Source organism: Massilia aurea, from assembly GCF_024753205.1.
Lineage (GTDB): Bacteria > Pseudomonadota > Gammaproteobacteria > Burkholderiales > Burkholderiaceae_D > Telluria > Telluria aurea.
Genome location: NZ_JANUGZ010000003.1, coordinates 517899 through 575569 on the forward strand (window position 1 = coordinate 517899; position 57671 = coordinate 575569).

Annotated in this window: 46 protein-coding genes and 1 tRNA gene (2 of these 47 cut by a window edge); 14 read left to right on the forward strand and 33 right to left on the reverse strand. The window is 63.0% G+C overall.

Going from position 1 to position 57671, the window contains the following annotated elements:
* Nucleotides 1-481 carry the 5' portion of a type I glyceraldehyde-3-phosphate dehydrogenase gene (gene gap, locus NX775_RS12890; protein WP_258836371.1) on the reverse strand. The gene continues 530 nt to the left of window position 1, outside the view, so only the first 481 of its 1011 coding nucleotides appear in the window; its start codon is at nucleotides 479-481; its stop codon lies off the left edge, out of view.
* An 89-nt stretch (nucleotides 482-570) separates the two neighbouring features.
* Nucleotides 571-2568 carry a transketolase gene (gene tkt / locus NX775_RS12895; RefSeq protein WP_258836372.1) on the reverse strand — a complete coding sequence of 666 codons (1998 nt, stop codon included), beginning with the start codon at nucleotides 2566-2568 and terminating at the stop codon, nucleotides 571-573.
* Between the two features lie 123 nt (nucleotides 2569-2691).
* Between tkt and NX775_RS12900 the strand changes: the two genes are divergently transcribed.
* The gene (locus tag NX775_RS12900; RefSeq protein ID WP_258836373.1) at nucleotides 2692-3423 is read left to right on the forward strand and encodes a 16S rRNA (uracil(1498)-N(3))-methyltransferase; all 732 of its coding nucleotides are present in this window, start codon (nucleotides 2692-2694) and stop codon (nucleotides 3421-3423) included.
* A gap of 69 nt (nucleotides 3424-3492) precedes the next feature.
* On the opposite strand, the gene NX775_RS12905 is transcribed toward NX775_RS12900, so the two are convergent.
* Nucleotides 3493-6396 carry a TonB-dependent receptor gene (locus tag NX775_RS12905; protein ID WP_258836374.1) on the reverse strand — a complete coding sequence of 968 codons (2904 nt, stop codon included), beginning with the start codon at nucleotides 6394-6396 and terminating at the stop codon, nucleotides 3493-3495.
* A gap of 621 nt (nucleotides 6397-7017) precedes the next feature.
* Nucleotides 7018-10083 (reverse strand): TonB-dependent receptor, encoded by a 3066-nt coding sequence (locus NX775_RS12910; RefSeq protein WP_258836375.1) that lies wholly within the window; start codon nucleotides 10081-10083, stop codon nucleotides 7018-7020.
* A gap of 581 nt (nucleotides 10084-10664) precedes the next feature.
* Here NX775_RS12910 and NX775_RS12915 point away from each other — a divergent pair.
* Both NX775_RS12915 and NX775_RS12920 read left to right on the forward strand, forming a co-directional pair.
* Complete coding sequence (locus NX775_RS12915) at nucleotides 10665-12281, forward strand: NAD(P)/FAD-dependent oxidoreductase (RefSeq protein WP_258836376.1); 1617 nt, start codon at nucleotides 10665-10667, stop codon at nucleotides 12279-12281.
* Nucleotides 12282-12334: 53 nt separating this feature from the next.
* Entirely contained in the window at nucleotides 12335-13144 is an 810-nt protein-coding gene (locus NX775_RS12920; protein WP_258836761.1) for an EamA family transporter, read from the forward strand.
* Here the strand turns inward: NX775_RS12920 and corA are convergent.
* From corA to glnA, 5 genes are all read right to left on the reverse strand, one after another.
* Nucleotides 13139-14107: a magnesium/cobalt transporter CorA gene (gene corA, locus NX775_RS12925; RefSeq protein WP_258836377.1), complete on the reverse strand. Its 969-nt coding sequence runs from the start codon at nucleotides 14105-14107 to the stop codon at nucleotides 13139-13141. The genes NX775_RS12920 and corA overlap by 6 nt on opposite strands.
* A 70-nt stretch (nucleotides 14108-14177) precedes the next feature.
* The gene (gene ntrC, locus NX775_RS12930; protein WP_183549398.1) at nucleotides 14178-15686 is read right to left on the reverse strand and encodes a nitrogen regulation protein NR(I); all 1509 of its coding nucleotides are present in this window, start codon (nucleotides 15684-15686) and stop codon (nucleotides 14178-14180) included.
* Between the two features lie 65 nt (nucleotides 15687-15751).
* Entirely contained in the window at nucleotides 15752-16852 is a 1101-nt protein-coding gene (gene glnL, locus NX775_RS12935; protein WP_258836378.1) for a nitrogen regulation protein NR(II), read from the reverse strand.
* A complete protein-coding gene (locus NX775_RS12940) occupies nucleotides 16849-17364 on the reverse strand; it encodes a DUF4124 domain-containing protein (RefSeq protein WP_370660581.1) in 516 nt (171 codons plus the stop codon). Before NX775_RS12940 ends, glnL begins: the two co-directional genes overlap by 4 nt.
* Before the next feature lie 196 nt (nucleotides 17365-17560).
* Nucleotides 17561-18976 (reverse strand): type I glutamate--ammonia ligase, encoded by a 1416-nt coding sequence (glnA, locus tag NX775_RS12945; RefSeq protein ID WP_258836380.1) that lies wholly within the window; start codon nucleotides 18974-18976, stop codon nucleotides 17561-17563.
* Between the two features lie 316 nt (nucleotides 18977-19292).
* On the opposite strand from glnA, the gene NX775_RS12950 reads away from it, so the two are divergent.
* The gene (locus tag NX775_RS12950) at nucleotides 19293-19748 is read left to right on the forward strand and encodes a rhodanese-like domain-containing protein (RefSeq protein ID WP_258836381.1); all 456 of its coding nucleotides are present in this window, start codon (nucleotides 19293-19295) and stop codon (nucleotides 19746-19748) included.
* A gap of 1 nt (nucleotide 19749) precedes the next feature.
* Here the strand turns inward: NX775_RS12950 and NX775_RS12955 are convergent, their stop codons facing one another.
* The 4 genes from NX775_RS12955 to NX775_RS12970 form a co-directional block, all read right to left on the reverse strand.
* Entirely contained in the window at nucleotides 19750-21711 is a 1962-nt protein-coding gene (locus NX775_RS12955; protein ID WP_258836382.1) for a CocE/NonD family hydrolase, read from the reverse strand.
* 71 nt (nucleotides 21712-21782) lie between these two features.
* On the reverse strand, nucleotides 21783-23186 hold the full coding sequence (locus NX775_RS12960; protein WP_258836762.1) for a TAXI family TRAP transporter solute-binding subunit: 1404 nt from the start codon (nucleotides 23184-23186) through the stop codon (nucleotides 21783-21785).
* Nucleotides 23183-26509, reverse strand: coding sequence for a transglycosylase domain-containing protein (locus NX775_RS12965; protein WP_258836383.1), 3327 nt, complete (start codon nucleotides 26507-26509; stop codon nucleotides 23183-23185). Before NX775_RS12965 ends, NX775_RS12960 begins: the two co-directional genes overlap by 4 nt.
* Before the next feature lie 372 nt (nucleotides 26510-26881).
* A complete protein-coding gene (locus NX775_RS12970; protein ID WP_307732205.1) occupies nucleotides 26882-27760 on the reverse strand; it encodes an EI24 domain-containing protein in 879 nt (292 codons plus the stop codon).
* A gap of 141 nt (nucleotides 27761-27901) precedes the next feature.
* On the opposite strand from NX775_RS12970, the gene NX775_RS12975 reads away from it, so the two are divergent.
* Entirely contained in the window at nucleotides 27902-28258 is a 357-nt protein-coding gene (locus NX775_RS12975; protein WP_183549381.1) for an FKBP-type peptidyl-prolyl cis-trans isomerase, read from the forward strand.
* Between the two features lie 182 nt (nucleotides 28259-28440).
* Entirely contained in the window at nucleotides 28441-28695 is a 255-nt protein-coding gene (locus NX775_RS12980) for an acyl-CoA-binding protein (protein WP_183549378.1), read from the forward strand.
* Nucleotides 28696-28712: 17 nt separating this feature from the next.
* On the opposite strand, the gene NX775_RS12985 is transcribed toward NX775_RS12980, so the two are convergent.
* Entirely contained in the window at nucleotides 28713-28991 is a 279-nt protein-coding gene (locus tag NX775_RS12985; protein ID WP_258836384.1) for a polyhydroxyalkanoic acid system family protein, read from the reverse strand.
* A gap of 177 nt (nucleotides 28992-29168) precedes the next feature.
* On the opposite strand from NX775_RS12985, the gene NX775_RS12990 reads away from it, so the two are divergent.
* From NX775_RS12990 to NX775_RS13005, 4 genes are all read left to right on the forward strand, one after another.
* Complete coding sequence (locus NX775_RS12990) at nucleotides 29169-30560, forward strand: gluzincin family metallopeptidase (RefSeq protein ID WP_258836385.1); 1392 nt, start codon at nucleotides 29169-29171, stop codon at nucleotides 30558-30560.
* A gap of 267 nt (nucleotides 30561-30827) precedes the next feature.
* On the forward strand, nucleotides 30828-31151 hold the full coding sequence (fdxA, locus tag NX775_RS12995; protein ID WP_183549368.1) for a ferredoxin FdxA: 324 nt from the start codon (nucleotides 30828-30830) through the stop codon (nucleotides 31149-31151).
* Nucleotides 31152-31271: 120 nt separating this feature from the next.
* On the forward strand, nucleotides 31272-32369 hold the full coding sequence (locus NX775_RS13000; RefSeq protein ID WP_258836386.1) for an NAD(P)/FAD-dependent oxidoreductase: 1098 nt from the start codon (nucleotides 31272-31274) through the stop codon (nucleotides 32367-32369).
* Nucleotides 32370-32616: 247 nt separating this feature from the next.
* Entirely contained in the window at nucleotides 32617-33852 is a 1236-nt protein-coding gene (locus NX775_RS13005) for a polyhydroxyalkanoate depolymerase (protein ID WP_258836387.1), read from the forward strand.
* Nucleotides 33853-33915: 63 nt separating this feature from the next.
* Here the strand turns inward: NX775_RS13005 and NX775_RS13010 are convergent, their stop codons facing one another.
* On the reverse strand, nucleotides 33916-34260 hold the full coding sequence (locus tag NX775_RS13010) for an RcnB family protein (RefSeq protein WP_258836388.1): 345 nt from the start codon (nucleotides 34258-34260) through the stop codon (nucleotides 33916-33918).
* Nucleotides 34261-34432: 172 nt separating this feature from the next.
* Here NX775_RS13010 and rsxB point away from each other — a divergent pair, with 172 nt between their 5' ends.
* Together rsxB and nth are read left to right on the forward strand one after the other, a co-directional pair.
* Entirely contained in the window at nucleotides 34433-35110 is a 678-nt protein-coding gene (gene rsxB / locus NX775_RS13015) for an electron transport complex subunit RsxB (RefSeq protein WP_183549352.1), read from the forward strand.
* 5 nt (nucleotides 35111-35115) lie between these two features.
* Nucleotides 35116-35814, forward strand: coding sequence for an endonuclease III (nth, locus tag NX775_RS13020; protein WP_258836389.1), 699 nt, complete (start codon nucleotides 35116-35118; stop codon nucleotides 35812-35814).
* Here the strand turns inward: nth and NX775_RS13025 are convergent.
* The 7 genes from NX775_RS13025 to rplU form a co-directional block, all read right to left on the reverse strand.
* Nucleotides 35811-36170, reverse strand: a complete 360-nt coding sequence (locus NX775_RS13025; RefSeq protein ID WP_258836390.1) for a nuclear transport factor 2 family protein — start codon at nucleotides 36168-36170, stop codon at nucleotides 35811-35813. The two genes, nth and NX775_RS13025, sit on opposite strands and share 4 nt — an antisense overlap.
* 90 nt (nucleotides 36171-36260) lie before the next feature.
* Nucleotides 36261-37835, reverse strand: a complete 1575-nt coding sequence (locus NX775_RS13030; protein WP_258836391.1) for a methyl-accepting chemotaxis protein — start codon at nucleotides 37833-37835, stop codon at nucleotides 36261-36263.
* Between the two features lie 155 nt (nucleotides 37836-37990).
* A complete protein-coding gene (proB, locus tag NX775_RS13035; RefSeq protein WP_258836392.1) occupies nucleotides 37991-39109 on the reverse strand; it encodes a glutamate 5-kinase in 1119 nt (372 codons plus the stop codon).
* A complete protein-coding gene (locus NX775_RS13040; protein WP_258836393.1) occupies nucleotides 39106-39531 on the reverse strand; it encodes a hypothetical protein in 426 nt (141 codons plus the stop codon). Before NX775_RS13040 ends, proB begins: the two co-directional genes overlap by 4 nt.
* Before the next feature lie 3 nt (nucleotides 39532-39534).
* Entirely contained in the window at nucleotides 39535-40647 is a 1113-nt protein-coding gene (gene cgtA, locus NX775_RS13045; RefSeq protein WP_183549345.1) for an Obg family GTPase CgtA, read from the reverse strand.
* Nucleotides 40648-40756: 109 nt separating this feature from the next.
* Nucleotides 40757-41038, reverse strand: a complete 282-nt coding sequence (gene rpmA, locus NX775_RS13050; protein ID WP_183549343.1) for a 50S ribosomal protein L27 — start codon at nucleotides 41036-41038, stop codon at nucleotides 40757-40759.
* 43 nt (nucleotides 41039-41081) lie between these two features.
* Nucleotides 41082-41393, reverse strand: a complete 312-nt coding sequence (rplU, locus tag NX775_RS13055) for a 50S ribosomal protein L21 (protein WP_183549341.1) — start codon at nucleotides 41391-41393, stop codon at nucleotides 41082-41084.
* Between the two features lie 335 nt (nucleotides 41394-41728).
* Between rplU and ispB the strand changes: the two genes are divergently transcribed.
* Entirely contained in the window at nucleotides 41729-42658 is a 930-nt protein-coding gene (gene ispB / locus NX775_RS13060; protein ID WP_370660590.1) for an octaprenyl diphosphate synthase, read from the forward strand.
* A gap of 53 nt (nucleotides 42659-42711) precedes the next feature.
* Nucleotides 42712-42788 (forward strand) — tRNA-Pro (locus NX775_RS13065).
* A 129-nt stretch (nucleotides 42789-42917) separates the two neighbouring features.
* Here NX775_RS13065 and NX775_RS13070 read toward each other — a convergent pair.
* The 11 genes from NX775_RS13070 to NX775_RS13120 all read right to left on the reverse strand — a co-directional run.
* Entirely contained in the window at nucleotides 42918-43202 is a 285-nt protein-coding gene (locus tag NX775_RS13070; protein ID WP_258836395.1) for a hypothetical protein, read from the reverse strand.
* Nucleotides 43203-43359: 157 nt separating this feature from the next.
* Nucleotides 43360-45330 (reverse strand): DUF4832 domain-containing protein, encoded by a 1971-nt coding sequence (locus tag NX775_RS13075; RefSeq protein WP_258836396.1) that lies wholly within the window; start codon nucleotides 45328-45330, stop codon nucleotides 43360-43362.
* Nucleotides 45331-46070: 740 nt separating this feature from the next.
* Entirely contained in the window at nucleotides 46071-47219 is a 1149-nt protein-coding gene (locus tag NX775_RS13080) for a glycosyltransferase family 4 protein (protein ID WP_258836397.1), read from the reverse strand.
* A gap of 22 nt (nucleotides 47220-47241) precedes the next feature.
* A complete protein-coding gene (locus NX775_RS13085; RefSeq protein ID WP_258836398.1) occupies nucleotides 47242-48462 on the reverse strand; it encodes a glycoside hydrolase family protein in 1221 nt (406 codons plus the stop codon).
* A gap of 23 nt (nucleotides 48463-48485) precedes the next feature.
* Nucleotides 48486-49550: a GNAT family N-acetyltransferase gene (locus NX775_RS13090; RefSeq protein ID WP_258836399.1), complete on the reverse strand. Its 1065-nt coding sequence runs from the start codon at nucleotides 49548-49550 to the stop codon at nucleotides 48486-48488.
* Complete coding sequence (locus tag NX775_RS13095; protein WP_258836400.1) at nucleotides 49532-51166, reverse strand: GNAT family N-acetyltransferase; 1635 nt, start codon at nucleotides 51164-51166, stop codon at nucleotides 49532-49534. The genes NX775_RS13090 and NX775_RS13095 overlap by 19 nt, the downstream gene beginning before the upstream one ends.
* Nucleotide 51167: 1 nt before the next feature.
* Nucleotides 51168-52334 carry a glycosyltransferase family 4 protein gene (locus NX775_RS13100; RefSeq protein ID WP_258836401.1) on the reverse strand — a complete coding sequence of 389 codons (1167 nt, stop codon included), beginning with the start codon at nucleotides 52332-52334 and terminating at the stop codon, nucleotides 51168-51170.
* Nucleotides 52335-52374: 40 nt separating this feature from the next.
* Nucleotides 52375-54417, reverse strand: coding sequence for an asparagine synthase (glutamine-hydrolyzing) (gene asnB / locus NX775_RS13105; protein ID WP_258836402.1), 2043 nt, complete (start codon nucleotides 54415-54417; stop codon nucleotides 52375-52377).
* A complete protein-coding gene (locus NX775_RS13110) occupies nucleotides 54417-55553 on the reverse strand; it encodes a glycosyltransferase (RefSeq protein WP_258836403.1) in 1137 nt (378 codons plus the stop codon). Before NX775_RS13110 ends, asnB begins: the two co-directional genes overlap by 1 nt.
* Nucleotides 55550-56575 (reverse strand): polysaccharide deacetylase family protein, encoded by a 1026-nt coding sequence (locus tag NX775_RS13115; RefSeq protein ID WP_258836404.1) that lies wholly within the window; start codon nucleotides 56573-56575, stop codon nucleotides 55550-55552. Before NX775_RS13115 ends, NX775_RS13110 begins: the two co-directional genes overlap by 4 nt.
* 112 nt (nucleotides 56576-56687) lie before the next feature.
* Nucleotides 56688-57671: the 3' portion of an O-antigen ligase family protein gene (locus NX775_RS13120; RefSeq protein ID WP_258836405.1), read on the reverse strand. It continues 360 nt past the right edge of the window; the window shows 984 of its 1344 coding nt (coding positions 361-1344); its start codon lies beyond the right edge, outside the window; its stop codon occupies nucleotides 56688-56690.

Genomic DNA, 57671 nt, shown 5'->3' on the forward strand with positions numbered 1-57671 from the left:
CCAGGCAGTTGGTGGTGCACGATGCGTTCGAGATGACGGTGTCCGAGCTTTTCAGCACGTCCTGATTCACGCCGAACACGATGGTCGCATCGACATCCTTGCCGCCCGGGGCCGAGATGATGACTTTCTTGGCGCCACCCTTGATGTGGGCCGAAGCCTTTTCTTTGGTGGTGAAGAAGCCGGTGCACTCGAGCACGACATCGACGCCCAGCTCGCCCCATGGGATTTCCGCAGGGTTGCGCTGTGCGAACACACGGATTGGATCGCCGTTCACGATCATGTTGTCGCCTTCGACCGTGACGGTGCCAGGGAACTTGCCGTGGGCGGTGTCGTAGCGGGTCAGGTGGGCGTTCGACTCGGCATTGCCCAGGTCATTGATCGCCACGATCTGGATGTCCTGTTTCTTGCCGCCTTCGTAGAATGCGCGCAGGATATTGCGGCCGATGCGGCCATAACCATTGATTGCAACTTTGATCGTCATGCTTGGCTCCTAGTAGAAAAAAAACTTTTTCGTAACGAACATAGTAAAACGGACTATCCCGCCGGGACAGTCCGTTTTCTGGCGAATGCTTACGCTGCGATAACTTGTTTGGCCTTGGCAACCACGTTCTCGACGGTGAAGCCGAAGTGCTTGAACAGCACTGGCGCCGGCGCCGATTCGCCAAAGGTGTCGATGCCGACCACGGCGCCTTCGAGACCCACGTACTTGTACCAGAAGGCGGTGATGCCGGCTTCGATGGCCACGCGCGGCGTGCCGCGGGTCAGCACGCTGGCTTTATAGGCGGCGTCCTGGCGATCGAACACGTCGGTCGACGGCATCGAGACGACGCGTGCGGCGATGCCTTCAGCGGCCAGTGCGTCGAAGGCCTTCACGGCCAGTTCGACTTCCGAGCCGGTGGCGATGAAGATGACCTTGGCATCCGGCGTGTCGCGCAGCACATAGCCACCCTTGGCGACGTCGGCGACCTGCTGGGTGTCGCGGACCATGAACGGCAGGTTCTGGCGCGAGAAGATCAGCGTCGTCGGGCCATCCTTGCGCTGGACTGCCGCGCCCCATGCCACGGCCGATTCGACCGTGTCGCATGGACGCCAGTTATCCAGGCCCGGGATCAGGCGCAGCGACGAGACGTGCTCGACCGACTGGTGCGTCGGACCGTCTTCGCCCAGGCCGATCGAATCGTGTGTGAAGACCGAAATCGAACGGATCTTCATCAGCGAAGCCATGCGCAGCGCGTTGCGGCTGTAGTCCGAGAAGGTCAGGAACGTTGCGCCGAACGGGATGAAGCCGCCATGCAGCGCCACACCGTTCTGGATCGCTGCCATACCGAATTCGCGCACGCCGTAGTTGATGTGGTTGCCGGCGATGCCCGAGCGCACGGCGACCGATTCTTTCCAGTTGGTCAGGTTCGAACCGGTCAGGTCGGCCGAGCCGCCCAGGAATTCTGGCAGGCTTGCGGCCAGTGCCTGGATCGCATTTTGCGACGCCTTGCGGGTGGCGATGGTTTCCTGCTTCTCGATGCAGCTCGCAATCGCGGCGTCCAGTGCTTTGGTGAATTCACCCGACAGCTCGCCCTTCATGCGGCGCTCGAATTCGCTCGCCAGCTCGGGGTGCGCGCCGCGGTAGGCCGCGAACATCGTGTTCCACTCGCCTTCGACCTGGGCGCCGCGCTCTTTCGCGTCCCATGCTTCGTACAGTTCGGCAGGAATGTCGAACGGGATCGGATCCCAGACCAGGTGCTGGCGCACGGCAGCAATTTCCTTGTCGCCCAGTGGGGCGCCGTGGACCTTGTCGCCACCTTCCAGGTTCGGTGCGCCCTTGCCGATGATCGTCTTGCAGCAGATCAGCGTTGGACGGTCCGACGTCTTGGCTTGCTCGATGGCCGCATCGATGTCTTTCACGCTGTGGCCGTCGACCTTCGGGATCACGTTCCAGCCATAGGCTTCAAAGCGCTTTTGCGTGTCATCGGTGAACCAGCCTTCGACCTTGCCGTCGATGGAGATGCCGTTGTCGTCGTACAGCCAGATCAGCTTGTTCAGCTTGAGGGTGCCGGCCAGCGACGCCACTTCGTGCGAGATGCCTTCCATCAGGCAGCCGTCGCCCAGGAACGCATACGTGTAGTGATCCACCACGTCGTAGCCCGGACGGTTGAATTCGTAGCCCAGCAGCCATTCGGCCAGCGCCATGCCAACCGAGTTGGCGATACCCTGGCCCAGCGGACCGGTGGTGGTTTCCACGCCCGGGGTGATGCCCACTTCAGGGTGACCCGGCGTCTTGGAGTGCATCTGGCGGAATGCGCGCAGATCGTCCATCGTCAGGTCGTACCCTGCCAGATGTAGCAGCGCGTAATGCAGCATCGAGCCATGGCCGTTCGACAGCAGGAAGCGGTCACGGTTCATCCAGCCCGGATTGGCCGGATTATGGCGGTAATGCTTGTCCCACAGCGCAACGGCGATCTCGGCCATGCCCATTGGCATGCCCGGGTGGCCCGAGTTGGCTTGCTGAACAGCGTCCATCGCCAGCGCGCGGATCGCGTTGGCCATCAGGGTGGTGGTTTGCGTAGATTTCATGGAGATCGGGGATCAGGGATTGGAAAGCTGGTGGCCTGCGGCTGGCCGTAGCCCGTTATTTTACCAGACCGCTGTAGCGAGGATTTAAAATGCAGCCCTGTCCATACCGATTTCAGGAGTGCCATGCCGCGTTTTTATTGTCCCCAGCCGCTTGTCAATGGCAGCACCGTCGAGCTGCCGGAAGCAGTCGCGCATCACCTGCATGTGGTGCGCCTGCAGCCCGGGGCCGCGCTGACGCTGTTCAATGGCGAAGGCGGTCAGTACCGCGCCACGCTGGCCGAGAGCGGCAAGCGGCGCGCCACTGCCGTCATCGACGCACACGAGGCGATCGAGGCCGAAGCGCCCTATTCCGTGACGCTGGCCCAGGGCTTGCCAGAGGGTTCGAAAATGGACTGGATTGTCGAAAAGGCCGTCGAACTGGGCGTGGCCGCGATCCAGCCGCTGGCGGCGGCCCGCAGCGTCGTGCGCTTGTCTGGCGAGCGGCTCGAGAAGCGCCACGCACACTGGCACGGCGTGATCGTGGCCGCGTCCGAGCAATGCGGGCGCAACCGGCTGGCGCAGCTGCTGCCGATGGCGGACGTGCAGCCATGGCTGGCCGGTACGGCCGGCGCCGGCGCCGCCCGTATCCTGCTCAGCCCGCGCGCCACCGAATCGCTGGCCGGCTGGGCACGCGCCAATCCGCCGCAGGCTGTCACGCTCCTGATCGGTCCCGAAGGCGGCTTGAGCCCGCAGGAAGAAGACGCGGCGGTCGCCGCCGGCGCACTGTCGCTGTCGATGGGACCGCGCGTGCTGCGCACCGAAACGGCAGGCCTGGCCGCGCTGGCGGTACTGGCCGGTGCATGGGACGGCGTATAACGTCCGTATAGAACGTAAAAAACCCCGCTGGCATCGCTGCCGGCGGGGTTTTTGCATTACAGCGACAACTTAGAACGTGTAGTTCGCGCCGAGGCTGAAGAAGCGGCCGACCGCGCCTGGCTGGTGCAGCGAGGCGTTGTACGACGTCTGGTTGCCGGCATTCCCGTAAGTGGCGACGTCATACGGCGCTTCCTTGTCGAACAGGTTCAGGATCGCACCGCGAATGGTCAGGTTGTCGGTCACCTTGTACGCCACGTTCAGGTTCGTCACGGTGAACGAACGCACCTGGCAGTAGTTCGCAGGCTGGACCACGCCAGCAAAGTAGGCACGGCCGCCGACGTGTTCGCCCGTCGTCGCGCAGTCGGTCTCGCCCAGCGCCGGGTCAATCGTCGAGAAGCCGCTCGTGTAGTTCATGGTAGCGGTCACGTCCAGGGGACCACGGTTGTAGCCGAGGGTGAACTGGGCGCGGTCTTTCGGGTTGCCGGTTGCGCCGCCAACCGACGATGGACCCTGCGTGCCTGCCAGCTGATACGACTCGCCGGCCACTTCAGTCACGTAACCGAACACGTGGGCTGCGCTCAGGTTGGCCGTCACGGTGCCCATTTCATTGGCCAGGCGCCAGCGGTAGCGGATGTCCGCTTCAACGCCGTGGGTCTCGGTGCTGCCAGCGTTGATATAAGGCGACGTCGCGTACAGGATCGGACCGACCGACGGGATACCGGTCACCCGGCCGGTACCGACACCGGTGGCGATATCGAGCGGTGCAGCCGGACCACGCACCCAGGTTGGCACGAAGCTCGGATCGTTACCTGCTTGCGTGACGATCAGGTTCTTGATCTGGATCTTGTAGTAGTCCAGCGTCATGTTAAGGCCACGCATCGGCTCGACAATGATACCTGCGGTGAACGACTTCGATTTCTCGGGCTGCAGATCCGGGTTGGTCGTCTGCACGTAAGGCGGATTCACGCCGCACGAGCTCGGCACGTTGCCAAGGGTGTTGCGGTTACCGTTCGTGCACAGGATCGGATCGTTGATCGCGTTGAACGTAAAGAACGAACCGGCGTTGCCGACTTCAGCCGGATTCGGCGCACGGAAGCCGCGCGCGAACGTGCCGCGCAGGCCGAACTCCCGGATTGGGGTCCACTTGAAGTTAGCCGATGGCGTGAACGAATTGCCGTAGGTGTCGTAATGGTCATACCGGCCGGCGAGGCCGACTTCGACGTTCTTGATCGGCGTTGCCTGCAGCTCGGCGAACACCGCGCTGTTGGTTTCGTCGCCGATGGTGAAGGCTGAGGTACTGGCGACCGCGCCATTGAGCGTCAGGTTCGACGGTGGTGCGTTCTGTTTGCGCTCGTGCCAGTGCACACCGGCAGCGAAGGCCAGCGGACCGGCGCCGAAGTTCGACAGCAGCTCACGCGAACCGATCAGATCGGCGTAGTTCAGCGTCGATTCGATCTTGTTGCTGAAATGTGGCGACACCGCATTCAGGGTATCTGGCCCGTTGTTGCCCAGCACATTGAACGTCCCGTTGTTCAGCGCGCGGTACAGGTTGGTACGATTCACGTAGCCACTGTAGTTCAGCTCGCTCTTGACGCGGGTGCCGCCGATGGCAGCATTCACGTCCCAGCCGTAGGCACTACCGACGAGATCAGCAGAGAAGCGGGTCGCGGTCGACTTGTTGTTGGTCTCCAGGGCGGGGCCGACGCCCGGAATGTAGCCGTACAGGCGCGCTGGCGCGCCGAGCCCGTTGGTGACATTGGTGCCGACTTGCGCGCCAGGCGCGAACAGGGTGCTTGGAACGGCGCCCACGCGCGGGGTCAGCACCCCATTGACCAGGGTGGTGGTGCCATTGAAGGCGGTTGGATTGAAGGCCAGTGGCGAAGTCGTGGCGCCGTTGCGGTTATTGGTGCTTTCGCGCTGAAACATCGAGCCGTTAAAGCGCACTTCCCAATCCTCGCTCAGCTTTTTCGTCATGCCGATCATCAGGTTGACGTTTTCGGTCGGTGGCTGGATGTTCGAGAATTCGTCGCGCACCGAGCAGCCGCCGGCGCGGTATCTGGCGAAATCGCAGTTCGGACCAAGGAACTGGTAGTTGGCCGGGTTGTCGACGTTGGCCACCCCAGTCGGATTATTCGCGCCCGCTGGGTTATACAAGAACGGGGTATTGGTCGGGGTCAGGAAGTCATTGATGCTGGTCGGCACGCCAAGGGTCAGGTCGTTACCGCCGCGCGAACGCCAGTCGCGGTTCGCGTAGCCGAACTGCTCGCGGTCGATAGCCCGTATCAGGTCTTGCTTGCGGTATTCGGCCGTAATGAAGGCGTTATAGCCATCGACATCCAGGTCACCAATGCCGGTGCTGATCGAGGCGCGCCTGGTCCTGCCGCCACCGTGTTCGGTGTCGCCGTATTCGGCCGAGACGCGCGTACCTTTCAGGTTTTTCTTGAGCTTGATGTTGATAACGCCGGCGATGGCGTCCGAACCGTACAGCGACGAAGCGCCGCTTTTCAGGACCTCGATGCTTTCAATGGCGTCAAACGGGATCGACGAGACGTCGACGAACGAGCGCTGGGAATCGTCCGACAGCGGATACGGCGCCATGCGGTGACCGTCGATCAGGACCAGGGTCGCGCCCACGGTCAGGCCGCGCAGCGAGATGCCCGATGCGCCATTGGCGAACGCGCCGGCAAAACCGGTGCCCAGGGTGCCGGCGCCGTTGGCGGCCAGGTCGGTCAGCAGCTCGGCAACCGAAGTCTTGCCGCTCCTCTGGATGTCGGCTGCGGTCAGCACCTGCACCGGGGTCGGCGTTTCGGTGTTGGTGCGGCTGATCAGCGAGCCGGTCACGACCACGCGCTGTGCGGATGGCTCCGTGCTGCCCTGCTGGGCTTGGGCAAACGCCGGCGCGGCGCAAGTCAGGGCACCGCTGGCAATTGCGCAGGCAATCGCGAAAGGCATCGACTTCAGTTTCAACATCATTGGTAACTCTCCTCAAACTTTCTTATCGGTGATTGCGTATCAGAATGCCCACATGTCGTATCCCGCCGGCCCGATACCTTCCAGTCTCAGTGGCCGGTAATGCCACAGGACAGTTCTATCGAACCGGAATATGTTGACTGCATATCGGATTCTGAGCGGCAGTATTTTTTATGCATACGTCTTACTGGGAACGGTCAGCCTAAATAAATGCTTGGATGAAACCAAACGTTATTCAAGTGGAGCTATAGAAACATGGCGTCAAGAATAGTGTCAACCGAGCACGAATCATGCGGAGTGTGAAATACAACACTTTATTTTTTTGAAAGTCGCGAAAGCGCAACCGTGGTGCGGCGCAATATCAAACTGGTGCATCGCCCGGAAGCGGAATTTAAAAGCTAAAGGTAGTCAACATCGTATATTTACGACCTTTATATCATCAAAACTTTTTAACAATCACGCCAATTGAGGTGGTGATGCGCGCCGGTAGTCCCGGATTTTATTTCGACGCACCATTATCGAGCGTCACGCCAGAAGTTGGATGAATACAACACAATACTTAAAGGCAACCCAATAAAAAACCGCCCCGGAGGGCGGCTTCGCATTCACTCAAGAACGACTGGATCAGAACTTGCGGTCGTACATCAGCGAGAAACGGGCATAACGCGGTGCGGTCAGCGACAGCGGCGTCTGGTACAGACTGCTGACGTTGGCAGCATTGTTGTACGCCTCGGTCACGCTGGCAACCGACTGGCTGTTGAAGACGTTGAACACGTCGACACGGAACTGCAGGCCCTTGATGAAATTAGGCTTGTAAGCCACGTTCATGTCCCAGCGATGGGTCCATGGCAGGCTGCCGACGGAACCGCGTGGGGTCAGCACGTTCTGCGAACGGGTCAGGCCGCCGCAATAGAAGGTCTGGTTGGGGTAGTTCGGCGAGTCGCCCGGATTGGCGGCGCTGCCGATGCAGCTGCGTGGACGGCCCGACGCGATCAGCGCATTGCCACCAACGGTGATCTCGTCGTTGAACTGGTAGAAGCCGAATGCCTTGACCTGGTGCTTGCGGTGATTCGGCAGGTAGCCATAGGCGCCTTCCATCAGCTCAGGGTAATCCCACGACGAGGTGACGGCGACGTCGGCCTGGCCGTTATCCGAACGCACCTGGCCTTCGGTATTGCCCTTGTTACGCGACCACACATAGCTCATCTTGCCGTACCAGCCATTGCGGAACGGGTGCTCGAGGAATGCTTCCACCGAGCTATACGTGCGCTTTGGCTTGTCGAAGCCGATGTCCGCCGCAGTCAGATTGACAGGTGTCAGCTTCGACACATCGCCCGAGAAGTCGACCAGGAACTCATTGTCTTCACCCGGATTGAAGGTCTGGCAGCTGTTGCCAAACAGCGGGTTGGTGATCGCAATGCCATTGGCGTCGGCGAAACGCTGGAATGGACGCACATCGCAGAAGTCGTCGATGGTCGATTGCAGCTTGCGATGAATCGCTTTGGCGCCGAAATTCAGCGATGGCGACCAGGCTTTCTCGAAGCCGAAGGTCACTTCGTCCTGATAGGTCGGCTCCATATTGCGCGCCGCCAGGGTATCGACAACCTTGTCCTGGCCATATTCGTTATTGCCCGACAGAGGCTGGCTCAGCTGCGTCAGACCGGTTGGCGCGCCGTTCGCGTCGGTGCCCGTGTAGGTGAAGTACTGCGACGTAAAGGTCGAGCGGCCAGCGCCACGCACCGAGATGTGGGTCGGGATCGGCACCGAGTAGCGGCCCAGGGTCGCGTACACCTTGAAGCTCGCATCGCCGTTGACGTCCCACACGGCAGCCAGGCGCGGCTGGTACTGGTTCTTCATTTCCAGGAAGGTCGTCTTCGAGTCGTTCTGATTCTTGAACGATTCGTTACGCACACCCAGCGTCAGCAGCAGGTTCGGGGTTGCCTGGAAACGGTCTTCCAGATACCACGCGCTTTGTTCGCCGAACGAATTCGTCACGGTCGAGAACTGATCGCGAGTGACGTAATAGCCCAGGTTGCCCAACGGGCTGCCGGTGCTGGCCGGCGCAGGAACGCGCACGCCGCCCTCGCCCGGGATGGCCGCGCCCGGCACGCTGGCGCGGTAGTAGGTCCACCGGCCGCCACCGGCGAGGAAGTCGCCCGCCGCTACCGACTCGACCTTGGTCTGGTCGAAGCCGCCGCGCAGCGTGTGGGCGCCAAGGCGCCATTCGACGTCGAAACGGCCCGAATCGACGATGTCTTCCGAGCCCGGGGCCAGGATGTTGCCGCTGATGTTTTGCGGGTTGGCGTAGCTCAGACCAGGCGCGCGCGCATCGACCGTCGATGAGATCTGGAACAGGTCCGGGTTGTAACCGGTGAAGTAGTTCTCGTGCGGCGACTTCGCACGGCCATACAGGGCGGTGACGGTCAGGTCGTCAGTCAGGTTGCCGACGTAGCGCAGGGTGTTGATCTTGGCGCCGTTGTTGTCGACGTTGACGCGGCGCGCGCTCGAGTTGACGACACCGCTGCGGGTGCGGGTCGCGTAATTGAAGCCGCTGTCCGAATTATTCACTTCAGGCGTGTCGCCCAGCGTCGTGAATTCAAGGCGGTGATTGTCGGTGATGTTCCAGTCGATCTTGGCCATGTAGCGCTCGATCTTGGTGTCACGCTCGCGCCAGCCGACGGCGGCATTGTTGGTGGCCACGCGGAAGCCGTTGACGAGGCCTTCTTCGGTTTCGGTTTTCTCGGCCGAGGCAAAGAAGAACAGCTTGTCCTTGATGATCGGGCCGCCGACGTAGGCGCCGTACACCTTCTGGTCGCGCGTATTTTCGGCGCGCGCCAGGCGCAGCGTGCCATCGGTATTGACGTTGTTTGGCGTGCCGGTATTGCGGTAGTAGATGTCTTTCGGCGTAGCGCGCAGCGATTTCGGTTCCCAGGTCACGATGCCGCCCGCTTCCCAGGTGTTGGTGCCGCCCTTGGTGACGATGTTGACGACGCCGCCGATCGAGCGGCCGAATTCGGAGCCGAAGCCGCCGGTCAGCACTTGCGCTTCAGCGATCGCGCCGAATGGCAGCTGGGCGGCGCCCAGGCCGGTCAGCGGGTTGGTGACAGGGAAACCGTTGATGTAGTACGAGTTCTCGGACGCTGCGCCGCCACCGAACGATGCACCGCCGGCAAAGCGCGAGTCGGCGGTGGTGGTGTTTGGCGCGAGCTGAATGATGGCTTCGACGGTGCGGCCGATCGGCAACGCTGCCAGTTCACGGGCATTGAAGGTGGCGCTGCTGCCGGCGCTGCTGGTGTCGATGGTGGCGCGGGTGCCGGTCACCTGGACGACCTGAGGACCGCCGGCCGGTGCTGCGGCGGCGGCGAAAATGGCTTCGCCGTTGCGGCCAATGCCGGTCTCGACGCTGACTGTGCCGACAACACCGCCGTCACGCAGCTGGGACACGCGGTACGTGCCACTCGGCAGCGAGCTGGCAACGAAACGGCCCTGTGCATCCGGGGTCAGGGTGCGGCGGATACCGATGTCGGTATTCTCGATGAGAATCTGCACATTGCCGCCCGGGGCGACGGTACCGAAGACACTACCCGATGCATTCGACTGCGCCATTGCCGGCGACATTGCCGCCATGCCAATCACTGCGCCACCAAAGGCCAGGCTCAGTGCGTGAACTAATACGGTTTTTTTCAACATGTGATTTGCTTTCTCTTTTTATCGGACCGCTCGTGGCGGTCCTGTTCCTGGTCGCACCAGCACCCATCGCGGTAACGCCCTTCCCTGTACACCCTGCATCGCCGCGCAGGTACGTCCATGCCATTTTTTCCTCGTAAAGGAAATGAACGCTCATCTACGTTCATGCATACCGCATTGTGGCGTCAACAACTTTTTGTGCATATGCGTATGCATTTCGTTATTTTCATCTGCACAATGTTGTCGGTTCGAGACAGCGCGCAGGCTTGGTGCAGCCATTCACCAAAACAGCTCGCGGGACTCCCTGCTGCAGTGCACTTTTCAGGCACATATGCGGCACAATTTTTCGCTCATTACAGCGCTCGAACGTTGCGACAGTTCCACAAAATTCGTTGTAAGTCGGCACATGTCACGTGCTACCAAGCTGTCTGGAAGTGAGAATCTCGAAAGATCACACATACTCTGTATTTACATTTTTTAAACTGTTTGTTTTTTTATGATGCATACCGGCTGGCACGTGTCGGGCGGGGTAAAATATCGGCTTTTGCCGCTCTCATTTTGTTGCCTCACTAGCAACCACTCCCATGCTGCGTATTAACGAACTCAAACTCCCCCTGAACCATCCGGACGCCGCCCTGCGCGACGCCATCCTGGCCCGCCTCGGCATTCTTGATGCCGACCTGCTCGACTTTGCCGTCTACAAGCGCAGCTACGACGCGCGCAAGAAATCCGCCATCGTCCTGATCTACTCGATCGACGCAACCGTTGCCGACGACAAGGCCGTGCTGGCAAAGCTGCGCGACCCGCACGTCATGCCAGCCCCCGACGTCGAGTACAAGTTCGTCAACGCCGCCAAACCCGCGCCAGGCACACCGCGTCCGGTGGTCGTCGGCACCGGTCCGTGCGGGCTGTTCGTCGCGCTGATCCTGGCGCAGATGGGCCTGAATCCGATCGTGCTCGAGCGCGGCAAGGTGGTGCGCGAGCGCACCGTCGACACCTTCGGCTTCTGGCGCAAGCGCAAGCTCGATACCGAGTCGAACGTGCAGTTCGGCGAAGGCGGCGCCGGCACATTCTCGGACGGCAAGCTCTACAGCCAGATCAAGGACAGCAACCACCACGGCCGCAAGGTGCTCACCGAGTTCGTCAAGTTCGGCGCGCCCGAAGAGATCATGTACGTCAGCAAGCCGCACATCGGCACCTTCCGCCTGGTCAAGATGGTCGAGCAGATGCGTGCCGAGATCATCAATCTGGGCGGCGAAATGCGCTTCGATACGCGCATGCAGGATGTGCTGATCGAAGAAACCGGCGGCGTGCGCCAGGTAGTCGGCGTGCGCCTGGCCAGCGGTGAGGAAATCCCCACCCGTCACCTGACGATCGCCATCGGCCACAGCGCGCGCGACACCTTCGAGATGCTGTACGAACGCGGCGTGTACATCGAAGCCAAGCCGTTCTCGATCGGCTTCCGGGTCGAACACCCGCAGTCGCTGATCGACGTCTGCCGCTTCGGCCCGAACGCCGGCAACAAGCTGCTGGGCGCGGCCGACTACAAGATCGTGCACCACGCGTCCAACGGCCGCTCGGTCTACAGCTTCTGCATGTGCCCGGGCGGCACGGTGGTGGCCGCGTCGAGCGAAGAAGGCCGCGTCGTCACCAACGGCATGAGCCAATATTCGCGCAACGAGCGCAATGCCAACAGCGCCATCGTGGTCGGCATCACGCCCGAGGATTTCCCGGGCCACCCGCTGGCCGGCATCGCGTTCCAGCGCGAGCTCGAATCGCGCGCATTCGTGCTGGGCGGCTCCACCTACGACGCACCGGGCCAGTTGATGGGCGACTTCGTGGCAGGCCGGCCATCCACGTCCCTCGGTTCGGTCACGCCATCGTTCCTGCCGGCAGTGCACCTGACCGACCTGGCCACGTCGCTGCCCGACTACGCCATCGTCGCGATGCGCGAAGCGTTCGTCGCCTTCGACAAGCAGATCAAGGGCTACTACAAGGAAGACGCCGTGCTGACCGGCGTGGAAACGCGCACCTCGTCGCCGATCCGCATCCGGCGCAACAACGACGACCTGCAAAGCCTGAACACGCGCGGCCTGTTCCCGGCAGGCGAAGGCGCTGGCTACGCGGGTGGCATCATGTCGGCGGCCGTCGACGGCATCCGCGTGGCCGAGGCAGTGGCGCTGGCCATGGCGCCACGTTGAACGCGGCGGGCCGGCATGCGGCGTGGGGCCCGGGTCTGGCGATCCTGGCCTCGATGGTGTCGGTCAACGCGGGCGCGGCCTGGGCCAAGGGATTGTTTCCGGCCGTGGGCAGCGAAGGCGTCACCGCGCTGCGGGTGGGCCTGGCGGCGCTGATCCTGCTAGCCATCGTGCGGCCATGGCGCTTTGGCCGTCCGGCGCGCGCCGATGTGGGCAACCTGCTCGTGTACGGCCTGATGCTGGGCGCCATGAACCTGTGCATCTACCGCGCGTTCGAGCGCATCCCGCTCGGGATTGCGGTGGCAATCGAGGTCACGGGGCCGCTGGCGGTCGTGGTCCTGTCATCGCGCCATGCGCGCGATTTTGTGTGGGTGATCTGCGCGGGATTCGGCCTGTGGCTGCTGCTGCCGGTGGCCGGCGCGACGCAGCTCGACCCGGCCGGCATCGCGTATGCGCTGGCGGCCGCGTTCTGCTGGGCGATGTACATCGTGTTCGGCAAGCGCGTCTCGACCCTGAACAGTGGCCAGGCCGTGGCCTGGGGCTTGCTGGCGGCGAGCGTGTTCGCGGTGCCGTTCGGCGTGGCGCATGCGGGCATGGCGCTGTTCACGCCGGCCATGCTGGCGGGCGGCGTGGCGGTGGCGCTGCTGTCGTCCGCCCTGCCCTATTCGCTCGAGATGATGGCGCTGCGGCGCCTGCCGCAGCGGGTGTTCGGCATCCTGGTCAGCAGCGGGCCTGCCATCGCGGCGCTGGCCGGCTTCATCTGGCTGGGAGAGCGCCTGACCAGCCTGCAGTGGCTGGCGATCGTACTGGTCATCGTGGCCTCCGGCGGCGCAGCCGCCACGGCCGGCAAGCGCCAGCCCCTATAACCACCCCACCCGCTTGAACTTGCGATACAGGTAGCCGCACACGCACACCATCGTCAGCATCGCGAACGGGTAACCATACTTCCATTTCAGCTCGGGCATGAATTCGAAGTTCATGCCCCATACACCGGCGAACGCCGTAAACACCGCGAAGATCGCCGCGTACGACGCCAGCTTCTTGCTCACTTCGTTTTCTTCGATCGCCACCATCGACAGCGTCACCTGGATCGCGGTATTGATCGTGTCGCGCACGGCGTCCAGTCGGCCGGCGATGCGGTGCAGGTGGTCGTGCACGTCACGGAAGTATTCCTGGGTCTCGTCCACCACGGCCGGCACGCGCCCGCCGTACAGGCGCCCCAGCGCATCCATCAGCGGCACCACGGCGTGGCGCAGCGTCTGGGCCTTGCGCTTCAGGTCGTACAGGCGCTCGACATTGTCGCGCTGCTTGCCCTGCATGGAAAAGATATGGTCTTCGATCGATTCGAGCTCGGATTCGAGCGTGTCGACCACGGGGAAATAACGGTCGACGACGGCGTCGACCAGCGCGTACAGCACGAAGCCCGCGCCTTTTCTGAGCTGGTGCGGCTCGCGCTCGGCGCGCGCGCGCACGCCGAGAAAACCCTGATTGGCATCGCGCCGCACCGACAGCACGTAATTGGGGCCGGCGAAGACGGACAACTGACCAACACACATTTCATCGCCCGCCAGTTCGACGATCTGCACGACGACGAACAGCGAGTCGCCATATTCTTCGAGCTTGGGCCTTTGGTGACCGCGCAGCGCGTCTTCCACCGCCAGTTCGTGCAGGCCGAATTCTTCCTGCATCAGGGCGATGTCGGCAGGGTCCGGGTCGCGCAGTGCAACCCAGACAAAGGTGTCCTCCAGCTTGATGTATTCGCTGATATCCTCGACCGGGATATCGGATAGCTTTTTGCCTTCCTGGTAGGCGACGCAATTGATCAGCATTGAGTAGAAAATGAAACGGGCGCAGCGCGCCGATGCAGGACTTTACACCAACGCCCTGCCATCTAAAAGCTTACTCTTCGCGCGCGCCGTCGATCCCCAGTTCCACGATCTTGCGCGTGATGGTGTTGCGCCCGATCCCGAGCCGCATGGCCGCATCGTTCTTGCGCCCATGCGTGTGCTTGAGCGCCGTGCGGATCAGCGCCGATTCGAACTGGCGGCCCAGGATATCCATCACGTCCATCTGCCCTGCGCTGAGCATGCCGGCCGCCTGCAGTTCGAGCAGCCCCAGCCAGCCTTCGGGCGACTGCGCGCCGGCTGTCTGCAACACGACGCCACCGCCGGATGCCATTGGCTGCGCACCGGCGCTGACGATGCCGTCGGACAGCGGCACCACGTTCGGCACGCTGCTCCCTGTCAGCGGCGCCGAGCCCTGGGTCAGGTCGCGCGGCAGGTCCTTGACTTCCACGGTCTGGCCCGGGGCCATCACGGTGATCCAGTTGCACAGGTTTTCCAGCTGGCGCACATTGCCCGGCAGCTCGAGACCCGACAGGAAGCGCATTGCCTGCTCGCTCATGCGCTTGGGTTCCACCCCCAATTGGTGCGCACTTTGCACCAGGAAGTGGCGCGTAAGAACAGGAATGTCTTCGTTGCGTTCGCGCAGCGACGGCAGGCGCAGGCGGATCACGTTCAGGCGGTGGTACAAGTCTTCGCGGAACAAGCCGTCGCGCACGCGCTGCTCGAGGTTCTGGTGGGTGGCGGCAATCACGCGCACATTGGCCTTGACCGGCTGGTGGCCGCCCACGCGATAAAAGTGACCATCGGACAGCACGCGCAGCAAACGCGTCTGCAGGTCGAACGGCATGTCGCCGATTTCGTCGAGAAACAGCGTGCCGTCTTCGGCCTGCTCGAAGCGGCCGCGCCGCATCGCCTGCGCGCCGGTGAACGCGCCGCGCTCGTGGCCGAACAGCTCGGATTCGAGCAGGTCCTTCGGGATCGCTGCCGTGTTGAGCGCGATGAACGGCTGCTGCGCGCGCGGGCTGTGCTTGTGCAGCGCGCGCGCCACCAGTTCCTTGCCCGTACCCGATTCGCCCGTGATCAGCACCGTGACATTCGACTGCGACAGGCGGCCGATGGCGCGAAACACTTCCTGCATCGCCGGCGCGTGGCCGAGGATCTCGGGGGTTTCGGCCGGTGGGGCTTCGACGCTCGCTTCGCGCAAACTCTCCTCTAACGCGCGCCGGATCAGCGATACGGCCTTGTCGATATCGAATGGCTTGGCCAGGTAATCAAAGGCGCCGCCCTGGAACGAAGACACCGCCGAATCGAGGTCCGAGAACGCGGTGATGATGATGACCGGCAGGCCCGGATGGCGTTCCTTGACGGCTTGCAGCAGATCGATGCCGGATTCGCCCGGCATGCGGATGTCCGACACCAGCACTTGCGGCGTGTCGGTTTCAAAGGCGGTCATGGCTTCGCGCGCATTGGCGAAGCTGCGGGTCTCCAGACTTTCGCGTGCCAGGGCTTTTTCAAGGACCCAGCGAATCGATGCGTCGTCGTCGACAATCCAGATTGGTTTCATGGTTTCGTGCTTCCCGCAACATGGATTCAATAAAGGACTGGCCGGTGCGGTCCGCTATATCCCGCTTATGGCAGGGGCAGCAGGATCCTGAAATCCGTCAGTCCAGGCCGGCTTTCGCACTCGATCACACCCAGGTGTTGCTGCACAAACGTTTGCGCCAGCGTCAGCCCGAGGCCACTCCCGCCGTCACGCCCGGATACGAGCGGATAGAAAATGCGGTCGCGGATATCGGGCGCGATGCCCGGTCCATTGTCAATGATATGCAAGTCTAATGCCAGCCCGTAGCGGACCTTGGCCAGCGTGACCTGGCGCGCCACGCGGGTGCGTAAAACGATCTCGGCGTCGCCCTGCGCAATGCGCCCGGCGACGGCCTGCGCGGCGTTGTGGGCGATGTTCAGCACCACCTGGATCAGCTGCTCCATATCGCCGCGAAACTCGGGAATCGATGCATCGTAATCGCGCCTGATTGAGAGCCCCTGCGGGAATTCGGCCAGGATCAGGCTGCGCACGCGCTCGCACACTTCGTGGATATTGACGTCGCCGACGATGTGCGGCTTGCGGTGCGGCGCCAGCAGGCGGTCGACCAGCGTTTGCAGGCGGTCCGCTTCCTTGATGATCACCTGCGTGTATTCCTGCAGCTCCAGCAAATGGTGCGGCGGCAGCTCGAGTTCGAGCAATTGCGCCGCGCCGCGGATGCCGCCCAGCGGGTTCTTGATCTCGTGCGCCAGGTTGCGGATCAGTTCCTTGTTGGCTTGGCTCTGGTCCATCAGGCGCTCTTCGCGGTCGAGCTTTAACTGCTGGACGTTCTCGCGCAGCTCGATCAGTGCCGTGCCATCACCCAGCGCGCTGACGATGCTGTTCACGTGCAGCGGTTCGCGCCCGCTCCTTTGCAGCGTCAGGTCCTGGCGCAGATCGGCGTATTGGTGCACCAGCGCCTGCGTGATCAACACGCCAATCTCGACGCCATTGGTAAACAGCTCAGGCAGGCGATGGCGCTGCAACGACTTGAACGACAGCTCCATCAGGTTTTCGGCGGCGGCATTGGCATACACCACCTCGCCATCGGGCCCGGTCATCATCACGGCCGAGGCCAGCAAGTCCAGGCCGGCATAACGGGCCGGGTTGCCCGGGTCGTACACGGGTGGGGCCATCGGAGGCAGGGTCATCTGATATTACCGATCTCGCGCCGGAGCGCTTCGATATTGCGTTCGCTGCGGTTGATTTCGTCGCGCATGGACGCCACGCGCTCCTGGTATTTGGCGTAGTTGCGCTCGTTGCCCTGGCGCTCCGGCTCGCCGTTGTTGAAGACGCGCTTGAGGTCGGTGAGCTTGCGTTCTTCCATGCGCAGTTCATCGCCCAGAATCTCGCGCCGGTCGTCGTCGCGGGCGCGCTGCAGCACGTTGTCCACGCGCGGGAAGTTCGACTGGGCCGCGCTCGGCGCCGCCGTCGGGGCGGAATTCGACGCGGATGACCCGCCCCCACCACCCGCCGAGCGCGGTGCCGGAATCGGGGCCGAGGCTGCCGGCGGCGCGCTGTAGCCGGTGTCGATCAGCTGGCACTTGCCGACCTTGGTGTCGGTGTACAGCGGCCGGCCATTGGCATCGGTACAACGGTAGATTTGCGCGTGCGCACTGGCGCACAGCAGCACTGAGGCAAACACGGCGGTAAAAACGGCCACACTGGCCTGAAACACACTATTTGTCATTCCCATCCCGGTTGGTCGCAAGGGCACGCTATTGTAGATGCGCCCGACTATACCCCAAGGAATATAAACCCCAAGCAACAAAAAACGCGGGGAAAGCATGGCTTTCCCCGCGTTTGTTCTACCCGCCAGGCTGGCGCGATGCATATCCGCGCCAGCCTGGATAGACCGATTACGACGAGTAGTACATGTCGAATTCGGCTGGGTGCGGGGTCATGCGCATGCGCTGGACTTCCTGCATCTTCAGTTCGATGTAGGCATCGATCATGCTGTCGCTGAACACGCCGCCACGGGTCAGGAACTCGCGGTCTTCGTTCAGTGCGTCCAGTGCTTCTTCCAGCGATGCGCACACCGTCGGGATCAGCTTGTCTTCTTCAGGCGGCAGATGGTACAGGTCTTTCGTTGCCGCTTCGCCCGGGTGGATCTTGTTCTGGATACCATCCAGACCGGCCATCATCAGTGCAGCGAAGCACAGGTAGACGTTGGCCAGTGGATCCGGGAAACGCGTCTCGATGCGACGGCCTTTCGGGTTCGCCACGTGCGGGATGCGGATCGAGGCCGAACGGTTACGGGCCGAATACGCCAGCTTGACCGGGGCTTCGAAGCCTGGCACCAGGCGCTTGTACGAGTTGGTGCCTGGATTGGTGATCGCGTTCAGGGCGCGGGCGTGCTTGATGATGCCGCCGATGTAGAACAGCGCCGTGTCCGACAGACCTGCATAGCCGTCGCCTGCGAACAGGTTCTTGCCGTCTTTCCAGATCGACTGGTGCACGTGCATGCCCGAACCGTTATCGCCAGCCATTGGCTTTGGCATGAAGGTCGCGGTCTTGCCGTAGCTGTGGGCCACGTTCCAGATCACGTATTTCATGTTCTGGGTCCAGTCGGCGCGCTCGATCAGCGTCGAGAACTTGGTGCCGATTTCATTCTGGCCGGCGCCGGCGACTTCGTGGTGGTGCACTTCGACCGGGATGCCCATCGATTCGAGGATCAGGCACATTTCCGAGCGCATGTCCTGGAACGAGTCGACTGGTGGCACTGGGAAATAGCCGCCCTTCACGCCTGGACGGTGACCGCTGTTACCGCCTTCGAATTCCTTGTCGGTCGACCACGATGCTTCTTCGGAATCGATCTTGACGAAGCAACCCGACATGTCCAGCTTCCAGCGCACGGCGTCGAAGATGAAGAACTCTGGCTCTGGGCCGAAGTAGGCGGTGTCGCCGATGCCCGACGATTTCAGGTAGGCTTCAGCGCGCTTGGCGATCGAGCGCGGATCGCGGTCGTAGCCTTTGCCGTCCGATGGCTCGACGACGTCGCACTGCATGAACAGCGTGGTCTCTTCCATGAACGGGTCGATATTGGCGGTGTTTGCATCCGGGATCAGGAGCATGTCCGACGCTTCAATACCTTTCCAGCCGGCGATCGACGAACCGTCGAAGGCGTGGCCGGATTCGAATTTGTCCAGGTCGAAGTGCGACACCGGGACCGTGACGTGTTGTTCCTTGCCGCGGGTATCGGCGAAGCGTAAATCAACGAATTTGACTTCGTTGTCTTTGACCATTTGCATTACATCTGCGGCGGACTTTGCCATTCGGAATCTCCTAATTGAAAAAAGGATGTCAGTCTATGCGAACCGACAACTTGCATCATGATGAAGCACGAAATGTGCCAACTGGATGTCAACGACGATGCCAACTTCAGTGCATGAGGCTATGCGCAAATCGTTCTTGGGCAATGGGTTAGTTTACCCATAAAATCGCCTCGACCGGGGTGTATGGCAAGATTTACCTGGACGGCGATTTGCACCACGAGTGAGCAATTCTACGTGCTTGCACCAATTCAGCGCATTCGACTGCGCTCCAGGATGGTGCATTGACGATGACAAATGATGAATGGAGCAACCTGACATGACCAAAGAACAGATTCTCACGGCGGCGCGCCAGCGTGGCGCTGACCAGCCCTATGCTGGTGCAGTCACGCCTCAGGAAGCGTTCGACCTGCTCCAGAGCGGCCCGGACGTCAAGCTGGTCGATGTGCGCACCAACGCCGAACGCGACTGGGTGGGGCGCGTCGCGATCGGCCAGGCGCAGCATCTGGCGGTGCAGTGGGCCACCTACCCGGGTGGCGCGCCCAATCCCGACTTCGGCGCCCAGCTCGAACAGGTAGCCGGCAAGGACGACGTGCTGCTGTTCCTGTGCCGCTCGGGCGTGCGCTCGCGCCACAGCGCGCGTGTGGCGACCGAGCTGGGCTATGCAAACGCCTTCGACATCCTGGAAGGGTTCGAAGGCGATCGCGACGGCGAAGGCCACCGCAAGACGATCGGCGGCTGGTGCACGGCCGGCTTGCCGTGGGTCGGCGCCTGACCTAGTTGGCGCTACCCGGGTTCGGCAGCACCATCAGCTCCAGCCCGGAGGCCGTTCCTGGCGCGTGGTACAGGCGCTGGGTCGCCTTCTTGAAGTCGCCGGGCTTGGCGTCGGGAATGCGCATGAACGTTTGCGGATTCAGATCGATCAGCGGGAACCACGAACTCTGCACCTGCACCATGATCCGGTGACCGCGCCGGAAGGTGTGGTTCACCTGGCCCAGTTCGTACTTGATTGGCTCGACCTTGCCCGGCACGAACGGTTCGGGCTTTTCATAGCTGTTGCGGAACTTGCCGCGCAGCGGATTGCCACGCACCAGTTGCTGGAAGCCACCCAGACTCACCGCGGGCGGGCCGACATCGCCGCCCCGCTCCCCTGCCGGGGTCGGGAAGCTGGCCGGGTAGACGTCGATCAGCTTGACGACCCAGTCGGCGTCGGTCCCGCTTGTTGACACGAACAGCTTGGGCCTGACCGGCCCGGCAACCGTCACATCCTCTTCCAGCACGGCGCTCTGGTACACCAGCACGTCGGGCCGGGTGGCGGCAAAGCGCTGGTCCGACACCATGTATTCGCGCGGTACACCCAGCGCCGGGTAGCCGATGTACGGCACCGGGCGCGCCGGGTCGGCCACGTATTCATCGAAGCCGGCGCCCGTGGTCGCGGCCGGCTGCTGCCAGCGCAGCGCGCCATTGGCGCCGAAGTACAGCGTGCGCGCCTTTGCCGGTTTCGGTGGCCAGGCGTCGTACTGGCGCCAGACATTCGAGCCCGTCTCGAACACGGTCACCGGCGCCAGCGTCTTGCCCGGCTTGACGCCCTTCAGGTGCTGCTCGAAGAACGGGAACTGGACCTCGCGCCGGAACCATTCGCTTGTTTTCGCGTCGAACTTGACGTGGCCAAGCCGGGCGCCATCGCCGCGCGCCCAGCCGCCGTGCACCCACGGGCCCACCACGAGGGCATGGTTGCCGCCCTTGTTCTGCGCTTCCAGCGCGCGGTGCACGATGAACGGGCCGGCGGCGTCTTCCGCATCGAACCAGCCGCCCACCGTCAGCACGGCCGCCTTGACGTTCTTGATGTGCGGGCCGATGGCGCGCTCTTTCCAGAAGCTGTCATACGTGTCGTGCTCGATGTTCGGCATGAACAGCTCGCGCTGCGTGTCGGTCATGGTCGCGGCGATATTCGCCAGCGTGCGGTGCTTCAGAAAATAATCGTAGCCGTCGGCCACGCCGTAATCGAATTCGCTGCCGGTTTTCGGCAGCGGGGTCGGATTCGGCGCTGCCGTGAAGGCCGCATAAAAGTCGAAGTTGGCAGCCAGCTTGAACGCGCCGCCGTGGTACGAATCGTCGCCCATATACAGGTCGGCAATCGGCGCCTGGGGCGAGGCCGCCTTGATCGCCGGATGCGAATCGATGACGCTGGCAGCGGCGTAGAAGCCCGGGTAGCTGATGCCCCAGATGCCGACCTTGCCGTTGTTGTTCGGGATGTTCTTGAGTAGCCAGGCCACCGTGTCGTACATATCGTCGCTCTCGCGGCCCTCCCCCTTGGCCGGCGTCGCCTTGCCGTGCGGCGTCATTTCCTGCCAGACGCCTTCGGACATATAGCGACCGCGCACATCCTGGCTCACGAAGATGTAGCCCGCTTCCTCGAATTCGCGCGACGGCCCCAGCGACTCGGGCAGCCAGTCCACGCCGTAGCGCAGCTCACCTTCGGCGCGCACGCCGGCGCTGTACGGGGTGCGCTGCATCAGGAACGGGTAGCTGCGCGTGCTGTCCTTCGGCACGTAGACGACCGTGAACAACTGCACGCCGTCACGCATCGGGATCCGGTACTCATACTTGGTATAGGCTTCGCGCGTCGGGCGCTTGCTGTCTTTGGCGCTGTCCGCGGCAATTGCAGCAGACGGGATGGTCAGGCCAGCGGCAATGCAGAAGCCGAAAACAAGGGCGGGAAGCGTGCGGCGGATCATGACGGCCTTCGAAGAGATGACTGGGGACGCCAGTGTAATGGGATTCCCCGGTCAATTCCAAAAAGACATGCTCAGGCCAACGGCTGCGCTGTCTGCTCTTCGTGCACGCCGCGCACCCGCTCGCGCACCAGGTGAATATGGCTGCGCAGGCGATACAGCTCGTCCGCATAGGCGAGCGGCACCGAAATGTGATTGACGCGGTCTTCCAGTCCATCCAGCCGGCCCAGCAACTCCTTGCGCACGGCCTCGGTGGCATCGGCCCCGCTCTCCTCCAGCGATTGCTCGATGGCGCGCAGTTCTCCGTACCAGCGGTACACGCGCGAGCGCACACGCCAGACGTAAATCGGCGGCACGATCTTGGACAGCGGAATCAACAGCGCCGTCAGCGCCACCACCACGACCCACAGCCGCTCGGCCAGGTTGGCCAGCCAGAACCGCATATAGCGCTGCATGAACGGCGGGCCGTCGCGGTAATAGCGCGCCGCTTCGGGTGCCACCGGTATCTCGGTGTACTTCGGCGACGGGAACTGGCCCTGCTGCTGGAACCAGCCGGCGCCGCCGTGGATCTCGGTCGCCGCCTTGACCAGCAGGCCCACCAGCGCCGGATGGATTTCCTCACGCGCGACGAGCGTGGCGGTCGGCGCGATCAGGTGGTAATCCTGGTTCGGGATATTGCGCCCCAGGTCGACGATCCCGCGCGGCAGCACCACGTGCGTCAAAAATGGCAGGCGCCGCGTATAGGCCTCGGCCTGTGAAAAATCGAACAGGCGAATACCCGGCGTTTGCAGCAGCATCTGGATCAGCGGCGCCTCGGGCGCCGAGCTGAACACGAGGCCGTCGATGCGCCCGGCCAGCAATTCGACCGTGGCCGGCGTGTTGGCGAGGTCGCTGATCGTCAATGCGCCCGGCACGATATTGTTGGCGTCGAGCAACTGGCGCACCAGGCGCGGCACGCCCGTACCTTCCGGCCCCAGATTGATGCGCTTGCCACGCAGATCGGGCAGGCGCGTGACCTTCGCTTCGTCGCGCACGAACAGCCACACCGGTTCGGTAAACAGGCTGCCCAGCGAGACCAGGCCGCGCCGCTCGACGCTGTCGGCGTTGCCAACCTTGTCGTCGGTCGAGCCGCTTTGGACGAACGCGACGTCGGCCTGCCCGGCCAGCAATTTTTGCAGATTGTCCTGCGAGCCGAGCGTGCTCTGCAGCGTGACCTTGATATCGTCACGCGCCAGCACGCTGGCGTATTGCTTGCCAAATTGTTCGTAGGCGGAATTTTCCTGGCCCGTGGCCAGCCGGAGCGTGCGTGGCGGCGCCGGATCGACCCACCAGTAGGCGAGCACGACGGCCGCCGCGACCATCAGGATCGTCGGGCCGGTGGCCACCACCAGGTCGCGCAGCGAGACGATGCTGAAGTTCTGCAGGCGGGCGCGCAGCCCCTTGACCGGCGCGCCCGGAAGATCCTGCCCTGGCCTCAACGCACGCACTGCCGCGGCGCGGCGGCGACGGCCTGGCCGGGCACGGGCGCCGGCGCGGCTGGCGGCTCGATCATCGGCATCAGGCTCGGCGCCAGCGTGACGAGCAGCTGCACCGGCAGCGCGCTGGTGAAGTCATAGTTCTCGGACTGCGGCCCGTGCACATACGCCGTCATGCTGCCGTAGAAGCGTTCACCGATGTTGAACACGAACGTCGCCGAGCGGTTCACGTAGCGCGACTCGATCAGGCGGCCGCCACGGGCATACACATCGAAGCGCTGGTCGCCGGTACCGGTCTTGCCGCCCACGGCGATGATGCTGCCGTCCGATTGCGCGAAGGCGGTCTTGACGCGCTTGGCGGTACCGTCCGAGACGACGCCCTGGATGGCGTCGGCCACGGCGCGCGCGACTTCGGGCGCCAGCACTTGTTCCTTGCCGCCGCCCTTGTTACGGCGCACGAGCGTTTCGTACGGCGTGGCCTTGGCAAAGTGCAGCGAATCGATGCGCTCGATCGGTTTGCGCACGCCGCCATTGACGATGATGCCCATCATCTCGGCCAGCGCGGCCGGCCGGTCAGCCGAAGCGCCCAGCGTGGTCGCGTACGACGGCACGAGCGAGTCGAACGGGTAGCCCATCTTCTTCCACTGTGCGTGGATCTTCAGGAACGCTTCCACTTCGAGCAGGCCAGCGATGCGGTTGTCCTGTGCGTGCTTGCGGTGCGTCTTGAACAGCCATTGGTAGACTTCCTGGCGCTCCTTGACGCTGGCGGCCGTCACTTCGGACCAGGTCGCTTTTGGATGCGTGCGCAGATAGCTCACCAGCCACAGTTCGAGCGGGTGCACCGACGCCACGTAGCCGCGGTCGGCCAGCGACATATTGCGGACATCGTAGGTCTCGTACAGTTTCGGGATGCGGTCGGGATCGATCTCGTTGCTGGCCGGGACCGAGGCATCGATGAACGCACCAAACTGCGCCAGCGTGGCATTCGGCACCACGGTGCGGTGGGCCGCAGCGAGCTTGGAGGCCAGCGGGCGCACGCCGGAGAACAGCAGCGTCTCGACTTCTTGCGGCGTCTTGCCCTTGTACTTGTTCCAGAACTTGGCCATGAAGACCTTGCCTTCGTTGTCGGCAAAGCGCGCCAGATAGGCGGCGCGGCGCGGATCGTCAGCGTCGGCCAGCAGTTGCGCGGACGAACCCGGCAACTGGAACATGTAGTAGCGCACGACGTCGCGCATCATGCGCACGAACACGAGGTTGGTCGAGCTGCGCAGCGCCTGGTTCACGTCCATGATGCGGCTGTCGTCGAGCTTGCTGAAGTTGCCGAACGTGTGCACGCCGCCGCCGGTAAAGAAGCGCTCGCCCGGGTTGGCCGAGTACTTGCGCGCCATGGCGGCGTCGAGCATCGGCTTGAGGCTGCGGTCGGCGCCGTCAGGCAATGTGCGGAAGTAGTCGAGGCCCCACTGCGACATGCGGTCTTTCGCATCGACTTCGACGCCCATCAGGCCGATCTTGTCCATCGCGCCAAAGCGCTTGTGCAGCTGGTCGACGATGTCGAGGTACGTCACCAGCGTGCGCAGCTTGGCCGTTGAACCCAGGTCGAGCTTGGCACCTTCGTTGATGTCCAGTGGCTGGTCGTAGTTGTCGGTCTGCACGCGCAGGTAGTTGACGTGCTCGCCGCGCTCCATCAGCGTGAAGCTGTAGACCACTTGCGCCGGGTCGCCGTTGCCGAGCATGCCCTTGCCGGTCAGGCCGGCTTCTTTCGCGTGTTCGGCGTCGGACAGCTTGCGCAGCGCAGTCGTGACGGCTTGCTGGGCATTGCCATCAAGGGTCGAGACCACCGACAGATCGAGGCGGTCGACGTTGTACAGACGCGCGTCGCCGATCAGGTAACCCACGTGATTGCGCACCGCATTGGCTGCCTTGCGCGAGACGAACGCGTCCGCCGGTGGTGGCGCCACGCCGGTGTGCAGCGCCGGTTTCAGGTTGGCGCTCAGGGCCGCGTCGCGCAGTTGCGGCGAAATCACGCCCTGCTGCGTCAGCACGCGCAGGTGGCTGTTGGTCAGGGTTTCCAGGTCGCTCTCGCCGGCGCCCAGGTAATACGCCGGGCGGCGCTGGGCGATCATCAGCGACAGCGCCTCCTTGTAGGCCATCACGGCTTCCGGACTCGTCATCGGGCCCTTGAGCATCGCGTTGACCTTGGCGAAATCGCGGCCGTACCAGACCCACATGCCGTCGCCGATCCCGTTGACTTCGCCGTAACCCGGCTTGGCCGACAGCGGCACCGTGTTCAGGTAGTCGAGCACGACCTGGCGGCGCGAGCCCGTGGTGTCTTCGCCGTCCTGGTAGGCGCGCAGCGTGGCCGAGGCCATCTGGATGATCTTGTCGGTCAGCGAGCCGGTGCGGCCCTCGGCCGAGTGCCGGTATTTTTCGATCTGCGTGGCCAGCGTGCTGCCGCCGGCCACGCGGCCGTCGCCGCCCAGGCCGACACTGGCCAGCGTCTTGTCGAACACGGCTTTGGAGAAGCGGTCCCATTCGACGGCCGGATTGCGGCGCGGGTGGCTCGCGTCGAGCAGTTCGCGGTTTTCGATGAACAGCAGGCTTTGCACCAGCAGCGACGGCGCGGCGTCGAATTTATCGTAGTAGCGCTCGGGGAAGCGCGACGTGAACAGGGGCTGGGCGCGGCAATCGAGGATCTCGAGGCCGACCTTGGTTTTCTCGTGGTAGGTGGCGTACAGGCCGAGATCGGCCATCTTGACCATCTGCGGCGAGATACGCGCCTGCGACGCGATCGCGTAATCGCGCGTCTGCAGGCGTTCGAGGTATTTCGGCAGGCCGGCGTAACCGAGGCGGGTGTCGTACGGGCTGGCGGCCGGGAAACGGATCGAATCGCTCGGGCCATTGGCCATGCGGAACGTGAGTTCGCTCGCCATGTCGGCGAAGATTTTCGACTGCAGGCGCGAGGTGCGGGTTTCCATCACGGCCCAGGCGGCGGCCGCCGCGACCAGCAGCAAGCCGATCAGGGCGAGCCAGAGCTTCCAGCGGCGCTTGCGCGGCGCTGGCGGCGATCCATCCGGCCCGCCGGACGGGTCGCCCGGCCCGCCGCCGCCATGACCGTTGTCGGCCAGGTGCGGGAAGGCATCGTGCAGGGGAACGTCACCCGCCGAATCCGGCATGGACGGGGACGCAGACGCCCCCGACGCTGCAGCACCGGCTGCGGCGACGACTGGCGCAGCAACTGCGCCGTCCATGGTCGGTTCGCTCCGCGAGGTGGCGGCGCGCTTGCCGAATACATTGTTTGGTCGCACGAGGCGACGAATACTTTCCATGATGGCTTAACCGGTCCGAATCAAAACGCTTGCAACCCCCGCCAACCTGCTCGCCATCTATTGCTGCCGGTCCGTTCGAGTGATTGTGGTGTCTGTTAGTTCACAAATTTCAGCAGTGCAATCCCACTCCAGATTGCCCCGTCCATAGGTAATATTCCACCACATCAATAAGATAGACGCGAGATACCGTTTAACAAATCGGCCTATACCGGAATATTTTCGCAAAAAAACAACGGGTTGGTTAAATAGCATGACCGCAAGCGATGCCCGTGCGTCACGACTGTTGGCAGCAACGCATCAAGCGCCGTATGCACGGTCGACGCTGGCAGTTAACGCGCCCGACACGGTGCCGGTGCACCGCGCACCACTGATTTAAATGGACGCGCCAGCGCCGGGATGTGCTGAAAGCTGCTGCGCACGCAGCTCCACCAGTGCCTGCAGGCAGTAGTACTGGAACCAGAGCCCGGCAAACAAAAACAGCATGATGTACAGCCACAGCGACACGAGCGCCAGCACCGGGAACAGCACGACCGAGATCACCGCCCCGCCCATCCAGGCAATCCCGGGCAGCGCGCCGGCCAGGCCCGAAACCAGGCCGATCGTCAGCAGCGCCGGACGGCAGGTGCGCATCAGCACCTGGCGCTCGGCCCCGCTGGCGTGCGCGGCCAGCGCGTCGTAGCTCATCACCCGCGACGTGACCCAGGCCCACAGCCCGGCCTGCACCAGCCAGGCCAGCGGCGGTATGGCATACAACGGCAGCGTGAAGAGCCACAGCAGCGCGAACACGGCCGTACTACCGACGTTGATGGCCAGGCTGCCGACGAACGAGCCGCCCTCCTTTTTCTCGAGCGCAGGGAAGTGACGGCCGCTCACGTGGCGCTCGATGGCCGGCATCGCGACGATGCCCATGAACAGCAGGCTCGAGGCAATCATCAGGGGGAGCAGCAAGGCAATCGCCAGCAGCGGCACGACCATCACCTTGAGCATGCCCAGGCCGACCATGCCCAGCATGCTGTTACTTGCATCGAAGCCGCCGTAGTCGGTAAACAGCCCGTGCAGCCAGTCGAGCAGCGGCTGCAGGCCCAGCCACATCGCCACGCCCCACAGCGAGAGCGACAGCAGCAGCGGGACCAGCGAGAGCAACAGCATGCGGCCACTGAACTGCGAGCGCAGCGCGCGCCGCCAGGCAAGCAGGACGCCCTTCATCGGGGCGGTCCTCGGAATCACGGTCGCGCTGTCGGCATGCGGCATGGCTACTCCAGATGGGATGGTCGAGAGCGCATTCTACGGGAGCGCGCCGGGCTGCAACGGGGCGCACGGCTGGCCCGGACAATGGCGGTTTCCCGACCCATGCACTACAATCGTCGTTCAATCTGAACAACAAGGAAGACCATGTCCACCATCACTACCGATTCTGGCCTGCAATACGAAGAACTCGTCACCGGCACCGGCGACGAAGCCAAGGCTGGCCAGCATGTCACCGTGCACTACACCGGCTGGCTGCGCAACGACGACGGCAGCCTCGGCGCCAAATTCGATTCGAGCAAAGACCGTGGCGATCCGTTCGAGTTCGCACTCGGCGCCGGCCAGGTCATCCGCGGCTGGGACGAAGGCGTGCAAGGCATGAAAATCGGCGGCTCGCGTCGCCTGACCATTCCTGCAGCCCTGGGCTATGGCGCGCGCGGCGCCGGCGGCGTCATTCCGCCAAACGCCACCCTGATCTTCGACGTCGACCTGCTGGCTGTCTAAGCCGCAGCATCGCTTCACTGCCATGCACCGCCTCTCGGGCGGCGTATGGCAGGTACTGCACCGCATTTGAAGTTCCCCTCTAAAGTACGGCCGAATCTTCGGGTCGTCCCTGTCTCCTGCGCTAAGATGCCTGCCGCCTTGTCCAAGCGACAAGACTGCAACCCACCATCACAGGAGTTTCCATGAGCGTCCAAGAACAATTCACCCAGGCCCAGCTCGATTCGAAGAATCTGTCGGAGCGTCCGGACAATATGACCTTGCTGAAGATCTATGCGCTGTACAAACAGGGTTCGAGCGGCGACGCGACCGGCGAGCGTCCGGGCATGACCGATTTCGTGGCACGCGCCAAGTTCGACGCCTGGGCCGGTCTGGCCGGCACGTCGCAAGAAGAAGCCCAGCAGCAATACATCGATCTGATCGAAGAGCTGAAAGGCTAATTCAACGAATCAATGTACTAGGCGGTGAAGGTCTTGCGCATCTTCTCCGCCACCTTGGCCTCGATGGCCGGCGCGAAGGCGCCCATCAAGAATCCCAGGTTGATCCGCATCGCCGCCTGCTGGTCTTCCAGCGTCAATGCCCCCTCCACGCCACTGCGCTCAAAGCGCAGCACGTCGCCATCCCACTGGCATGCCAGTCCATATTCGGTCGCAATACGCTGCGCCACTTGCTCGGCCGCCGTGCGCGCCGCAGCCGGGCTCAGGGTGTGTTGCTGGACGATGCTGATTTCCGCCATCGGGACATTCCTTCCTAAATATTGCGAACAATCCGCCATGATGCCAGTTGATGCGGTCGTATGCCAGAGTTCGCTAGAACTGATGCATTCGTGACGCCGCAATTGACGCGTCTCAAAGCGTGCCCGTCATGGCGGGCGACCATGAAAGCGAACGCCATCATGACGCGAGGAGCCTTCATGGATATGCATCTCCAGCAACCGCACGAAGCGCCGCTTGACCCCGACCCGCCCGTCGATGCCGAGCCGCTGCCGCACGCCTTCGGCGCCCGCGTGCTGATGTGGAAGCAAGACCCGTCGGTCGGCGCCATCGGCACCCGCACGGCGTATCTACCGGGCGCCGTGCTGGCCGGCCCGTGCGACGCCCGCATCGCGCCCGGCGTGCCCGGCATCGAGCAGGTCGAACCGAATGCCGCCGGCGACTTCGTCACCCAGGCCGACACGCCCCAGTTCGACGCCGTGCACACCTTTGCCGTCGTGCGCCAGACCCTGACCATGTATCAGCGTGTACTGGCTGCGGCCGGCGTTGCCATGCCGCTGCCATGGCAATGGAACAGCAGCATCGACAGCAGCCCGCTGCGCGTCTTCCCGCACGGCCTGCCCGACATCATGAACGCGTTCTACAGCCGCACCCAGGGCTGCCTGAAGTTTGGCGATTTCGTCCCCGCCGGTGGTGCCGGGCGGGTGTTCACCTGCCGCTCGTTCGATATCGTCTCGCACGAGACTGCCCACGCAATCCTCGACGGCATCAAGCCGCGCTGGCTGCAGGCCGACGCCCCGCCCCAGACGGGCGGCCTGCACGAATCGTTCGGCGACCTCACTGCCGTGTTCCTCGCCTTGTCGCAGTTCGACCAGTGCGAAGCCCTCGTCGCCCAGACCAAGGCCAATCTGCACGACACCTCCTTCCTGACCGACGTCGCCGAGCAGTTCGGGCTGGCGCTGGGCAACCGCAACGGCTTGCGCAATGCCGACAACGACCTGCGTCTGAGCCAGGTGGGCACCCAGGTGCACGCCATCTCCCAGGTGTTTACGGGCGCCGTGTACGACGTGCTGGCCGACCTGTTTGCCCATGAGCGCAACCCCGAGCGCGAAGACGACGCCGCCGTGCTGCACCGGGTGGCGGCCTACCTGGGCGGTGTGCTGCTGCGCGCGCTGATCGGCGCGCCCGACTCGGCCGCCACGTTCGCCGACGTCGTCAACGGCATGCTGGTGGTGGTCGCGGCCGATGGCAAGCCCGCTGCGTATGGCGGCTTCATCCGCAACCAGTTCAGCCGGCGCGAAGTGGTCGAGACCGGCGCAGCGCCAGCCGGCACAACCGAAGACGTGTACCTGCCCGGCGCGCCGCTGGCAGCCTGCGTGTGCGATGCCCCTGGCGCCCGGCAAGACCGGCACGCCTGCTGCGGCACCATGCAATTGCCCGAATACAAAGACGCCGCCTGCGTCGCCCCCCGCTGGCCGAGCCAACCCGACCATGCCGGTCCGCTCGGCCTCAACGTGTCTACACTCCCTGCACTGCCCACACTGCCCACATCCCCGGCCGACCTGGAAGCCGACGCGTCGCTGCGCGCATAAGCATGCGCATGAGCGTCAGCACACGCACCGCCATCGGCGGCGACGAATGGCAGAATCTGCTGGTACCCTTGCGCCAGGCTGGCTGACGCTGCACCCATGCGCGAACCGCACGCCCATGCGGTACCGCTCGTCATTTGCTTATGTCCATTGTGTATATAAGCGAGTTTGTGAGAAAACCCGAATTGCCCTAAAATACAGTGCTTTGTCTTGTCCGGCCGGCCCTCGTGCGCCCGGCAATGCGACACCCCACCAACTGATAGGACTGTTATGACCCACGTTGTCACCGAATCGTGCATCAGCTGTCGTTACACCGACTGCGTCGATGTATGCCCGGTAGATTGTTTCCGGGAAGGCCCGAATTTCCTCGCCATCGATCCCGACGAGTGCATCGATTGCGCCGTGTGCGTCGCCGAGTGCCCCGTGAATGCAATCTTTGCCGAAGAAGACGTGCCCGGCGATCAACAGCAGTTCATCAAGATCAATGCCGATCTGTCGCGCTTCTGGCCGTCGATTACCAAGACGAAGGCCGCCCTGCCAGAGGCCGACAAGTGGAAAGACGTCACGGACAAGCTCGACCAACTGGTTCGCTGATCGGGCGGTCAGGTCGCCGTCGCGCCGGCTGTTGTGCGCCGGCGCCGGTCGCGCGGGCGTTACGCGTGGCGGCTCCGGCCGCCCTCGCCTCACCATTCAAACATCACAGGATTTAAGCGCATGACTATCAGTGCCACCCACGAAGCGGGCAGCATCGCTCCCAACAGTTCGTTCGCCGGCGCCATCGAGACCGATGCCGTCATCATCGGCGCCGGTCCGGTCGGCCTGTTCCAGGTCTTCGAACTGGGCCTGCTCGAAATCAAGGCCCACGTCATCGATTCGCTGCCAGCAGTCGGCGGCCAGTGCGTGGAACTGTATCCGGACAAGCCGATCTATGACATTCCGGCCGTGCCGGTCTGCACCGGCCAGGAACTGACCGACAACCTGCTCAAGCAGATCGAGCCGTTCGAGCCAACGTTCCACCTGGGCCAGGAAGTCACCGGCGTGCAGCGCCGTGAAGACAACCGGTTCAATGTCGAGACGTCGACCGGTACCCAGTTCATCACCAAGACCATCTTCATCGCTGCCGGCGTCGGTTCGTTCCAGGCGCGCACGATCAAGGTCGACGCAATCGACAAGTTCGAAAACGAACAGCTGTTCTACCGTGTCAAGGATCCGGCACGTTTCGACGGCAAGAACATCGTCATCTGCGGCGGCGGCGACTCGGCACTCGACTGGGCGCTGAACTTCGTCGGCAAGGCAGAGTCCGTCGTGCTGGTGCACCGCCGTGACGACTTCCGCGCGGCCCCAAGCTCGGTGGCCAAGATGAAGGCGCTGTGCGACGAATACGAAATGCAGCTGATCACCGGCCAGGTCACCGGCTTCGATGAAAAAGACGGCAAGCTGACCGAAGTGAAGGTCACCGGCGCCGACGGCGTCACCCGCCGCGTTCCGCTGGACATGCTGCTGGTGTTCTTCGGCCTGTCGCCAAAACTGGGCCCGATCGCCGAGTGGGGCCTGGACATCGAGCGCAAGCAGCTGAAAGTGGTCGACACCGAGAAGTTCGAGACGAATGTCCCGGGCATCTTCGCCGTCGGCGACATCAACACCTATCCGGGCAAGAAAAAGCTGATCCTGTCGGGCTTCCACGAAGCGGCACTGGCTGCATTCGGCGCTGCACCCTACATCTTCCCGGACAAGAAGATCCACATGCAGTACACGACCACGTCGCCAAAGCTGCACAAGATCCTGGGCGTCGAGACGCCAGTCTTCGACTAAACAGCCGGTCACAGTCGTTCAGTAACATCGCAACGACAAGGTCCCGTTAAAACGCCCCGCATCGCGGGGCGTTTTGTTTTATGTGGGATGCCCAACGAAGCGCGCACGGGTAAATATGCTACAAGTGCAGCATGCTTCAGCATCGGGCCCGCTCAGGTTTCCACAAGCCAAAAGCAAATCCCCTATAATCGTTGAAGCTTCAACGCAAATCTTTTGCGGCGCGCGCAGTTAATAGAAGGATTTATTTATGCTTTACCAATTGCACGAAATGCAACGCTCCTTCCTGACCCCACTCATGCAGTGGGCTGAGGCGTCGTCGAAGATGTTTTCCAATCCCGTCTCACCATTTGCACACACCCCGTTTTCGCAGCGGATTGCCGCCGGATACGAGCTGATGTACCGCCTGGGCAAGGAATACCAGAAGCCGGCCTTCGGCTTGAAGACCACGACAATCAAGGGCGAAGAAGTTGGCATCGTCGAAGAGATCGTGCTCGAAAAGCCGTTCTGCAGCCTGCTGCACTTCAAGAAGGACTTGCCCGCCGCCGGCATCGCCGCCCTCGCCCAGCCGACCGTGCTGCTCGTCGCGCCGCTGTCCGGCCACCATGCCACGCTGCTGCGCGACACGGTCAAGGCGCTGCTGGTCGACCATGACGTGTTCATCACCGACTGGACCGACGCGCGCATGGTGCCGCTGTCCGACGGCCCGTTCCACCTCGACAATTACATCTTCTACATCCAGGACTTCATCCGTCACCTGGGCCCGGACGTGCACGTGATCTCCGTGTGCCAGCCGACCGTGCCGGTGCTGGCCGCGATCGCGCTGATGGCAAGCGAGAAAGACGCCAAGCTGCCCAAGACGATGACGATGATGGGCGGTCCGATCGATCCGCGCAAATCGCCCACCGCCGTCAATGACCTGGCCGTCGAAAAGCCGTTCTCGTGGTTCGAGAACACCGTGATCTATTCCGTGCCGGGCAATTACCCGGGCTTTGGCCGCAAGGTCTATCCGGGCTTTCTGCAGCACGCCGGCTTCATCGCGATGAACCCGGGCCGCCATGCCCAGAGCCACCGCGAGTTCTATCAGCACCTGGTGCAGGGCGACGACGATTCGGCCGAATCGCACCGCCAGTTCTACGATGAATACAACGCCGTGCTCGACATGCCGGCCGAATACTATCTGGACACGATCAAGACCGTGTTCCAGGATTTCAGCCTGCCGAAAGGCACGTGGAACGTCGGCGGCAATCTGGTGCGCCCGCAGGACATCAAAACGGTGGCATTGCTCACCGTCGAAGGCGAGCTGGACGATATTTCGGGCATCGGCCAGACCAGCGCTGCGCACGATCTGTGCAGTGGCGTGCCGGCCGAGAAAAAACAGGCGTTCGTCGTCGAGAAAGCCGGCCACTACGGTATCTTCTCGGGCCGCCGCTGGCGCGAGATCGTGTGTCCGAAGATTACACAATTCATCCGCGAGAACAAATAAGCGACCGCTGAATGAACAATGCCATGGCAAGCGCCATGGCATTTTTTTGCGCTCTAGATACGCTCAGCGCCCCAGCACCACCTGCTCGACCCGGCCGGTCGCGATGGCCACCAGCGCGAAGCTGCGATCGGCCTGCACCCACTGGTGCCCGCGTGGCGGCTTGGTCAAGCGCAGCTTGCGCCAGTCCTCGACCACGTACTGGACCGCCTGATAGCGTGCGGGCAGGCGCTCGCCACGGCGCAACTCGCCGCTGGATTCCACGCTGCGGTATAGCGACGGCAGCTCGAGCGCCACCTCGGTATGCTCGGGCGGCGCCGTGGCATGGCTGTCCTTGGTGTTGCGCGTGTGCAGGTTGTCGCCTGCAGAAAAAATGGCAGCAAACAGCAACGGGGCGATCAATTCGTTCATGTCAGTCCTCGTCGGTGGATCGGTTTATAGTACAGCAGGTTACGCCCAACACCTCTGTTCGATTGACCACGCACGTGATGCATCCGTTTCCACGCCATGCCGGCGCGCCGGGTTTCACCGCAGCGCCCGGCATTTTGGCGGATAATGTCGGCTTTACTAGATCCGCTACACCGTGACCAAAGCCCTCGCCGACCAGCTCGAAGACCTGCTGCCGCAGACCCAGTGCACCAAGTGCGGCTATCCCGCGTGCCGTCCGTATGCGGAAGCGATCGCCAGCGGCGAAGCCGACATCAACCAGTGCCCGCCCGGCGGCATGGAGGGCGTGCGCCGCCTGGCCGCCGCCACGGGCCGCGCCGTGATCCCGATCAATCCCGCCAATGGCATTGAGCGTCCGCGCCCGGTGGCCTTCATCGACGAGGCGCTGTGTATCGGCTGCACGCTGTGCATCCAGGCGTGTCCGGTCGATGCGATCCTGGGCGCGGCCAAGCAGATGCACACGATCCTGCCAAGCCTGTGCACCGGCTGCGACCTGTGCGTGGCGCCCTGCCCGGTCGATTGCATCGCGATGGTGCCGGTCACGGGCGAGCGCACCGGCTGGGATGCCTGGAGCCAGCCAGCGGCCGATGCGGCGCGCAGCCGCCACGACTTTCGCGAAGCGCGCCTGCGCCGCGAGCGCGACGAGAACGACGCGCGCCTGGCCGCCAAGGCCGTGCAAAAGATGCGTGAAGTCACGGCCGAAGCCACCAATACCCCCGAAGAGCTGGCGGAAAAAGAGCGCAAGCGCGCGATCATCGCCGCCGCCATGGAACGCGCGCGCCTGAAAGCCGCCGGCAACACCGACCCGACCTGACCTGCATGAATTCCGCCAAACGTTACGAGATTTTCACGCGCTTTCGCGCGGCCAACCCGACGCCCACCACCGAGCTCGAATTTTCGACGCCGTTCGAGCTGTTGATTGCGGTGCTGCTGTCAGCCCAGTCGACCGACGTCGGCGTGAACAAGGCCATGCGCCGCTTGTTCCCGGTGGCGAACACGCCACAGGCAATCCTCGACTTGGGCATCGATGAGCTCAAGACCTATATCGCGACCATTGGCCTGTACAACACGAAGGCGAAGAACGTGATCGCCACCTGTCAGATCCTGGTCGAGCAGCATGGCGGCGAAGTACCGCCCGTCCGCGAAGCGCTCGAGGCGCTGCCGGGCGTGGGCCGCAAGACAGCGAACGTCGTGCTCAACACGGCCTTTGGCGAACCGACGATGGCGGTCGACACGCACATTTTCCGCGTCTCGAATCGCACGAAGATCGCGCCGGGCAAGAACGTCGACATCGTCGAACAGAAGCTGCTGAAGTTCGTGCCGAAGGAATTCCTGCACGACGCCCACCACTGGCTGATCCTGCACGGGCGCTACACCTGCGTTGCGCGCAAGCCCAAATGCTGGAATTGCCTGATTGCCGACCTGTGCGAGTTCAGGGACAAGACGCCAGCGCCGGCGGGTGTACTCGAGCCGGCTGCCGTTGCGGCGGCCACGGCAGCTGTCTCGGCGGCAAGCTAAATCCGGGTCTCGCCGGTCGCGAACGACGCGCGCACGATGCGCCCGTCCACCACTTCGTAGACGCACAGCATCTCGACCGTGCCCTGGCCTTCCGGAAAGTTGCGGGTCACGATCTCGAGGTCGGTGACAAAGTTGCCCAGTACCGTGCGCGACAGCAGCCGCGCGTGCAGGTCGGGTTCGAGAAAACGCTGTTCGTAACGCGGCCGGATCTGGTCGTGGCCGCGGGCCAGCAGGTCGCCATGCAGCGCGAACTGCGCCGCATCCGGCGCATAAGTACGCATCAACCCATCGAGGTCTTTGGCATTGTAGGCGTCGAGCTGCGCCTGTACCACGGCGGAAGGTGAAAGAGGCGTCATCGGATGGTGGCTCACAAGGTGCGCCACCGGTTGCCGGGCCCATCCCGGCACTACGGGCGCGCGGGCATCTTACCGCGCACCCGGTTCGTGTCAAGCAGCCAGTGCCAGTTTGGTACGGGGCGGCGCCACGGCGCCGCTTGGCTCTTCCACCTTGAACACGCTGACCACTTCCGTCAGCGCCACCGTCTGCTCGCGCAGCGATTGCGCGGCGGCGGCGGCCTGCTCGACCAGCGCCGCATTCTGCTGGGTCGTGACATCCATTTCAGTGACGGCCTGGTTGACCTGCGAGATGCCCTGACTCTGCTCGCTGCTGGCGGCGCTGATCTCGGTGATGATGGCCATCACGCCGCGCACGCTGGCCAGGATCTCGCCCATCGTCACGCCCGCTTCGCCGGCCAGCCGGTCGCCCGTTTCCACGCAGGCCACCGATTCACCAATCAGGTCCTTGATTTCCTTTGCCGCTGTCGCCGAACGCTGCGCGAGGGTGCGCACTTCGCCGGCCACGACGGCAAAGCCGCGGCCCTGCTCGCCGGCGCGCGCCGCTTCGACCGCCGCGTTGAGCGCCAGGATATTGGTCTGGAACGCGATGCCGTCGATGACGCCGATGATGTCGGTGATCTTGCGCGACGACGCGCTGATCGACGCCATCGTGCCCACCACCTGCTCGACCACCTTGCCGCCCTTGACCGCCACATCGCAGGCCGACACGGCCAGTACGCTGGCCTGGCGTGCATTGTCGGCATTCTGGATAACGGTCGAAGTCAGTTCTTCCATCGACGACGCCGTCTCTTCGAGCGCGCCGGCCTGGCGCTCGGTGCGCGCCGACAGGTCGAGGTTGCCCTGCGCGATTTCGCCGGACGCCACCGCGATGGTCTCGGCCCCGCCGCGCACTTCGAGCACGATGCGCTGCAGGCTGGCCGACATCTCCTTCAACGCGGTCAACAGCTGCCCCGTCTCATCGTTGCTGCGCACCGTGATTGCGGTGCGCAGGTCGCCCGCCGCCACGCTGCGCGCGGCCTCGACCGCTTCGTCGAGCGGCCGCGTGATCGAACGCGACACCAGGATACCGGCGATGACGGCCACTACGGCGCCCACCAGCATCAGGCTGTAGCTGAGCAGCGTGGCCCGCTTGCCCACCGCATCGGCCTCGGCCGCCGTGGCCAGGCTGACGGCCGACATCTTTTCCTGGGCCTGCACCAGCAGCTCGGCCGGTGCACGGTCCTTGCCCTTGACCGCGATATCGCCAGCGGAGGCATCGAAACCGGCCGCTTCGAAATCCTGGTAGCCGCGCCGGAAATCCGCACCCATGGTCGCGTGCGCCGCGCCGAACTGCGTCACCAGGGTCCGCACTTCGCCTTCCGGCATGGCGTCCAGCAAGGCCTTGACCTGTTGGGCGACTTCCGTCTCGTTCTTCTGGAACGCGTTCCAATACTTGACGCGTTCGCTTTCCTGTTTGCCACGCAACAGGGTGTTCTTCCACTCCTGGACCTGCTTGCGGAAATGGGACAGCAGTTCTTGCACCTGCTGCGCCTGGCCTTCGGTGACCACCGCCTGGCGGAAGGTATCGACCGAGCTGTTCAGCTGCGCCATGCCGAAGAAGCCTGCGCAGGCGACGAGCAAGGTGACGGCGGCAAAACCCAGTGGTAATTTGCGACTTAGTTTCATGACAGGTCCTGAATATATACGCGCGACGCGCTTAAGCGCAGTGTATCCCCAAGCGTAACGCTTGAATCTCTGCGGCAATATTTTTGGACGATTTGGGAGACAAACCCGCCGTTGCGTCAGATTGGCGCAACAGCCGGTTGGTTAGTGCTCGCTATCTACAGCAAGACCATATTGTCGCGATGGATGAGCTCGGGTCCTTCGACGAAGCTGAGGATGCGCTCGATCTCGGTCGACGAATGACGCATGATGCGCCGCACTTCGCTGCTCGCGTAATTGGTCAATCCGCGCGCCAGCGGCTTGCCCGCTTCGTCCACGCAGGTGACCACCTGGCCACGGCCGAACTCGCCCTTGACGGCAATGACGCCGATCGGCAAGAGCGACTTGCCTTCGCGCGTGAGCTTGACTGCCGCGCCGGCGTCGATGACGACTTCGCCGCTCGTGTGCAGATGGTCGACCATCCACTGGCGGCGCGCCGTCAGGCGGCCGGTCGGGGCCAGCAACTGCGTGCCGATCGCTTCGCCACCCGCCAGGCGCGTAAGGACATCCGGCTCACGGCCCCAGGCGATCACGGTGTGCGCGCCGGAGCGCGCGGCGCGCTTGGCCGCCAGCACTTTGGTCAGCATGCCACCGCTGCCGATGCTGCTGCCGGCGCCGCCTGCCATGCTTTCCAGTGCCACGTCGCCGGCCTGAGCGTGCGCGATCAGGCGCGCATCCGGGTGCTTGCGCGGGTCGGCCGAGTACAAGCCGGGCTGGTCCGTCAGGATGACGAGCGCATCGGCCTCGATCAGGTTGGCGACCAGCGCACCCAGGGTGTCGTTGTCGCCGAACTTGATCTCGTCGGTGACGACGGTATCGTTCTCGTTGATGATCGGCACCACCTTCAGGCGCAGCAAGGTGGTCAGCGTCGAGCGCGCGTTCAGATAGCGTTCGCGGTCGGCCAGGTCGGCATGCGTGAGCAGCACCTGGGCCGTTTGCACGCCGTGCGCGCGAAAGCTCGTTTCATAGATTTGCGCCAGGCCCATCTGGCCACAGGCGGCGCACGCCTGCAGTTCGTGGATATCGGTGGGGCGCTTCGTGAAGCCCAGGCGCAGCATGCCTTCGGCAATGGCGCCCGAGCTGACCAGGACCACGTCCTTGCCAAGGGCGCGCAGTGCGGCAATCTGGGATGCCCAGCGGGCAATGGCGGTATGGTCCAGCCCCCTGCCCTCGTCGGTGACGAGGGAGGAGCCGACCTTGACGATGATGCGGGAAGCTTGTTGGAGGGCAGAGTTCATGGCGACAGGAATTTTCCCCGCGGGCGCAATGCGAGCAGGGAAAGTCCTGCCAGCAGTTCAACCGCGCAGACAGCGAGTAAGACCCCCGTGGGCAAGCCGATCGCAAAGGCCGCGGCGAGGCGGCCGGCCGGCTGGGCCAGGAGGAACAAGGCAGTCAGGTCGCCCAGGATCGGCTGATTGCCGTGCCTGGCCGCCAACAGCGCCAGCCCCGCGGTAGCGAGGCGGACGCCCACATAGATGGCGTAAAACTGGCTGTAGCCATTCACGCCAACCAAAAACAGGCCCATCGCCGACGCAATACGGTCGGGATCGAGCAATGCCGCCAGCGAGGCCAGCGAGCTGACGGTCGCGACCAGCTGCAACAGCTGGCCGCGCAGCCAGGCGCGCGACCAGGTGGCGGGCTGAGGAACGCTACCAGCCAAGGGTCAGTCTTCGAGGATCTTGAAGCGTGGATCGTCCGGATCGATCGACGAAATCCCGCGCGCTTCTTCGGTCATCGCGGTTTCTTCGGCGCGATGCTCGGCGTGGCGCTTTTCTTCCAGGTGCAGGTAGATCGCGTTGATCAGTTCCTGGCAGCCTTCGCGGTTCAGCGCCGAAATCTCGAACACCGGGCCCTTCCAGGCCAGGCGCTTGATCATGTCCTTGACGCGCTTCTTGCGCTCGGCTTCGTCCAGCACGTCGAGCTTGTTGAGTACGAGCCAGCGTGGCTTGTTCAGCAGCTCTTCGTCGTACTTTTCGAGTTCCTTGATCAGGGCCTTGGCTTCCTTGACCGGATCGATGTTCGCTTCGAACGACGACAGGTCGACGATGTGCAGCAGCAAGCCGGTACGCGCCAGGTGACGCAGGAACTGGTGACCCAGGCCCGCACCTTCGGCGGCGCCTTCAATCAGGCCCGGAATGTCGGCCACAACAAAGCTCTTTTCGTGCGACACGCGCACCACGCCCAGATTCGGGTGCAAGGTGGTGAACGGGTAATCGGCAATCTTCGGGCGCGCATTCGAGACGGCGGTGATGAAGGTCGATTTACCGGCGTTCGGCATGCCCAGGAGGCCCACGTCCGCCAGAACTTTCAGTTCCAGGCGCAACGTGCGACGCTCGCCTTCCTTGCCTTCGGTCTTTTGACGCGGGGCGCGGTTGGTCGAACTTTTAAAGTGGATATTGCCCCAGCCGCCCTCGCCGCCTTTAGCGAGCAGTTCGGTCTGGCCATGTTCGGTCAGGTCGGCAATGATTTCGCCATTGACATCGTCGATGATGAGCGTGCCAACCGGCATGCGCATATAGATGTCTTCGGCGCCTTTGCCATAGCAATCCGAGCCGCGGCCCGGTTCGCCGTGCTTGCCGGTGTGGACTTTCGAATAGCGAAAGTCGACCAGCGTGTTGACGTTGCGGTCGGCAACCACAAAGATCGAACTGCCCGTGCCGCCATCGCCGCCGTCGGGACCGCCAAATGGGCGGAACTTTTCGCGCCGGAACGAGGCGCATCCGTTGCCGCCGTCGCCTCCGATGACTTCAATTTTTGCTTCGTCGATAAACTTCATGATTGTGACCGCTTAAAAACTAAAAAAGGCCCTACCGTGGGCAGAGCCTTTCGATGGAAGGCTTGCGCCTTGCAAAGAAGCGCCGCTCGAAAGCGGCGCGAGTGCGTTATTACGCTGCGACTGCTTCCGCTGCTTCGTTAGCAACGACGGTCACGAATTGCTTCGAGCCGACGCCTTGCTTGACGAACTTGACGGTGCCAGTGACCAGCGCGAACAGGGTGTGATCCTTGCCCGTACCGACGCCGGTGCCAGCGCGCACTGGGGTGCCGCGCTGACGAATGATGATGCCGCCGGCATTGACTGCCTGGCCGCCGTAGACTTTCACGCCGAGGCGCTTGCTTTCTGAGTCACGGCCGTTGCGGGTAGTACCGCCGCCTTTTTTGTGTGCCATTTATTTACTCCTGGATGACGTTGCTGGGGACCGGAAACGGGGATTAGCCGTTGATCGAAACGATCTGGATTTCGGTGAAGTTTTGGCGATGGCCCATACGCTTCTGGTAGTGCTTACGACGACGCATCTTGAAGATACGCACTTTGTCGTGGCGACCCTGCGAAACCACTTTCACCAGCACCGTTGCACCTTCGACCAGCGGAGCACCAAACTTGATGCTTTCGCCTTCGCCAAGGGCGAGGACCTGATCGATCGTGAGTTCGGAACCAATGTCTGCCGGTATCTGTTCTACTTTAAGTTTTTCACCAGCGACAACTTTGTATTGCTTGCCACCGGTTTTTATGACCGCGTACATGATTTGAAACCTCATCAAATGTTAAAAGAACCCCTCGGCGCGTCGGCCCGCGCTTGACACGCAGGACTAATCTTAAGCCGGGGAACAGAGGATTATACATAAGTCGGTGCAGTGCGTCAAAACCATTCGGCGATCGCTTCACGACATCGGGCGGCATCCATGGCTGCCTCGCCCGCTCTCCCGCAAGCGCGCCCCTCTCAGCCCGACGGTTCGCCCTCCCATGACGTATAATCGCCCCACTCTTATAGTTAACCCAACGCTCACGCAGGTCAGCCTTGTCAGCCGCTACCCAACACGCCCAACAGAACACCATCGTCCAGTCGATCGCGCCCGATATGGAGGCCGTCAACACGGTGATCCGCCAGCGGCTGCATTCCGAAGTCACGCTGGTCAACCAGATCGCCGAGTACATCATCAGTGCCGGCGGCAAGCGCATCCGTCCAGTACTGGTGCTGCTGCTGGCCAATGCCTATGGCTACCGGGGCACCGCGCACCATGAGCTGGCCGCCGTCGTCGAATTCATCCACACCGCAACGCTGCTGCATGACGACGTCGTCGACGAATCGTCGATGCGCCGCGGCCGCCAGACCGCCAACGCGCTGTTCGGCAACGCGGCCTCGGTGCTGGTCGGCGACTTCCTGTACTCGCGCGCTTTCCAGATGATGGTTGGCCTGGACAGCATGCGCATCATGCAGATCCTGTCCGACGCCACCAACGTGATCGCCGAAGGCGAAGTGCTGCAACTGCTGAACATGCACGACCCGGACGTGACCGAAGCGAGCTACCTGCTCGTGATCCGCTCCAAGACCGCCAAGCTGTTCGAAGCCGCTGCCGAGCTGGGCGCGCTGATCGCCGGCGCGAATGACGCCCAGATCGCCGCCGCCGGCGAGTATGGCCGCTCGCTCGGTACTGCGTTCCAGCTGATCGACGACGTGCTCGACTACGCAGGCGACGCCGCCGAGATCGGCAAGAACCTCGGGGACGATTTGCGCGAAGGCAAGCCGACCCTGCCCCTGATCTGGCTGATGGAACATGGCACCCAGGAGCAGCGTGAACTGGTGCGCAGCTGCATCGAGCAAGGCGATGAAGCACAATTCGACGCCGTGCTGGCCGCCGTGACATCAAGCGGCGCGCTCGACTACACGCGGGCACAGGCCGAACAGGCAGCGCGCCGGGCATCCGAAGCCATTGCCGGCTTGCCCGACAGCCTGTTCAAGAACAGCCTGCTGCAACTGAGCAGCTTCGCCGTTGACAGGAACCACTAAGCGATTTTATATTACGACCATCCCGGGGTTGTTGTACGTACACCCCGAGCCGTCGGGGTGTAGCTTAGCCCGGTAGAGCGCTACGTTCGGGACGTAGAGGCCGGAGGTTCGAATCCTCTCACCCCGACCAGACAACAAAAAGCCAGACGAGGCGTTAGCCGGTCTGGCTTTTCATTTGTCCATGCCTGGACCAGTGGTCGTCTTGCGCGATACCGCGCCGCGTCACGTTGTGATTGTCGTCATGCTGCGATTGCAGCGTTCACAGCATCAGAACCCGTTTCCTTCCGCAGCAATACACGCCATGGTAATACTGCGAATTTTTACCGCAAACGATACACCCGAATTCCGGTACGCCCGGCGGCTTCGATTTATACGCCTTGACCTCGACGCCATTGGCGTCCCAGCTCGTTCCGACCAATTCAAAGCCTGCGGCACTGGCCTCAGATGCCGACGCCGCTTCGTACGCCAGAAACAACACGGTGTCACGCTTGCTGGTAGCGCTGTGTTCCGCCGCCCGTGCCTGCCATGAGGCAAAACTGTTCATCGTGTGCTGTCCTGGTCTGAAAGATGGTCTGATGCGGCCGATCAACCACAAGTTGCCAGTCTACACCAGTGCCGTGCCGACGCTCAGGCAAAAGCCAGACCGGCAAACCGGTCTGGCTTTTTTATTGCCCGGCCCTTACGTCAGGCCGGGATGCTGCTTATGGTGCGACGCCAACCGTATGCTGCAAGTTGTTGAACCCGGTCGACGCTTCCCAAGTGTTGCTGTTGGCCAGCTGGATCGCATACTCCGGCCGGTCACGCAGCGACGTCTGTGGATCCGGCAGGTTCAGCAGCACCGAGTACGAACCGGCCGCCATATTTGCCGGGAGCGCCACGGTCTGGTTGATCGTCACGGTCTGGTTCGACAGCCAATGGCGCGGATCGGTTGCCAGCTTGACGCGATGGGTCGCCCCGCTCGCCGTGTTGCGGAACACGAGTTCCACGTCGCGGCTGTTGAATGGCGCCGACCAGCCCTCGTTCTGCAGTTGCAGGTTGACGACGAAGCCGCCACCCGGTTTTGCCGTGCGCGAGAATGCACCGCTCTTGAGCACGAAGCGGTAGCCCAGCTTTTGTTTGACCTGGGTAAAGCAACCCTGCGTTTTCCAGTTGTTCAGCACCGTCGTGTTGTAGTCCAGGTTCAGGTAAGACCAGTGGAAGCGACCCATTTCGGCAAGGGCGGTCGGGCAATCGCTGCGTGGCGGTGCGTAGTTGCAGGTCTCGCCGCCCGAGGCAACGTAGTTCGTTTCGGCCGCCAGGTACGGGAACTCCACCGATGGATTGATATAGGTGCCGTAGTCCGACGCGTTGGACAGGAAGCAATCGTTGTGGTGGCCCAGGCGCGCCTTGGCTGAACCGTTGTAGGCCTCGCTCGCGCTCAAGGCGGTCGGGGTGTACAGCTTGGTTTTGAACAGGGGCATGCGTAACTGCACCATGCGTTCGGCCGGCACCACTTGCAGCAGCTTGTCGACCACTGATTTGCGGTCTGCAATGTTCTTGGCGGTCATGTTGTAGCTGTCGCCATAATTGTTGGTGTTGCCCCACTCACCCCAGGCGCCGATCAGGCCGGCCTGCACGACGGCGATGATGTCCTTGTTGGCCGTCAGGTATGGCGCAAGCTGCGTCAGGTGGGTGTTGACCATCGCCGGGGTCGCATCGACCGGCGAGTTGTTGTCGTTGTAAGCGAAGCGGACGATGGCTTTCAGGCCAGCCTTGCGCACCGTGTCCATCTGTTGCTGGAACAGATTGAGCGTGGACTGGCTGATCGGTGCATTGACGAAGCTGCGCAGATAGAACACGCACAGCATCAGCGATTCACCACCCGACGTGCGGAAGCTCGTCAGTTGCGACTGGCTCAGCGGCGTTTCGCAGCCAACGTGGCGGTAAAAACCGCGCTCCGGGTTGGTGATAACCGCCGTGCTGGCGGTGTAGTTCACTGGCACCGTGGTGCCCGGGGATGGCGTTGGGGTTGGCGTTGGGGTCGGTGTTGGTGTTGGCGTCGGCGTTGGGGTCGGCGTCGGCGTTGGGGTCGGCGTTGGCGTTGGCGTTGGCGTTGGCGTTGGCGTTGGCGTTGGCGTTGGCGTTGGCGTTGGCGTTGGCGTTGGCGTTGGCGTCGGGGTCGGCGTCGGCGTCGTCTTGGTGATCGACAGACGCAGGATCGGCGAGAGTTGTGCTGGTGGATCGGTCTGGGTGATGACGCTGATGTTGTCCGCACCGCCGAGCTCGGCACGCGTCACCGTTATCGTCGCCAGGTTATTGGCCGATGCGTACGGCACGGCTTTGACGAAGGTCCAGGCCCAGGAGCCGTTGCTGCCGCTGTAGCGATACAGGCGGCCATTTTCGATCATGTAACCGGCGCCGACGCCGTTGAAGGCATAGCCGGTCGTGGTAACGGCATCGTTATCGATGTACACGCGTACCCAGGCCGGCGTGCCGGCGTAACGAATGCGGATGCTCAGATTGGTGCCGTCGCTGCTTGCCGTCGTGGGGCCCGCCGTGACCGAGGCCGGTGCGAAAGGCGCAGCGACGGCAGCCGACATCAGCACCGGGCTGGAAAGGAGCCCGGCGCACAGCAGTGCGAGCCCGATTGGGCGACGGACGGAAGGAATGGAAGTGATGTGAATAGATGACATTTGATAATCGCTTTAAATAAAAATCCAACAACCGGGCGTGACGATCCCGTCGCCGCTTGCAGCGCAAGTGGCGGGAAGCATCCGCAGACAAAGAGCGTGACGATCCCGCTGCCGCTCGCACCGGAGTGGCAGGGATATCCGCAGGACCTGCTGAAATGGACTAGCTGTATCGACTGGCGATCAGCTAGCGGCGGGGAAGCGCGGCAAGGCGCTATGGTGGATAACTGGCGACGAGAAGACCGATGGTCTTCCCACGACATGACGCGAGAAAGCGCACACAGACATCCCCTGCTGGGCGTGCTGTGACTACAACGACGTGCTATCGATCATGGCATCTCCTCATTCCTGGAATCATGAACTCGTTTGAGTTTCCTCAAAGCGATTGGTTCCAAGAAATAAAAAATAATTCCTTGAGAAAAATGTCACCGCTTTGGTTTCCTGATCGCCCAAGGTGGGTGTAGTGAGCGAACAGGAATTCAGCGCCAACGTCTGATGTGTGTCAGAAAAATGCTTCTTAAAAATTCAAACACTGGCGTTGGAGATGCTTCGGCTCAATTAGTTCCCCAAATATTTTTCTTTGGGAAAACTGAAAAGTTGCAACACTACTCCAAGAAATTGCAAATCGGAAATTTTAAGAACGTGGCGCAGCCTAATCGGTCTCGAGGCTGGTAGAGAAGCGATGGATTGGGAGAACAATGGGAAGGGATTACAGTTTGCGGAGCGTGATTACAACGCGTGGGTCATTCGGCAACGGCATCAACCTCGATGGCCTGCGTGCACGTCGCTGGCGTGAACACGGTTTCCCACATGCGCGAGACTTTCTCCATCGAAAACCGCTCTCGCGCTTCGACCGCGCGCTGCGCGAATCTTGCCCGCGCACGGCTGTCACGCATCAGGGTATCCAGCGCCGCGGCCATGCCATCGATATCGCCAAGCGCTACCAGGACCCCATCGATCCCGTGGCGGATGATATCCCGGGGGCCGGTATCGCAATCGAAGCTCACCGCCGGCAAGCCATACGCCATGGCTTCGACCAGGGTGTTGGGAAAACCCTCGAAATGCGAGCTCATGGCATACAGACTGGCGCGCGCGTACCAGTCGCCCATATTGCCGACACTGCCGGGCAAGCACACGCGTCGCCCCAGTCCGCCCGCCTGCACCTGCGCAGACAACGCCGCGCGCTGCGCGCCCTCCCCCAGGATGACGAGGTCCCAATCCGGGTGCACGGGCGCCAGTCGGGCAAAGATGGCAATCAGGGTCGTGAAGTTTTTCTCTTCGCTGAGCCGGCCAACCCCCAGCAGTATCTGCCGGCCAGGCGCGCACGAGGTCGTGGGGCTGACCTGCGGCGCATGCTGCGCCAACGGCCACACGACGGGGTTCGGGATCACGGGAATACACCGGGCACGGGAGTGTTGTTCCAGCCAGTGTGCGCATTCACGGGTCAATGCGACAACCGCGTGCAAGTGGCCGTAGGCATGGCAGCGTAACGTTTCCCAGATCACGCCCATCGGCGCCTTGGGCGGAAAATTATGCTCGGAGCCCACCGTGCGCACGCCAGGCAGCCCCCGCGCTGCCAACGCCAACACGACATTGGCCGTGTGCATAGCGGACAAGGCGACAGCGGGCTGCACCTCACGCAGCACCCCGCGCAACGCGCGCGCGCGCCGGGCCGTGCGTACGACGCCGGCGAGCAAACCGCCGCCCTGGCCAGCCAGATCAAGGCAGCGGCGGCCGACGCCGGCATCAAGCACGTAAAAGTCACGCGCCTTCGGCGCCACGGTCACCACGGTGACGGCCCAGCCTAGCGACGCCCAGTGGTTGGCCAGGTTGGCGACCACGCGCTCGGCGCCGCCATTTTCCAGCGAATGAATGTAGATCAATAATCGCATTGTCGACCGTCGCCTCCAGGTTTCATTGCACCACCAGCGGCATGGGGCCGGGATGCACATGTTGCGCGTGCTGCGCCAGGTTACGATCCAGGCAGACCGTGCCGGGCGTGGCGCTGGCCGATGGATTGGCGATGACGCGGCCGGCGAACTCGCCGGTAATCGTGCCGTGCAGCGCGATACGGTCCCACACACGGCAGGTAGTCGCCTTGACGAAGAGCGCTTCGTGGTCGAACAGGAACAGGCTCTTGACGAAAGCAGCATTGGCAAGATGAACCGTGGCGTCGATGTTGCGGATCGCGCCGTCAGGTTCATCGCCCTGGTGATAAAAATGAACATAGCTGCCGTAGCTGCCCTCGCCCGAGGCTGCGAGCGAGATCCGTACATTCTGTACATTGCCCATCCTGGCGCCGCCGCAAATCAGCACGATGAGCCCGTTGCTAACGGGCCACTGGGCGGTACCGGACACGGTCACCCGGATGTCCGCATTGCGCAGCGCCGACGCAATGACGGCCCGCCGCACGTTGTGACATACGAGGTCGATATCGACATTTCCCCTGATGAAACTGGCGCTGACACCGTAATACGCGTAGCGCACTTCGCCGTGTACGCGAATATTCGAGAGCAGGCGCCGCGTGGCGGCGTTGTTATGCGACGAGAGCAGACTCACGACCCGTTCGGCGTAGCAATCGACCAGCATGAAGCCATGGCTCGGCCGGTCCGCCTGAATGCCCACGCACACCAAGCCACGCCAGTCGGGCCGCGGGTCGAATCCTGCATCGGCGAAGCTGGCGCCGGCAATCGTGATGTTCTGAAAATTGAAAAAGTAAAACAGGTTGGGCATGACGTTGGCCGCCGTCGTGACCGTAAACAAGGCGCCGTACGCCGAGATGGCAATGTCGCGCGCATCGCGGCACAGCACCAAGGTGGCGGCGTCAGTGCAGTGGCCGAAATCATAGACGCCGCGCGGGACCAGCAGGGTGCCGCCGCCCTGCACGGCCAGTGCATCGAGGGCCTGACGAAACGCCGCGACCAGCGTTGCCACCCGCGCCCCGGGCAACCCCCCGTAGTCAGCCAGGCTGACAATGGCCGGCGGCACCATGGCGGCCTCGATGCCGCCCACCTGGTTGCGCCGGGGCTGGCCTCCCGTTGCATCGCCAACCGGGGCTGGCAACAACGCCGCCGTCGCGCCCAGGGCGGCGCCACGCAGCAGCAAGTTGCGCCGCTTTGCTGACAGATTCTTCATCTGGTCACCATGCAGGCAAAGCGTCACTTGCGGCGCTGCAACAGGTAAAACGACTTGAACACGAGTCGGGCCCAGGCCGCCCCCTTGTGCCGGTGCAGCAGTTGCTTGCCCGAGCGCGTGGCCGCGGCGAGCATGACGCCGATCGCATGATCGATATTGCGCAACAGCTTGATGGGCGAACGATAGAGATGCACTTCGTCCATGTAAAACGGCACGCCCAGCAAGCGCTCCTTGAAGGCGAACACGCCGCCGCCAAGATAAAACCGGGTCCCGCCGCGCACGATGCTTTCGCAGATCGTCAGGAACACGCACAGTTTGCCAAGTCCGAATTTTTCATAGTGAGGGTCGTATCCCATCGCGTCGCCGAAGAAGCTGGCGCCAACCTGGTAATTGACGGAGCCGGCGCAGATGCGGCCATCGATCAGGATCACGTGCACGAATCCGCACAGCCTGGCCAGCCGGACAAGACGCGCCACATCGTAGAAAAACACGGCATCACCGGCATTGATCTTTTGTTCGCTCAATGCGACGATCGCCCGGATATGGTCTTCGTCGATGTCGTCGTTAACGAAAAAGCGCGACTGGAACGACGGATAGTGGCGCCGGATGCCATTCAAGCCCTGGTTGATGCTGGCGCGTGTGGACTTGCCGATGCCCGCCTTGTAGGCGTCGGGCGTGGCGGGCAGCGTGACGACATAGCTGCCCTTGGCCCGGTACTGTTGCGCCGGGAATCCGAGCTCGCGGGTCACGGTCTTGACGGCTTTGAAACTGATGACGTCAACCTGCTGAAAATGCGCAAAGACATACGTCACGAAGCGCGCCATCTCGGCCTGCGGGATCTCGATCATTTCGTTGATGACGTCAATCCGGCGACCGCTGAATGTAAACAGCAACACCGTGCTGGGCGCGCCGGCACTATGGGCCAGGTAGCAACTGGCATTCCCGATCGACCGGAACACCTTGAAAAACGCCAGCGACGAATGCAGCGAGGCATAGGTCGTCACCAGGACCTCTTCGACGTCGGCGGGCAGTTGCCCAATGTGGCACGTGACGCTGTCAGCCGGGGAAATCAATGCGCCTGGATGCATGCCGCTTGCTCCTGTTGCAGGTTGGCCGGGCTGAAACCACAGCGCGCCAGGTTGTTGTCCAGGTCAGCGCTCAGGCTGCCCTGGTAGTAAATCGCGGCCTGCGGATCGCGGCGGTGGATGTCCTGCACGACGCCTGCAATGAATGCATCGACCAGATCGGGCTGCATGCATTGCCGATGCACGTATAAACCAGACAGGACCATGTCAGTGCCCGCCGTGGCCCCATTCGCCCAGCAAAACAGGCCCAGCCGGTCGCCATGGACGAGGCTATAGAAATGGTCGGATCGTTCCATTCGCTTCATGACCGTGTTTAAGAATGCGCAGTAATCCCACGCTGCACCGTCGGCGTCAAATTGCAGAACATCGGGCAGGCTGTCGCGGGACGGCAGCAGCGCGCATGCAGACTCGCGGGGAAGCCCCGGTCGACGCATGCGAGAGACGGCCTGGGGGTGGGTGCGGCGCCGCATCCATCCAGCAGCGAGGCTTGTCCAGCGCTGCGGCCGGATGCCATGCACGATGGCGAGCACGTCATGGTGGCGCCAGCCGGCCCAGGTCGCCAGTGCCCTGGCGACATCGACCAGGCGCTGGCGCGCCGCCGTCAGCAGGAAGCTGCGCAGACCGCGGTGGATCGTCAGTGTCGAGACGTGATCGTGCGCCGTCGCAAAATGCTCCTTGTACCCGTCGCCGCCCGGCGTCAGGTCGAGCAACGGCATCTGCTGCGCGGCGAGATGCACGCCCAGCATGGCCAGGAGCAAATTGCCGGGGGAGTGAGCGGACATGGCCGGGTGATAGGTATTGATCCCCAGATGCACGGCCCGGCCTGCGCTCAAGAGGCCGATGTGGGATGCCGCGATGGCGCCGTCCACCGTCAGGATCGTGACGTGCAGCAGCCCTTGCCGGTGCAGCGCGATATAAAAACGCTTTTTTGCCGCGTCGAGCATGAACGGCCTTGCTCGGTACAGCGCCGCCTGCCTGAAATCGTACTGGTCGCACAGGGTATCGATGATCCGCAAAAAATGGTCATGCTCGACGACCTGCTCGAACCGCACCGCGCCCAGCCGGCCCAGGCGATTGACATTTTGCCGGTGATTTTTCTTGTTGCGCTGCCGGTGCATCGCGACCGGGTCGATCTGCATCAACGGCCGGCGTACGGACCGCCGTGTCACCCACCGTCGGACATCGGATGCGTCGTTGCGCCACGCATCGAGCCAGGATAGTGGCGTGTCGGCAGGCAGGTAACCCAGCGTAAGATCAGCGCGCGGCAGATGCTCGCGCACGGCCCGCAGCGCCTCCGAGATGAACGATGCGCCAGCGTCCGGAGGCTGCAGCCAGCCCTGGTATTCGGCATGCCGTTCCCCGGCGCCGGTGAGACGCTGGCCCTTGTCGTCCAGCGCCAGTGGCAACAAGCCGACCAGCGCGCCATCAGCGGTTTCCTGCAGGACGACAACAGGCACAAATAGCCCGGTGTACAAGCTGTACCACGGCAAGACAAAATCGGGATGTTGGCAGGCAGTGGCCCAAGGGCAGATGGCATGCAGCGCCCGCCACCCCATCACGAACGTCTGCGCGCCGATGTGGGCCAGTGCGGCGTCGCCGGTCAGTAAACGCAGCGCCATATCAGACTTGCGCCGTCGTTTCGAGGCCCTGCACGGCGTGTGCGTGCCCACAGGCTTCGATCTGCCGCAGTGTATTCAGGTAACGCGCGATCACGACGTTTTCATCGAACTGCGCGACGACCTTGTTCCTGCCCGCCTGGCCCATGGCCAGGCGCTGTGCGTGCGTCAGGCCGACCATGCGAACCATCTTGTCCGCCAGGTCGGCTGCATCTTTCACATTGCACAGCAAGCCATTGGCCTGATGCTCCACGATATCCTTGCAGCCGGCCACATTCGTGGCGATGATCGGGCGCGCCATGGCCGCTGCCTCGAGCAGCGTATGCGGCACGCCCTCGCGGTACGACGGCAACACGATGCAATCGGCACGCGCCAGGTAGGGGCGAACGTCATCGGTCTCTTTCAGATACTCAATCAGTCCGCTGCTTTTCCAGCCCGCGATCCGATCGAGCGGGATCGAGTTCGGATTGTGCGCATCGACCGGGCCCAGCAGCTGGAACCGCACTCCCGGCAATTGCTGACGTACGATCCGCGCCGCGGCGACATATTCCTCAATACCTTTATCGCGAAGCATCCTGGCGACCAGCAAAAAACGAAATCCCTTCGCTGCGGGTAACTGCACCGGATCCGGCTGGAATTGCTGCAAGTTGATCCCGGAGCCAGGCAAGACTTCCGCGATGCCAGGCCGCGTCAGGCCTGCGTCGACGAACAGCTTGCAGTCGTCAGCATTCTGGAAGAACACCCGGTTCGATTGCCTGAGCGAGCAGCGGTACAGCTGCTTGACGAGGTATGTCAACGGGGAGTTGTTGATGAAGGTCGCGCCGAGGCCGGCAATATTGTTGATGACCGGGATACCAAGCCGGTGCGCGGCGATCGATCCATAAATGTTCGGCTTGATCGTGTAGCCGAGATAGGCCAGCGGGCGCACCGATTGCAAGACACGCCAATACTTGACCAGCAGCGACAAGTCGCGACTGGGGCTGGTGCCGTTGTTATCCATTGAAATCGTCTTGAAACGACAGCCAAGCGATGCCAGCCGGTGCGCGTAGGCATCGGCCGGCGCCATCACCATGACGTCGTAGCCCTGCGCGATCAGGGCCTTGACCAGACCGGAGCGAAAATTGTGGATATTCCAGGCGGTATTGACCGAAATAACGATTTTCTTGTTCATGGTGTTCATCCTCAGGAAAGTCGGACGCAATGCACGAGGGTCATGTCGCCAGCGGGCATGGCGCCGCGACGGCCGGCGCCGGACAATGCAGCGCGGCGCCACCCGCTTCACGGTGCGGCCCAGCCTGCTGTTCGAGCCACGACTGGAACATCAGGACATCCCACAAGTGGTATTGCCAGTTGCGGCGGCCAGCCAGGTGCTCGCGCCAGCGGGTGCGCAGCAGCGCAGGCTCGAAGAAGCCTTCACTGCGCAGCCGCGACTCGGCCAGCAGGGTTTCGGCCCAGTCACGCAGCGGGCCCCGCAGCCAGTCGCCGATAGGCACCCCAAAGCCCATCTTGGGCCGCTCGATGAGTGCTTGCGGCACGTAGCGATACAACACTTGCCGCAGTGCCCATTTGCTCACGCCGTCGCGCAATTTCAGCGCCAGCGGCAAGCGCGCGGCGAACTCGATCACGCGGTGATCCAGAAATGGCACCCGGGTTTCCAGCGACACGCTCATGGCGGCCCGGTCGACCTTGACCAGGATGTCGTCGGGCAGATAGGTCAGCGTGTCGAGCGCCATCATGCGCTCGACGCTACCGAGCCCGGCCAGCACCGGCGCAGCGCCGCGCAGCAAGGTGTGCGGCTCATGGCCACCGATCACGAGCGCAGCCGGATCATCCCAGTGCGACACGAGGCCCAGGTAGACCTCGTCGAGCGACGCGCTGGCCATGATGTGCGCGCCTTTGTGCAGCTTGTCACCCGTGTTGGCAAAGCGCATGGCGCGCGGCAGGCACGGCCCCAGCGTGCGCGCCAGCCGGTTCCAGGAAGCCACCGGCACCCGCGTGATGCCCCGGGCGGCGAGCCGGCGCACGGGCAACGGCGCCGCGCCAATCATCTTCCACAGATGGGCGGCGAAGCCATAGCGGGTATAGCCGCAAAACAGTTCGTCGCCGGCATCGCCCGACAGCGACACCGTGACATGCCGGCGCGCCAGCTGGGACACCAGGAACGTGGGAATCTGGGACGAGTCGGAGAACGGTTCGTCGTACATCGACGGCAGCCGTGGAATCACCGACTGGGCCTGCGCGGCTGTCACGTACAGCTCGGTGTGATCGGTGCCGAGATGACGGGCCACGGCTTTCGCATGCGGCGCCTCGTCGAAGCCCTGCTCGTGAAACCCGATTGAAAATGTCTGCACCGGCCGCGTTGACCGGGCCTGCATCAGCGCGACGATCGTCGATGAATCAACGCCGCCGGACAAAAATGCCCCCAGCGGGACATCGGCCATCATCTGGGCGCCGATAGCATCGCTGAGCAAGGTGTCGAGTGCATCGACGGCTTGCGCTGGCGTGCCCGCAAACGGCGTGGCAACGCCCGCCGTCCACTGCTGCGCCGCCGACCAATACGTGTGCAACACCGGTTCCGGGCGCACCGCCGAGACAGTCAGCAGGCAGCCCGGCGGCAGCTTGGCGATGCCGCAGTAGATCGAATGCGGCGCCGGCACATAACTGTGCCGCAGTTGCAGGCACAGCGCTGCGCGATCGATATCGGCAGCACAGGCCGGATGCGCGCGCAGTGCCTTGAGTTCGGAGCCAAACAGGAACATCGCGTCGTCTCCCCTGCCCTGCCAGCCGTAATACAGGGGCTTTTCGCCGACGCGGTCGCGCCCGAGAGTCAGCACGCCCGCCTGCCGGTCCCAGACGGCAAAGGCGAACATGCCGATGGAGCGTTCGACCGTGGCCACAATGCCCCAGGCATCGAAGCCGGCAAGCAGCGTTTCGGTATCGGAACGACCACGCCACCCGTACACACCGGCGCTTGCCTCGAGCTCACGGCGGATGTCCAGGTGGTTGTAGATTTCGCCGTTGAAGACGAGCACGAAGCGGTTCGAGCACGAGCGCATCGGTTGCTGGCCCGCCGGGGACAAGTCGATGATAGCCAGGCGCCGGTGACCCAGGGCGATGCCGTGCTTGCCGTCGGACCAGTAGCCGGCATCGTCGGGCCCGCGATGGTAGATTGCATCGGTCATGCGCCTGAGCCAGCCTGCCTGGTCAGTCGCCGGTGAAGGCGCCGCTGCCAGAAATCCAGTGAATCCGCACATCAGAGTTCCCCTCTCGCAATGACGCCTTCATAAATATGTTCGAAGCGCGCCCGCACGCACCCCATCGTGAACCTGGCGCCGATGCGCGCCCTGGCCTGCTGCCCTATCTGCCTGCGATGCGCGGGGTCCAGCGCCACCAGGCCCGCCACGCCCTGCGCGAGCGCGTCGGGATTGGCCCGGGGCACCAGCACGCCCGTGTTCGCCATCAGGACGGCGACGTCACCGACATCGGTTGCCACGCACGGCAATCCCATCGCCATTGCCTCGCCCACCACATTGGGAAAGGCCTCGGTGCGCGAGGACAGGCAGAAGATGTCCATGGCGGACAGGCAGATGGCGATATCGGCGCGTTCGCCCAGCAAGACGAAGCGCTTCGCGTGACCGGTAGCCGCGATCCAGCGCGACAGTTCGGCGTTGGCTGCATCCAGGTTCTTGCCAATCATCAGGAAACGCAGCTGCGGGTAGCGGCTGGCGAGCTGGCCGGCGGCCTTGATGAAGTTTGGATAGTCCTTGTCGAGGTTGAAGCGCCCCAGCGTGCCGAGCACGATGTCGTCAGCCGCGAAGCCGCAATGTGCCCGCAGTGCTGCGCGTTCGCCATGGCCGGGCGTGAATGCCGACAGGTCGAAGCCATTGCCCACGACCACCATGCGGTTGGCGTCGTAGCCAAGCAGGGCATGAGAGCGGCGCGCCGCCTCGGCCACGCACACGATGGTGTGCGGCACCCAGCGCGACAACGACGCGCACAGATGGCGCACGAGCGCCGTGCTGCGTGCGCAGCCACCGTCGACATCGGTCGTGCGAATGCCCCAGATGACATTGCGGTTGCCGGCGAGGCGGGCCGCCAGGCCGCCGAGAAAATCGGCGTGATAGAGCCAGGTCTGGACGATATCGGGACGCATCGTGCGCATCAGGCGGACCATGCGCACGAGGTCACCGATCGGCGCGCGCCGCACGTCGAGCACGATCAGCGTGATGCCTGACGCGACAAACCGCGAATACATGCCGCCGCCAGGGCTGAGGACAATGACCGTATGGCGATACTGGCTGCCGCGAAACGCGAGGATGAGCCGGTACAGCGCCATCTCGGCGCCTCCGACCGCCAGGCCGGTGATGACATGCAGGACGTGGCGCGTCATGACGGCGTCCGTGCGCCCGGCAGGGTGGGCAAAGCGAAGGCAGTGGAAGTAGTCGTCGCGGTGGCAGTGGCGGACACAGAAGCAAAATCGGCCATGCAATGGCTTTGCATGCCATGGCTGTCCGCCAGGCGCCGGTAGTGACGCAGCAATACTTCAAGCTGCGCCAGATTTTCGTCAAGGTTCACGCCAAAATTGTGCGGATGCCACCACAGGTGAAACGTACTGCCCTCGCGCGCTGCCAGCGCCATTCCCTGCTTCAGGCGACGCAGGCGCAGCGGCAACAACGCGCGATGCCGGCGCGACCATGGGTAGAGAAACTGGCTCCCCGGCACATTCACCAAAGCGCCATGCAACTGCGGAAGCACGGTACGCTTGCCGCTCAGGGGCAGGCAGGCATCGGCAAAGCGCGCTGCGCGACCGGCAATGCCGCCGACCACGGCGTCGCCATGGCGGTACAACGGATGCGGCGCATTACCGCGATACACCTGAATCGCCGCCTGGGACAGGATGGGGAGGAAGGCCGCGACAATCTGGTTGCGTGGCAGGACTGCGCTACGCAAGCTGGCGCCCATGCTGGCAGCAACTGATTGCGCGCACGCCAGATCCGCCGCGAATTGCGCCGGTGACGCGCCCGCTTCGTTGCAATAGAAATGCCCATAGGTGTGCGTTCCCAGTTCTTGCCCCTGCGCCGCCAGGATTTGCTCGACCAGTGGCCGCGCGAAGAACAGCCGCGGGTAGCTGCGTACGAACTGGTCCATGCCATACGGCGACAACGCGCGGCGTGCGTAGCCTGGCAAGAGCGATGGCCGGGTAGCGCGCCAGTCATCGTAGTTGCGGCACATGATCATCCCGACCGTTGCCCATGTCACCCGCACACCGTAACGCGCGAACAAGGCCAGCATACGGGGCACGGCCTGCCATTCGCCCAGCACATTGGGCCCGTAGCCGGCAATCGTCTGGGCATCGGCGACGCCCCAGAACAGTTCGAAATCGAGCGAAATGACAAATTTTGCGGAGGCCATGGTTGAGTCCGAAGCGCGTCGTCGTCGATGCTGTGTGTGTATGTGTGCGTGCAAGCACGCTTGATGGGATGTTGGCCGGGCGGTCGTGTCATGACACGCTGAGCAGTGTTTTTTAGCGCAAGCGCGCCATGCGCTGCCTGGGTCGGGGCGGCAGTGGGCCGGTCGGCGCGCTGCCCGGCATCGCGCATACCAGCGCAAACGTGGCCAGCCAGTACGAGGCGGCATCAAGCATCTGATGGGTGAACAGCGACATGAATGCAAACAGAAATGCCATCGCATACCGCAGTCCCCGATCGCTGAAAAAACTGCTTTTACACAGCATGATGAGCATCCATCCCCATAATAAAATTCCCAGGACACCATATTCGGCCGCTAAAAGAAGAAGCTGGTTATGCGTGCTTCCCCGGTGCCGCCAAAAATGCGTGGCGCCAGCACCTGAACCAAATAAAGGGTTTTGAAGAAACAACTCCCAGCCGGCCTGAATCACACCTGCCCGCTCTTCAGAACTGTCATCATCGAAGGTAAAGCTGGAGAAGAAGTTGAGCCTCGACAGAATATTGGTGGCTGCATCTTCGAATTCTTCTCTTGAAGATATATAAGTTTCAAAGCTGCCGATAAAAACGAGAAGAATGGCAATTGCAATCGCGAGCGATACCACGGCAGATTTTGGCAATGTTCGCTTGTAAATAAAAAGCCCCAGTAACGCCATCCACGCAATGATCGCGGCACGGGAAAACGTGGTCAGGATAGCGACACCGGCCAGTAAAAACAGGGGCATGCGATACCGGCGTGCAAGCACGGCAAAGCCGAGTACGACTATATGCAGTATGGCCTCTCCGGCCAGGTTCGGATTGATGAACATCGCTGCCGCCCGCCCAAGCACCGCACCGGTCAGATCTACCGGATACAATAATCCGGGATCCGCGAAATCGACGATGACGGCGCATGGCACGACCGCCATCATGACGAACATGATCCGCAGATACATTCTCGTGGGCGAGATATAGGCAACGAATCCAAGGAACAGGGCGAACAGGATATATTGGGCGCGCGTGGCGATCAGGGAGCGCCTGGCTTCGGCATGTATATCCATGAA

Coding starts and splice junctions, on each gene's coding strand:
- proB (WP_258836392.1), bottom strand. CDS start 39,109: ATGAACTCTGCCCTCCAACAAGCTTCCCGCATCATCGTCAAGGTCGGC.
- NX775_RS12990 (WP_258836385.1), top strand. CDS start 29,169: ATGGATATGCATCTCCAGCAACCGCACGAAGCGCCGCTTGACCCCGAC.
- corA (WP_258836377.1), bottom strand. CDS start 14,107: ATGCTGATCAATTGCGTCGCCTACCAGGAAGGCAAAAAGCTATCCGAT.
- ntrC (WP_183549398.1), bottom strand. CDS start 15,686: ATGAAACCAATCTGGATTGTCGACGACGACGCATCGATTCGCTGGGTC.
- NX775_RS12980 (WP_183549378.1), top strand. CDS start 28,441: ATGAGCGTCCAAGAACAATTCACCCAGGCCCAGCTCGATTCGAAGAAT.
- NX775_RS12900 (WP_258836373.1), top strand. CDS start 2,692: ATGCCGCGTTTTTATTGTCCCCAGCCGCTTGTCAATGGCAGCACCGTC.
- ispB (WP_370660590.1), top strand. CDS start 41,729: ATGGAGGCCGTCAACACGGTGATCCGCCAGCGGCTGCATTCCGAAGTC.
- NX775_RS12965 (WP_258836383.1), bottom strand. CDS start 26,509: ATGGAAAGTATTCGTCGCCTCGTGCGACCAAACAATGTATTCGGCAAG.
- NX775_RS13080 (WP_258836397.1), bottom strand. CDS start 47,219: ATGCGATTATTGATCTACATTCATTCGCTGGAAAATGGCGGCGCCGAG.
- NX775_RS12905 (WP_258836374.1), bottom strand. CDS start 6,396: ATGATGTTGAAACTGAAGTCGATGCCTTTCGCGATTGCCTGCGCAATT.
- glnL (WP_258836378.1), bottom strand. CDS start 16,852: ATGACCCTGCCTCCGATGGCCCCACCCGTGTACGACCCGGGCAACCCG.
- glnA (WP_258836380.1), bottom strand. CDS start 18,976: ATGGCAAAGTCCGCCGCAGATGTAATGCAAATGGTCAAAGACAACGAA.
- NX775_RS13010 (WP_258836388.1), bottom strand. CDS start 34,260: ATGAACGAATTGATCGCCCCGTTGCTGTTTGCTGCCATTTTTTCTGCA.
- NX775_RS13025 (WP_258836390.1), bottom strand. CDS start 36,170: ATGACGCCTCTTTCACCTTCCGCCGTGGTACAGGCGCAGCTCGACGCC.
- rpmA (WP_183549343.1), bottom strand. CDS start 41,038: ATGGCACACAAAAAAGGCGGCGGTACTACCCGCAACGGCCGTGACTCA.
- NX775_RS13095 (WP_258836400.1), bottom strand. CDS start 51,166: ATGGCGCTGCGTTTACTGACCGGCGACGCCGCACTGGCCCACATCGGC.
- NX775_RS13115 (WP_258836404.1), bottom strand. CDS start 56,575: ATGGCCTCCGCAAAATTTGTCATTTCGCTCGATTTCGAACTGTTCTGG.
- nth (WP_258836389.1), top strand. CDS start 35,116: ATGAATTCCGCCAAACGTTACGAGATTTTCACGCGCTTTCGCGCGGCC.
- NX775_RS13090 (WP_258836399.1), bottom strand. CDS start 49,550: ATGCATCCAGGCGCATTGATTTCCCCGGCTGACAGCGTCACGTGCCAC.
- cgtA (WP_183549345.1), bottom strand. CDS start 40,647: ATGAAGTTTATCGACGAAGCAAAAATTGAAGTCATCGGAGGCGACGGC.
- NX775_RS13030 (WP_258836391.1), bottom strand. CDS start 37,835: ATGAAACTAAGTCGCAAATTACCACTGGGTTTTGCCGCCGTCACCTTG.
- asnB (WP_258836402.1), bottom strand. CDS start 54,417: ATGTGCGGATTCACTGGATTTCTGGCAGCGGCGCCTTCACCGGCGACT.
- NX775_RS12985 (WP_258836384.1), bottom strand. CDS start 28,991: ATGGCGGAAATCAGCATCGTCCAGCAACACACCCTGAGCCCGGCTGCG.
- NX775_RS12955 (WP_258836382.1), bottom strand. CDS start 21,711: ATGATCCGCCGCACGCTTCCCGCCCTTGTTTTCGGCTTCTGCATTGCC.
- NX775_RS12975 (WP_183549381.1), top strand. CDS start 27,902: ATGTCCACCATCACTACCGATTCTGGCCTGCAATACGAAGAACTCGTC.
- rplU (WP_183549341.1), bottom strand. CDS start 41,393: ATGTACGCGGTCATAAAAACCGGTGGCAAGCAATACAAAGTTGTCGCT.
- NX775_RS13085 (WP_258836398.1), bottom strand. CDS start 48,462: ATGAAGAATCTGTCAGCAAAGCGGCGCAACTTGCTGCTGCGTGGCGCC.
- NX775_RS12920 (WP_258836761.1), top strand. CDS start 12,335: ATGGTGTCGGTCAACGCGGGCGCGGCCTGGGCCAAGGGATTGTTTCCG.
- NX775_RS12915 (WP_258836376.1), top strand. CDS start 10,665: ATGCTGCGTATTAACGAACTCAAACTCCCCCTGAACCATCCGGACGCC.
- NX775_RS13000 (WP_258836386.1), top strand. CDS start 31,272: ATGACTATCAGTGCCACCCACGAAGCGGGCAGCATCGCTCCCAACAGT.
- tkt (WP_258836372.1), bottom strand. CDS start 2,568: ATGAAATCTACGCAAACCACCACCCTGATGGCCAACGCGATCCGCGCG.
- fdxA (WP_183549368.1), top strand. CDS start 30,828: ATGACCCACGTTGTCACCGAATCGTGCATCAGCTGTCGTTACACCGAC.
- NX775_RS12910 (WP_258836375.1), bottom strand. CDS start 10,083: ATGTTGAAAAAAACCGTATTAGTTCACGCACTGAGCCTGGCCTTTGGT.
- NX775_RS13070 (WP_258836395.1), bottom strand. CDS start 43,202: ATGAACAGTTTTGCCTCATGGCAGGCACGGGCGGCGGAACACAGCGCT.
- NX775_RS13075 (WP_258836396.1), bottom strand. CDS start 45,330: ATGTCATCTATTCACATCACTTCCATTCCTTCCGTCCGTCGCCCAATC.
- NX775_RS13100 (WP_258836401.1), bottom strand. CDS start 52,334: ATGAACAAGAAAATCGTTATTTCGGTCAATACCGCCTGGAATATCCAC.
- NX775_RS12970 (WP_307732205.1), bottom strand. CDS start 27,760: ATGCCGCATGCCGACAGCGCGACCGTGATTCCGAGGACCGCCCCGATG.
- NX775_RS13005 (WP_258836387.1), top strand. CDS start 32,617: ATGCTTTACCAATTGCACGAAATGCAACGCTCCTTCCTGACCCCACTC.
- NX775_RS12950 (WP_258836381.1), top strand. CDS start 19,293: ATGACCAAAGAACAGATTCTCACGGCGGCGCGCCAGCGTGGCGCTGAC.
- NX775_RS13110 (WP_258836403.1), bottom strand. CDS start 55,553: ATGACGCGCCACGTCCTGCATGTCATCACCGGCCTGGCGGTCGGAGGC.